Origin of the sequence: Intrasporangium zincisolvens (assembly GCF_034724055.1) — a bacterium.
In the GTDB taxonomy this organism is placed as follows: Bacteria; Actinomycetota; Actinomycetes; order Actinomycetales; family Dermatophilaceae; genus Monashia; species Monashia zincisolvens.
In genome coordinates this window covers 56,086-97,058 of sequence record NZ_JAWIIL010000001.1, presented here as the reverse complement: position 1 = coordinate 97,058, position 40,973 = coordinate 56,086, and the positions used below count along the sequence as shown (strand labels likewise).

37 protein-coding genes (1 of these 37 running past the window's edge) are annotated in these 40,973 nt (G+C 67.5%); 19 read left to right on the top strand and 18 right to left on the bottom strand.

Translation table 11 applies throughout. From position 1 onward, the window contains the following. Nucleotides 1-216 precede the first annotated feature (216 nt). Both RY076_RS00450 and RY076_RS00445 read left to right on the top strand, forming a co-directional pair. Nucleotides 217-1,026: a hypothetical protein gene (locus RY076_RS00450; RefSeq protein ID WP_323095346.1), complete on the top strand. Its 810-nt coding sequence runs from the start codon at nt 217-219 to the stop codon at nt 1,024-1,026. Between the two features lie 22 nt (nt 1,027-1,048). Next, nucleotides 1,049-1,798 carry a sortase domain-containing protein gene (locus RY076_RS00445; protein WP_323095344.1) on the top strand — a complete coding sequence of 250 codons (750 nt, stop codon included), beginning with the start codon at nt 1,049-1,051 and terminating at the stop codon, nt 1,796-1,798. Between the two features lie 93 nt (nt 1,799-1,891). Here the strand turns inward: RY076_RS00445 and RY076_RS00440 are convergent, their stop codons facing one another. Then, entirely contained in the window at nt 1,892-3,004 is a 1,113-nt protein-coding gene (locus RY076_RS00440; RefSeq protein ID WP_323095342.1) for a PP2C family protein-serine/threonine phosphatase, read from the bottom strand. 203 nt (nt 3,005-3,207) lie between these two features. After that, entirely contained in the window at nt 3,208-3,732 is a 525-nt protein-coding gene (locus RY076_RS00435; protein WP_323095341.1) for a VOC family protein, read from the bottom strand. A 93-nt stretch (nt 3,733-3,825) separates the two neighbouring features. Between RY076_RS00435 and RY076_RS00430 the strand changes: the two genes are divergently transcribed. From RY076_RS00430 to RY076_RS00420, 3 genes are all read left to right on the top strand, one after another. After that, complete coding sequence (locus RY076_RS00430) at nt 3,826-4,773, top strand: helix-turn-helix transcriptional regulator (protein WP_323095340.1); 948 nt, start codon at nt 3,826-3,828, stop codon at nt 4,771-4,773. 89 nt (nt 4,774-4,862) lie between these two features. Next, nucleotides 4,863-6,761: a glycoside hydrolase family 15 protein gene (locus RY076_RS00425; RefSeq protein WP_323095338.1), complete on the top strand. Its 1,899-nt coding sequence runs from the start codon at nt 4,863-4,865 to the stop codon at nt 6,759-6,761. A gap of 116 nt (nt 6,762-6,877) precedes the next feature. Further along, on the top strand, nt 6,878-7,564 hold the full coding sequence (locus tag RY076_RS00420; RefSeq protein ID WP_323095336.1) for a GOLPH3/VPS74 family protein: 687 nt from the start codon (nt 6,878-6,880) through the stop codon (nt 7,562-7,564). Between the two features lie 111 nt (nt 7,565-7,675). Here the strand turns inward: RY076_RS00420 and RY076_RS00415 are convergent, their stop codons facing one another. The 4 genes from RY076_RS00415 to RY076_RS00400 all read right to left on the bottom strand — a co-directional run bounded on the left by RY076_RS00415 (nt 7,676) and on the right by RY076_RS00400 (nt 10,729). Continuing rightward, the gene (locus tag RY076_RS00415; protein ID WP_323095335.1) at nt 7,676-8,152 is read right to left on the bottom strand and encodes a hypothetical protein; all 477 of its coding nucleotides are present in this window, start codon (nt 8,150-8,152) and stop codon (nt 7,676-7,678) included. Between the two features lie 164 nt (nt 8,153-8,316). After that, entirely contained in the window at nt 8,317-9,585 is a 1,269-nt protein-coding gene (locus tag RY076_RS00410; protein WP_323095333.1) for a hypothetical protein, read from the bottom strand. Between the two features lie 116 nt (nt 9,586-9,701). Continuing rightward, nucleotides 9,702-10,490 (bottom strand): ABC transporter ATP-binding protein, encoded by a 789-nt coding sequence (locus RY076_RS00405; RefSeq protein WP_323095331.1) that lies wholly within the window; start codon nt 10,488-10,490, stop codon nt 9,702-9,704. Further along, on the bottom strand, nt 10,466-10,729 hold the full coding sequence (locus RY076_RS00400) for a hypothetical protein (RefSeq protein ID WP_323095330.1): 264 nt from the start codon (nt 10,727-10,729) through the stop codon (nt 10,466-10,468). Before RY076_RS00400 ends, RY076_RS00405 begins: the two co-directional genes overlap by 25 nt. 298 nt (nt 10,730-11,027) lie before the next feature. On the opposite strand from RY076_RS00400, the gene RY076_RS00395 reads away from it, so the two are divergent. Beyond that, entirely contained in the window at nt 11,028-11,282 is a 255-nt protein-coding gene (locus tag RY076_RS00395) for a Crp/Fnr family transcriptional regulator (protein WP_323095329.1), read from the top strand. A 1,090-nt stretch (nt 11,283-12,372) separates the two neighbouring features. Here the strand turns inward: RY076_RS00395 and RY076_RS00390 are convergent. Then, on the bottom strand, nt 12,373-13,563 hold the full coding sequence (locus tag RY076_RS00390; RefSeq protein WP_323095328.1) for a TRAFAC clade GTPase domain-containing protein: 1,191 nt from the start codon (nt 13,561-13,563) through the stop codon (nt 12,373-12,375). A 497-nt stretch (nt 13,564-14,060) separates the two neighbouring features. Here RY076_RS00390 and RY076_RS00385 point away from each other — a divergent pair, with 497 nt between their 5' ends. The 3 genes from RY076_RS00385 to cysM all read left to right on the top strand — a co-directional run bounded on the left by RY076_RS00385 (nt 14,061) and on the right by cysM (nt 16,549). Then, the gene (locus tag RY076_RS00385; RefSeq protein ID WP_323095326.1) at nt 14,061-14,882 is read left to right on the top strand and encodes a polysaccharide deacetylase family protein; all 822 of its coding nucleotides are present in this window, start codon (nt 14,061-14,063) and stop codon (nt 14,880-14,882) included. A gap of 154 nt (nt 14,883-15,036) precedes the next feature. After that, nucleotides 15,037-15,465: a DUF898 family protein gene (locus RY076_RS00380; protein WP_323095324.1), complete on the top strand. Its 429-nt coding sequence runs from the start codon at nt 15,037-15,039 to the stop codon at nt 15,463-15,465. 196 nt (nt 15,466-15,661) lie between these two features. Then, the gene (gene cysM, locus RY076_RS00375) at nt 15,662-16,549 is read left to right on the top strand and encodes a cysteine synthase CysM (protein ID WP_323095322.1); all 888 of its coding nucleotides are present in this window, start codon (nt 15,662-15,664) and stop codon (nt 16,547-16,549) included. A gap of 133 nt (nt 16,550-16,682) precedes the next feature. Here the strand turns inward: cysM and RY076_RS00370 are convergent, their stop codons facing one another. Further along, nucleotides 16,683-17,060 carry a VOC family protein gene (locus RY076_RS00370; protein WP_323095320.1) on the bottom strand — a complete coding sequence of 126 codons (378 nt, stop codon included), beginning with the start codon at nt 17,058-17,060 and terminating at the stop codon, nt 16,683-16,685. A 340-nt stretch (nt 17,061-17,400) separates the two neighbouring features. Here RY076_RS00370 and RY076_RS00365 point away from each other — a divergent pair, with 340 nt between their 5' ends. The 4 genes from RY076_RS00365 (at nt 17,401) to RY076_RS00350 (ending at nt 20,854) form a co-directional block, all read left to right on the top strand. Beyond that, complete coding sequence (locus tag RY076_RS00365) at nt 17,401-18,381, top strand: DUF6454 family protein (RefSeq protein WP_323095318.1); 981 nt, start codon at nt 17,401-17,403, stop codon at nt 18,379-18,381. A gap of 486 nt (nt 18,382-18,867) precedes the next feature. Next, entirely contained in the window at nt 18,868-19,146 is a 279-nt protein-coding gene (locus RY076_RS00360) for a hypothetical protein (RefSeq protein ID WP_323095316.1), read from the top strand. Nucleotides 19,147-19,163: 17 nt separating this feature from the next. Next, nucleotides 19,164-19,754 carry a MarR family winged helix-turn-helix transcriptional regulator gene (locus RY076_RS00355; protein WP_323095315.1) on the top strand — a complete coding sequence of 197 codons (591 nt, stop codon included), beginning with the start codon at nt 19,164-19,166 and terminating at the stop codon, nt 19,752-19,754. Continuing rightward, a complete protein-coding gene (locus tag RY076_RS00350) occupies nt 19,751-20,854 on the top strand; it encodes an MBL fold metallo-hydrolase (protein ID WP_323095314.1) in 1,104 nt (367 codons plus the stop codon). The genes RY076_RS00355 and RY076_RS00350 overlap by 4 nt, the downstream gene beginning before the upstream one ends. Nucleotides 20,855-20,987: 133 nt before the next feature. On the opposite strand, the gene RY076_RS00345 is transcribed toward RY076_RS00350, so the two are convergent. Together RY076_RS00345 and RY076_RS00340 are read right to left on the bottom strand one after the other, a co-directional pair. Then, nucleotides 20,988-21,659 carry a response regulator gene (locus RY076_RS00345; protein ID WP_323095313.1) on the bottom strand — a complete coding sequence of 224 codons (672 nt, stop codon included), beginning with the start codon at nt 21,657-21,659 and terminating at the stop codon, nt 20,988-20,990. Next, nucleotides 21,656-23,194, bottom strand: a complete 1,539-nt coding sequence (locus tag RY076_RS00340; protein ID WP_323095312.1) for a sensor histidine kinase — start codon at nt 23,192-23,194, stop codon at nt 21,656-21,658. The genes RY076_RS00345 and RY076_RS00340 overlap by 4 nt, the downstream gene beginning before the upstream one ends. Nucleotides 23,195-23,490: 296 nt before the next feature. Between RY076_RS00340 and RY076_RS00335 the strand changes: the two genes are divergently transcribed. Together RY076_RS00335 and RY076_RS00330 are read left to right on the top strand one after the other, a co-directional pair. Beyond that, nucleotides 23,491-24,381, top strand: coding sequence for a PstS family phosphate ABC transporter substrate-binding protein (locus RY076_RS00335; protein ID WP_323095311.1), 891 nt, complete (start codon nt 23,491-23,493; stop codon nt 24,379-24,381). Nucleotides 24,382-24,403: 22 nt separating this feature from the next. Further along, nucleotides 24,404-25,381, top strand: a complete 978-nt coding sequence (locus tag RY076_RS00330) for a hypothetical protein (protein WP_323095309.1) — start codon at nt 24,404-24,406, stop codon at nt 25,379-25,381. Between the two features lie 547 nt (nt 25,382-25,928). Here RY076_RS00330 and RY076_RS00325 read toward each other — a convergent pair. After that, nucleotides 25,929-26,981, bottom strand: a complete 1,053-nt coding sequence (locus RY076_RS00325; protein WP_323095308.1) for a hypothetical protein — start codon at nt 26,979-26,981, stop codon at nt 25,929-25,931. Between the two features lie 269 nt (nt 26,982-27,250). Then, nucleotides 27,251-27,529 carry an antibiotic biosynthesis monooxygenase gene (locus RY076_RS00320; protein WP_323095307.1) on the bottom strand — a complete coding sequence of 93 codons (279 nt, stop codon included), beginning with the start codon at nt 27,527-27,529 and terminating at the stop codon, nt 27,251-27,253. Nucleotides 27,530-27,702: 173 nt separating this feature from the next. Between RY076_RS00320 and RY076_RS23625 the strand changes: the two genes are divergently transcribed. Continuing rightward, complete coding sequence (locus RY076_RS23625) at nt 27,703-28,155, top strand: amidohydrolase family protein (protein WP_413785718.1); 453 nt, start codon at nt 27,703-27,705, stop codon at nt 28,153-28,155. 156 nt (nt 28,156-28,311) lie between these two features. Here the strand turns inward: RY076_RS23625 and RY076_RS00315 are convergent, their stop codons facing one another. Further along, a complete protein-coding gene (locus RY076_RS00315) occupies nt 28,312-28,719 on the bottom strand; it encodes a hypothetical protein (RefSeq protein WP_323095305.1) in 408 nt (135 codons plus the stop codon). A gap of 370 nt (nt 28,720-29,089) precedes the next feature. Here RY076_RS00315 and RY076_RS00310 point away from each other — a divergent pair, with 370 nt between their 5' ends. The 3 genes from RY076_RS00310 to RY076_RS00300 all read left to right on the top strand — a co-directional run bounded on the left by RY076_RS00310 (nt 29,090) and on the right by RY076_RS00300 (nt 33,438). Further along, nucleotides 29,090-30,238: a PIN domain-containing protein gene (locus RY076_RS00310; protein WP_323095304.1), complete on the top strand. Its 1,149-nt coding sequence runs from the start codon at nt 29,090-29,092 to the stop codon at nt 30,236-30,238. Nucleotides 30,239-30,622: 384 nt separating this feature from the next. After that, nucleotides 30,623-31,516: a hypothetical protein gene (locus RY076_RS00305; protein ID WP_323095303.1), complete on the top strand. Its 894-nt coding sequence runs from the start codon at nt 30,623-30,625 to the stop codon at nt 31,514-31,516. Between the two features lie 725 nt (nt 31,517-32,241). Then, entirely contained in the window at nt 32,242-33,438 is a 1,197-nt protein-coding gene (locus tag RY076_RS00300) for a hypothetical protein (RefSeq protein WP_323095302.1), read from the top strand. A 727-nt stretch (nt 33,439-34,165) separates the two neighbouring features. On the opposite strand, the gene RY076_RS00295 is transcribed toward RY076_RS00300, so the two are convergent. The 5 genes from RY076_RS00295 to RY076_RS00275 form a co-directional block, all read right to left on the bottom strand. Further along, a complete protein-coding gene (locus RY076_RS00295) occupies nt 34,166-34,951 on the bottom strand; it encodes a nucleotide-binding protein (RefSeq protein ID WP_323095300.1) in 786 nt (261 codons plus the stop codon). A gap of 318 nt (nt 34,952-35,269) precedes the next feature. After that, on the bottom strand, nt 35,270-36,184 hold the full coding sequence (locus RY076_RS00290) for a tyrosine-type recombinase/integrase (protein WP_323095299.1): 915 nt from the start codon (nt 36,182-36,184) through the stop codon (nt 35,270-35,272). Nucleotides 36,185-36,397: 213 nt separating this feature from the next. Further along, on the bottom strand, nt 36,398-38,731 hold the full coding sequence (locus tag RY076_RS00285) for a beta-galactosidase (RefSeq protein ID WP_323095298.1): 2,334 nt from the start codon (nt 38,729-38,731) through the stop codon (nt 36,398-36,400). A 36-nt stretch (nt 38,732-38,767) separates the two neighbouring features. Next, complete coding sequence (locus tag RY076_RS00280; RefSeq protein ID WP_323095297.1) at nt 38,768-40,933, bottom strand: glycoside hydrolase family 3 N-terminal domain-containing protein; 2,166 nt, start codon at nt 40,931-40,933, stop codon at nt 38,768-38,770. Nucleotide 40,934: 1 nt separating this feature from the next. After that, a protein-coding gene (locus RY076_RS00275) for a GH36-type glycosyl hydrolase domain-containing protein (protein ID WP_323095295.1) crosses the window boundary here: on the bottom strand, nt 40,935-40,973 show its 3' portion. Its footprint extends 3,465 nt past the window's final position; the window shows 39 of its 3,504 coding nt (coding positions 3,466-3,504); its start codon lies off the right edge, out of view; its stop codon occupies nt 40,935-40,937.

Here is a 40,973-nt window from a genome sequence, read left to right as displayed (position 1 = left end):
GGGGCCCCCCCCCCGGGGGGCCCCCACCGCTCGCCCACTCCGACCGGCACGCGCCGCTCCGGTCACGGCACGGGCTCGAGCGCATTTGGCTTGAGGGGGATTCCAATCCGGCCGGGCGCACGCAGCGAACCCCCCGACGGAGACGGTCGACGACGACCCCCGTCTGAAGCAGAGCAGGATGGACGGCTGTGTCTCCTCGTCAAGGAGGAAGAACAGATGCGCACCAGCACCACTCGCACCCGCACCACCCGGATCGCCGGCGCCAGCCTCGCCGCCGCTGCCGCCATGGCCCTCTCGGTCGGTCCCGCGTTCGCGGCCGACGGATGGGTGAGCGCCAACCTGCGGCCGGTGCCCGGCAGCGAGGTCTCCGGGTCCGGCACCGCGCAGGTGACGGTGACCGGCAACACGATCAAGGTCGAGATGGCCGCCAGTGGCCTGCTCCCCGACCAGCCGCACGCGGCCCACATCCACTTCGCCGCGGCGGCCCGCCACGAGTGCCCGAGCATCAAGGACGACACGAACGGCGACGGCACGATCAACACGACCGAGGGCGGCCCGGCCTACGGCGACATCGTCGTGTCGCTGACCAAGACCGGCGACACGAGCCCGAAGAGCGGTCTCGCGGTCGACCGTTTCAGCACCGCTCCCGGCGGCAACATCAGCTACGAGCGCGGCAGCATCAAGGTCTCCGACGGCGTGGCCGAGGCCATCACCAAGGGCCAGTCCGTCGTCGTGATCCACGGCGTCGACCACAACCACGACGGCAAGTACTCCGGCAAGACCAAGAGCGACCTCGACCCGAAGCTGCCCACCGAGGCGACCGACCCGGCCCTGTGCGGTGCCCTGCACGTCGCCCCCGCCGGCGGCATGCACACCGGTGGTGGCCTGAGCAGCACGACGAACACCAACGGGATGCTGCTGGCCGTCGGTGGCGTCGCACTGCTCGCCGCGGCCGGATCCGGCGCGTTCGCCACGCGTCGCACCACCCGTCGCACCGCCCACCGCGCCGCCGGCTCGCGCGGCTGAGCCGCCCCGACCGGACCGTCCCGTGAACGAACCCGCACGCCCATCGCCGGCCGCCGGCCGCCGTGTCACCCCCGGTGTCGCGGTGGCCCTGGCGGCGACGGCCGTCCTGCTCGTCGTGGGAGTCGTCGCGCTCGTCCTCGGCCTTCGGGGATCACCGGCGGGCACGGGAACGTCGGGCACGTCGGGTCTGCCGCCCTCCGCGGCCGGCCCGGCGGTCCCCGGCGGCCCCGCCCCTTCCGATGCCCCGACCACCAGCGATGCCCCACGGACGGGCGTCGGCGGCAGGTCCGCCACGACGGCGCCAGGTGCCCTCGCCGCGTCTGCACCGACGTCCCTGGAGATCCCGTCGATCGGGGTCCGGTCGCGCACCTTCGTGCCGCTCACCGTGCAGCGCGACGGGACGATCTCGGTGCCCGGCACCGCCCAGGAGATCGGGCTCTACGACGCCGGCCCCACACCCGGCGAGCTCGGACCCTCCGTCCTCGCCGCCCATGTCGACACTCCCGCCGGCGTCCCGGGCATCTTCGCGCAGCTGCGTCGGGTCAAGGCCGGCGACGTCGTGCGGATCAACCGTCACGACGGCTCCCGCCTCACCTTCACCGTCGACAGGGTCGCCGCGTACAAGAAGACAGCCTTCCCGACCGACCTCGTCTACAAGAGCGACTTCCGGCGCGCCGAGATCCGGCTCGTCACCTGTGGCGGGCCCACCGACAGGCGAAACGAGTACCGCGACAACGTCATCGTCTTCGCCCGGCTGAGCCACATCGGCTGACCCGACCGACGCGTGCGGGCTGTCGCCAGGACGAAGCTCGGCACCGGCGTGGGCTCCCGAGGCGATGTCGCCGCGGGGCGGTGGACCCGCCCGTCAGGCCCTGCTGGTCGACGCGTCCGGCACGCGCACGGCGGTGGCGCTCGAGTCGTTGGTCAGCAGGAGCAACGCGAGGTCGTCGTTGAACTGTCCGGCGTGGGCACGCACGCGGTCCAGGAGCTGGTCCAGGCACTCGTTCGGATTCCCTTGGCGCAGAGCCGCTTCGATGGAGGCGCGCGGTAGGAAACCACCGGCCCTGTTGCGGGCCTCGACGAGCCCGTCGGTGTAGAGCAGGAGCCGGTCGGAGGCGTTCCACGGGTGCGTCGTGACGTGGTCCGCCGGCCCGATCCCGAGGGGCAGGCAGGGGTGCACGGGTAGCTCGCGGACGACGGTGCCGGACACGTGCAGCGGTGCCGGGTGACCGGCCGAGACGACCGTCACGCTGCCCGCGTCGGTGATCTCGACGAAGACGGCCGTGGCGTATCGCTCCGCGTCCCAGAACGGGGTGACGTACTCGTGGACGCGCCGGGCCGCGGACAGCAGGTCGGGTTCGCTGGCCCCGTACTGGCGGAACGCGCGGATCACACGCGCGGCCTGGGTGACGGCGCCGATGCCCTTGCCGCTGACATCGCCCAGGACGAGGCGCAGGCGGCCACCGTCCGCGACGAAGTCGAAGAAGTCGCCCCCGATCTGCGCGGTGCGAGTCGCCGAGTGGTAGCGAGTCGCGAGGCGGACCGGCCCGACCTGCTCGGGCAGCACGGGAAGCAGCGCCTCCTGCGCCACGCCGGCGATGCGGCGCGAGTCGCGCAGGTCGGCCTCCCGGCTCGCCCTGACCACGGCCACCAGCACCGACAACGCACCGACCAGGACGACATCGGCGACCCGGATGCAGTACTGGACATCGACGTCGTTCCACAGGCCGGACGCGGCCGCGACGACCACCGCTGCGACAGCGAAACCCGCGGTGGACCGCGGCGTCAGCGCGGACGACGCCAACAGCGGCGCCAGGCCGAGCAGCACCGTCAGCACCGCCACCCGTGAGTCGATCGCCACGTCGGACAGCGACGTCACGACCAACAGGGCGGCGCTGGCCAAGCCGATGGCCCGGGGCGATCGCCAGAGGTCGGTGCGCGCGGCCTCGGGAGCGGTGGGGATCGAGCGGAGGTCCAACGGTCGGCCCGGCCCTTCCACCCTCGGGCCCAGGCCCACGAATCTGACCTCGCATTCTTACGCGGCGCCCTCGCCGCCGCCGGCGATTGCGCAAACCCACGCGAACCAGAGCCCGGAGCTGCACTCAGCCGGGGGTGCGTCCTCGACATCGCGAGCCGGGACGACGGGTCGGAGAAGGCGGAGGAGGCGGCGAAGGCGGCGGCTCAGCGGACCACGGCGCTGCTGCGTCCCCGTGCTCGACCGCTGAGCTCGGCGTCGAGCGTCTCCTGGGCGACGCGCATCTGCTCCGCGTACACCGGGTCCTGCAGGCGCTGCCACATCACGTCCTCGGGGACGTCCTCGACCTGGCTCACGACCCACCAGATGTTGCCGAACGGATCTTTGATGCGGCCCCCGCGTTGACCGAATGCGCTGTCGGCCAGCTCGGTCACCACCGTCGCGCCGGCGGCGGCCGCCCTGACGAACGTGTCGTCCGCATTCGGCACGAACACGCGCAGCAGGCTCGGCATGACCGGCCACTCCGGGCGGCGGTCGAAGGCCAGCACGACGGTGTCGCCGACACGGGTTTCACCGTGGCCGACTGATCCGTCCTCGAGGGTCACACGGGCGAGCTCCTCGCCCGCGAACACTTCGGTGACGAAGTCGAGGAAGGCCCCGGTGTCGTCGGTGACGACCCAGGCCGAGACGTCGGTGTAGCCGGCCGGGGCGGACTGGTGCTGGTCCGACATGGTGGGTTCCTTTCGGGTGGGTTGCGCTGACGTGGGCGACCCTAGAACCGAAGTAGGACGATTCGTGTCCTAGTTCTGCTCGATGATGGAGGCATGGTCGCAACCACGGCACGTCTTCTCACCCTGCTGTCGCTGCTGCAGACTCCGCGCACCTGGTCAGGCAGCGAGCTCGCCCAACGGCTGGAGGTCACCCAACGCACCATCCGGCGCGACATCGACGGGCTGCGGGAGATGGGCTATCCCGTCGTGGCAGACCTCGGCGTCCACGGCGGGTACCGCCTGGTCGCCGGCGCGTCGATGCCGCCCCTGCTGCTGGAGGACGACGAGGCCGTCGCGGTCGCGCTCGGGCTGCGCACCATCGCTGTCCACGGGCTTCCCGGGCTCGAGGACGCGGGTGTCCGCGCCCTCGCGAAGCTGACCCAGGCGCTGCCGTCCCGACTGCGCCACCGCGTCCGTGCGCTGGGCGGGAGCGTCATGAGCTGGAGCTATCCCGTCGGCGCGCCCGTCGATCCCGACGTGCTGACGGTCCTGTCCGCAGCCATCGCGAACCGGGAGCGAGTCCGCTTGGAGTACGAGCGCCGGGACGGTGCCCGCGGTCCCAGAGACGTCGAACCGCACCAGCTGGTCAGCGTGCGACAGCGCTGGTACCTCGTGGCCTTCGACCTCGATCGAGACGCGTGGCGCACTTTCCGCGCGGACCGGGTCAGCGCACCACGCGCCACGGGAGTGCCGGCCCGTCACGAGCTGCCGGACCCCGACGTGCTGACGCATCTGCAGCGGACCGAGCAGGCGATGGCGCCCACGCATCGAGCCACCATCACGCTGCGCCTACCCATCGCCGTCGCCACGGAGCGGCTGCGTGACCACCTCGGCGACGGCCAGCTCGTCGCGGAGGGGGAGGATGCCCGATGGCACACCGCGTCCGACACCGTGGAATGGCTCGCGCTGCGACTGCTCGCGCTGAACTGCCGCTTCGTCGTCCACGACCCTCCCGAGCTCCGCACCCACCTCGACGGCATCCACGAGCACACCCGCCCCTGAATGCGTGCGAGACGTTCCGCGTCGACCCATCTGCCCGGCCGCGGGTCGACGCTCTTGTCCGCGTCCGCGCGTCGGTGGACTCTGAGGTCATGGACGGATCGGTCGAGGTGCCGGCGCAGACTCCACCCGACGGGCACGGGAAGACGGTGCCCATCGCCGACTACGGCTTCCTGTCGGACGGCGAGGTGACGGCGCTCGTCGCGCCGGGGGGCGACATCGACTGGATGTGTGTGCCCCGGCTGGACTCCCCGAGCATGTTCGGGGCCCTGCTCGGGCGGCACGCGGGACGCTTCCGGCTGGGGCCGTCCGACGTCAGCGTGCCGACAGCGCGGCGGTACCTGCCGGGCACGAACATCCTCGAGACGAGCTGGGGCACCTCGACGGGATGGATCATCGTGCGCGACGTCCTGCTCATCGGTCCGTGGCACCACGACGAGGGCGTGTCGGAGAAGCACCACCGCACGCCCATGGACTACGACGCCGAGCACACCCTGCTGCGGACGGTCCGCTGCGTGTCGGGCGAGGTCCAGACGGTGATGGCGTGCGAGCCGGTGCTCGACTACGGGCGCACGCCGGTGCGGTGGGACTACGGCAAGGCCGGCTACCACGAAGGGTGGGGCAACGCCGAGGGCGCGGGAGTGACGCTGCACCTCACCACCGACTTCCGTCTCGGGTTCGAGGGCGGTCAGGCCACCGCCCGGACCCTGCTGAAGGAGGGGGACGAGCGGTTCGTCGCCGTGTCGTGGGGTGCGGTGCCGCCGCCGATGACCAGTGCGCAGGCGCACGATCGCCTGGAGTGGACGGCGCACCACTGGCAGCACTGGCTCGGGCGGGGCCGCTTCCCCGACCATCCGTGGCGCACCTACCTCCAGCGAAGTGCTCTGACCCTCAAGGGACTGACGTACAGCCCCAGCGGTGCGGTCGCTGCTGCCGCGACGACGTCGCTGCCGGAAACCATTGGCGGGCAACGGAACTACGACTACCGCTACACGTGGATCCGGGATGCGACGTTCGCGCTGTGGGGGCTCTACTCCCTCGGGTTCGACTGGGAGGCCGTGGACTTCTTCTCGTTCATCGCCGACGTGGCCGAGCGGGACGACGACCTGCAGATCATGTACGGGATCGGTGGGGAGCGGGACCTGCCGGAGTCGACGCTCGACCACCTGCCCGGGTACGCCGCGTCGCGACCCGTGCGCGTCGGCAACGCGGCGCACAGCCAGGTGCAGCACGACGTGTGGGGCGCACTGCTCGACTCGGTCTACCTGCACTCGAAGGTGGCCGACCACCTCGACGGGCGCATCTGGCCGATCCTGGGCAAGCAGGTGGAGGCGGCGCTGAAGCACTGGCGTGAGCCGGACGCCGGCATCTGGGAGGTGCGCGGGGACCTCAGGCACTTCACGTCGTCGAAGATCATGTGCTGGGTCGCCGTCGACCGCGGAGCACGCCTGGCCTCGATGATCGGCCACGACTCGCAGGCCGCCGAGTGGCAGATGGCCGCCGAGGAGATCAAGGAGGACATCCTCGCCCACGGCGTCGACGCCCGCGGGGTGCTCGTGCAGCACTACGACACCGACGCCCTGGACGCGTCGCTGCTGCTCGCGCCGCTGGTGCGGTTCCTGCCGGCCGACGACGCCCGGATCAGGGCGACCGTGCTGGCGATCGCGGACGAGCTCACCGTGGACGGACTGGTGCTGCGCTACCGCGTCGACGAGACCGATGACGGCTTCACCGGCGAGGAGGGCACCTTCACGATCTGCTCCTTCTGGCTGGTGTCAGCGCTGGCGGAGATCGGCGAGACGAGACGGGCGCACGAGCTCTGCGCGAAGCTGCTCTCGTTCGCGGGCCCGCTCGAGCTGTACGGCGAGGAGATCGACCCGCACACCGGACGCCACCTCGGCAACTTCCCCCAGGCGTTCACCCACCTGGCACTGATCAATGCGGTGATGCACGTGATCGCCACGGAAGAGACGCCGGACCAGGACATGTGAGCGCGGGCGGGCACGCGTCAGGTGGCCCCGGCGTCCCCGGGGCTCGGCGGGTGCCCCTGTGGTGAAGGGGCCAATGGCTCTGGTGCCGGCGGGGGCGGGCGACGACGATCGCAAGCATGTTGATCGCGGAAGACCTCCTGTTGCTGCTCACCGATGACGACACAGGCCGGCTGGTCGCCTCCGGCACCTTGACGGACATCGCGCTCGGAGGTGCCCTGCTGGTCGAGCTCGCGCTGGCCCACCGCGTCGAGGTCGAAGGCACCGCCGGTCGACACCGTCACGACCGTCTCGTCGTCCGCGACCGCACCCCCACAGGAGACGACGTCCTGGACGCGGCGCTGGCGACGGTCAGCCGGGAGGAGGGCAAGAAGCCCCAGTCGGCCCTGACCGCCTTGTCCAAGGGCACTCGGGCTCGGTTGTACGAGCGACTCGTCGACGCGGGAGTGCTGCGCGCCGCGAACGGCCGCGTGCTCGGCGTCATCCCGACGCACCGATGGCCGTCCCAGGACGTCCGCCACGAGACGGACGTGCAGGGTGAGCTCGTCGTGAGCCTGCGCCGAGGAACAGCGACGGACGCGCGGACCGGTGCGCTCATCGCGCTGCTGTCCGCGCTCGGGGCGGTCCCCAAGGTGGTCGACCCCGTCGAGGTCGGCGTATCCAGGCGCGAGCTGAAGGAACGCGCGGCCCGGATCGCGGAGGGCGACTGGGCGGCCGAGGCCGTCCGGGCAGCCATCAGCAGCCTGATGGCGGCCATCGTCGCCGCGAGCGCATCGGCTGCAGTGGTCGCCGGCAGCGCCTCCTGACGCGGCCGGTCCCGCCGTGCCAAGACTTTCGGCGCACGCTGTCACCTCTCTCGCGGTCGAGGCGAACTGGTTCCTGGGTGACCTCGCGCGCGGCCACTGCCCGCGTGTTCGTCATGCGAGTCCTCGCGTGCGCCACCGGGTCGCGAGTGTGAGAGACCCGGCTGCGAGGAGGAGGAGGGCGGATGGTGCAGCCGTTGCGATGGGCTTGACCGACCACGCCCAGACGCTGAGCTCGCCGAAGCCGCTGGCACCGATGACAGAGAGCATCAGCAGGTAGGCCAAGGGCACCAGCCAGCCGAGCTGGCCGAAGGCCGTTGCGCCCAGAAGCATCATCCCCATGGAGCCGAGGTACGTGGCGAGGACGCGGGGTACCTCTTCGAGCGAGACGTTTGGCTGGATCGCGAGCAGTCCACAGACACATGCGGTTACGACGCTGATGGTCAGCGCGTGCCACCGCCGGGCGGGCCGCGCCGCCGTGGCCTCCATGGTTGCTGCCGCGCTGAAACACAGAGGTGTGGCGATGATGGCCAGCAGGATGGGTTCGATCAGGTAGAGCGGCAGGCGCACCGGCTCGTCGGCTGTGATCATGCCTACGGGGAGGCTCAGGACCGGCAGTGCGGCGAAGAGTGCCGCGACCGCCACGGCAGCGGCCAGCGCCTCGGGTGCGTGTACTCCCCGAGCGAGCATCAGTGGACCTGAGCTCCACAGTCGACGAAGGCCCGACCGGTTGGAGCTGCGGGTTTGCTCGCCGGTCATGAAGCCGGCACCGGTGGCGGTTGGGCGCAGCTGACCTCGGCCTTGGCTGCGGCGTTCATCCATGCGTCCTGTTCAGGGACGCTCAGTTGTCTGAGGGCTGGGTAGGCGACCGAGTCTGCGCCAAAAGTGGATGGGACGCCGAGGCGTTCGCTCAGGATGGCGGGGATGGCCCGTGCGGCATCCGAGCCGCCGATGACGGCCCCGTCCGCACCGATGCACGTGGGACCAGGCTGTGGTGCCGATGCGGTGACGAGGGCGGCCAGGGCTTCCTCGCGCGAGGGAACCGGTGTGGTGAAGGCACTGACTTCGACGGCGGGACGCCCGAGAGCGCGGGGCACGCCCGGCTCGGCCAGCGTCGTCGGGATGAAAGCCAGTCCAGCGGTGGCGCGGGCGAAGGCGCTCGCGGCGTCGGCAACTGCGGGGAGGGTGTCGGCATGGTCGGCCCAGGCGCAGTAGGACGGGCCGGGGCCGTTGGTGCAAACGACGGGGTCGCCGGCACCGCGGACGGTGGCGAACTGCTCGCCGGGGGCCACCTGCGGAACCAGCACGAGCGCAGCAGAGATGGCTGCGAGGGTCGCGGCGCCGGCCACCGAGACACGGCTCGGGCGCACCCCAGCCCAGCGTCGTCCTGCACCGAGCACCAGCAGGGCGGCGACGCACATCAGCCACGCGGACGCGGTCAGGGTGCGGGTGGGGGCCTCGCGCATCAGCGGGTCCCACAGCTGCTGGACGATGGGATAGAGCCGGCCCCACGTCCGTTCCCCGCCCTCGACGTACACGGGCGTCGCCGCCCCGGCGTACAGGACGACGATCGTGACGACCGGCGCGGCCCGGCGCGGCAGCCACGCCCCAAGGGCGGCCCCGGCGGCGACCTGCATGCCGAGCACTGCAGCGGTCATGACGACCAGGCCCCATGGTGGCGTCCCGGCATGGACGACGGCGGACCGCCCCAGGGCAGCGGCAAGCACCAGAAGGAAGCCAATTGTGGCGATCAGCCAGATGGGCGCGACTGCGCGCAGCACGATGCGGGCGCCGTTGACCGTGGCGGTGTTCTCCATCGGGTGCAGACCGGCCGCTTGCGAACGACCTGCCTGCCAGGCGGCGACCGCACCAGCGACGATGCCGATGACGATGCACGCGTAGGTGTGCACCTTCAGCGTCGTGTTCTGCCAGTAGCCGACCCACTGGACGTCCGAGGAGGCCAGCCGCAGGCACCCGATGACCGTCAAGGCGGCGATGGGCAGCAGCGCTGGGCTGGTCCGCACCTCCGTGGCCGCAACTCGCCGCCACTGCCCGACGCGAGCGGACGCACGACGCCCAACTGGCACAGCAGGCTTCGGGTCGCGCGAGTTGCTCTGTGGCACTGACGTCGTCGGTGACGTCATGTCTGTGCGCCCAGGACTCGGAGGTAGGCCTGCTCGAGGGCGACCCCGGACAGCTCGGCGTCGGGGCCGCCACCGACGAGGTCGCGCGTCGGTGCATCAGCGACGAGCCGACCCTGCTGCAGGATCACGACGCGCTCGCAGACGGCGGCGATGTCCTCGGCGAGGTGCGAGGACAGGATGGTCACCTGCTGGGGGTGACGCTGCTGCAGGTCTCGCAGGATGCCGCGGAAGATGTCGCGTTGCTCGATGTCGAGGCCGTTGGTGGGCTCGTCCAGAACCAACACGCGCGGCTCGTGCACCGTGGCGCAGGCGATGCCGACGCGCTGGGCCATTCCCCCGGACAACGACTTCATCTTCGCGTCCTGACGGTCGACCAGACGCACCATCTCCAACGCGCGGTCGACAGCGGTCGGTACGGACAGCGGGTTCATGGCATGGAGCCAGGCGGCGTACTCGACGAACTCACGCACCCGGAAGCTTCCGAAGTACCCGAACTTCTGCGGAAGCAGGCCGAGCGAGGCACGCAGTGCTGAACTGCCCGCTTGCCCTGCAGCGGCCGGGCGTCCACCGAACAGCACCTCGCCCTCGGTGGGACGCAGCAAGCCGGTCAAGACCGCCATCAAGGTGGACTTGCCGGCACCGTTGTGCCCGAGCAGACCCGTAACGCCCGGCGTGAACTCGACGGTGACGTCGCGAAGCGCCTCCGTCCGCGCGAAACGGACGGAGACGCCACGTGCGACAAGCGCATCTGTCATGACGCTCAGGGCGTGCGGGCCTGGAACCACCCGGCGTGGCTCGGGTTCTCGGCAACGGTCCACGCGCCTCGGTTGTAGTACCCCTCGCCGCTGGAGGCGGTGAAGGAGCTGGTGCACGCCGTCGCCGCGTTGTACGTCGTGGACACGCTGCGCTGGATCGTGTCGGGCGCGAAGTCGATGTCGCGCCAGATCTGCACCACGTAGCTCGCCAACGTGGAGGAGTTGCTGATGTCTCCACATGCGTACAGCGATCCCGAACGCGTGTACACGCCAGACGTCTTCGACCCCGAGCTGGCCGTCGTGAACGTGGTGTACGGGCCGTAAACCGCCGCGGCTTGCGCCACGGCCGGAGTGGCCACCACTGCGGCAGCCGCGATCAAACCGACCGCAGTCTTCTTTCCAAGTCTCACCGTCATGCTCCTAGCGTCATTGCCAGCCCCTGTTGGCGGCTCACGAAATGTAGCGCAGTGCCCGTTCGAGCGCCGACTAACTGAAAGCCAAGCCCCCTGTCGAATCTGGCTGCCCTGCAAGGCGATTGGCGAGTGGCTGCCGTTATCTCCGGGCTGCGTGTTCCTGCAACTTTCCAGCAAGGACGGTCGTGAGGTGCGCACCCTCGGCCCCGGTGACTACTTCGGCGAGATCAGCATGATCGACGGGCGACCCCGATCCGCGACCGTCACCGCACTCGAGGCCATGAGGTTGATGGCCATTCCCCACCAAGACTTCGAGGCAGTGGTCGACGCGGATCCCGAGGTCGCCCGGCACCTTCTCAAAACCCTCTGCGCGCGTCTGTGCGAGGCTGAGGCAAGAGCCTTCGGCTGATCTCGGTGCGAACCTGGGAGACATCCCTACGCGAACCGATCTGCCGCCCTCAGAAGTCGGCACGCGGCGGTGTGAGGCACCTTCCTGATAGCCCTCCGCGAGCGTCAGGTCCCGGCTGATCGTCGCCCCGAATGGCAGCGGTAGTGTCGAGCTCGAAGCGATTGCTCGATCGCCGCGCGGGTCAAGGCGATGGCGTTGGGTCAGGATCTCTTACGCAGGCGGTGCACCGAGATGGACGGGCTTCTAGTAGGGCTTTCTTGGTTGTTCTGGTTCGCCCCATACATTCTGTCTGCGGCCCTAACGACAGCTGCGGTCATCCAATGGCGGCACGAGGCGCTTCGCTTGTATGTGCCAGCGCTTGTGTTCGTCGTCGCGCTGACGCTGTGGCCTGCCATCGTCCACGAGGTGCTGTTGCCGCCCGCGATCGCCAGCGTCGCGGCACTTACGGTCCAGGCTGCCAGTCGCGCGCGATATGCCCTGCTTGCGGACGCTCCAACGTGGAATGAGTCGACCGCGGCGTCTGCACGGCCCGCAGCCTGAGAACTGCCGAGTCGAGACCATGTTCACGACACCTGACACGCGGCGATGTCACGCGGGCGGTCGGCCCCGTCCCGATGTTGGCCACACGCTCGCGGATTTGCATTGCCAAGCGAAATGAGATTGCCCTTCGGCAGCGGTCTCAGCTGAGAGCCCAGAAGCGCCGACCCGGGCTACATGCCGAAGTGAAGGTCGGCGACTGAGGGTGGGCGGTCGGCATCCCAGATTCGGGCATAGGCAGTTGCTACGCGAGGCCAGACCTGGCGGAGGCCGTCTTCGACCGACAGGATCTCCTGGGCCGGCTCTCCGAGCAGGACAAATTCGTGCGGTATGACTCGGCCTGCTGCATCCCTGCGGCCCAATGGATCGGGAAATCGCAGAGCGACCTTCTCGGCGAAGCGGCGACACATTGCCGGCTCGTTCTCAAACCCCGCGAAAAGCTCTTCGTAGGCGGATAGGGGGTCGGGCAGCTGCCCGTCGAGTAGGAACCGGAATCCCCAGGAAAGTCCCCTGGTAGCCCAAATGAGCCCCTCGGGCGGCTTAGCGTCAGGGCTCACTTGCGGCTCCGGATGAGGAGCTTGTCCGTGACGCCCTGGTCGAGGTCCAACTTGAACTGAGTCAGTGAGGCACTTAGATAGTCGTGGTTCTCACGGGCCCGAGCGTTCATCTGCTTAAGTTGCTCCCCGCCCATCTTGGCGGCCGCAATGAGGGCCGGGAGCGCGGCCTTGCTCGCGATGGGCCCGACCACGGGCAACTTGGCCACGAGCTTGTCGACGCCGAATGACTTTCCGGCCGTAAGGGCCACGGCCAGGGTCTCGGCGCCGTCCGCCAGGGTCTCCAAAACCTTCCTGGGGATCTCCATGCGCTCGTTCCATTGGACTCGACGCTCGAGGGGGAGCAACGAGGCCACGGGCAGGATGAGGTCGAGCCCGACCCGCTGCGTCACGTCGATCTGCAGCGGCTCGGGGGCGGTCGAGGAAAGTTCAAACTTGGCCGAGGAGAGCAGCATGAAGTCTTCGCCGACCGACAGGGCTTCAGGTGTCTCCACCAGATCCTGGAGCGTCGCGCGGAGCGCCTCGATGTGCTCTGCGGCCTTGCCGATAAGGAGGTCTCGGAACGAGTAGATGTCCCAGTCTGGGAACAGATCGGCCTTCGAGAGCGCCAGGACCCAGATGCGCGGGAACTCGACCAATCGGTCTTGATCGGCCAGCAAGTCCTCCTTGAGGCGCAGCAAACCTTGGCGGAAGTTTGTCAGGAGCGACTTGATGTACCGCTCCTCCTCGCCCTGGTAGTCCATCAGCTTCTGACCATCGACCAGGAAGAGCGCCACGTCGGATCTCAGCAAGGACCGGAAGGTGTCCACACGGCGACCAGCCTCCTCTTCGCTGGCCGGTGACTCTTGGAACCATTCCCCGGGGTAGTCGTGCCAAGCGATCCGCAAGGCATCGAAGGGCCGCCTCTTCCCAACGGCGTTATCGCCGCCCTTGAGTTTCACTGAGAAGTAGTAGGTCGTGGCAGCGAATCGAGTAGGCATCGGGGCCGTCGCATGGTCTCTCATGCCGAGGTAGTTCTGGTACAGCCGGTTGCCCTGACCCGTGTCGTCGGCGACGAGGTCCCACAGGTCGTTCGAGTACGAGCCCTCCTGCGTTGGTCCGAAGAAGGACGAAACCAGCACGGTCTTCCCGGAGCCACTTTCCCCGAACACGGCGACGTGCTGCTCTCGGACTCTGGGGTATTTCGGCATGGCGGGAACGTACCTCACCGCAAGCGGACCGCGGATGCGGGGAAGCGCCGAAATGGGGCGCGGACTCGGGCGCGGTTCTGGACTCCGTCGGCCTGCGGCGAACGGGGCCGAGCGGTGGCGCGCTCAATCGGAGCCCACTTGGGGACGAGCGGCAGGGGGTCGCCGAGGCGACGCCCGACATCCGAGACAGTAGCGTCCGGCGTTGAACATGAGCAGTGCGTGGGCAGGTCGGCATGGGCGCGAAACGCGGCGGATAGACCCATGTGACGTCTCGCATCTGCATGGAGCGATTCCTGGCCGGAAGTCGTCGGCGACGGTTCGGTCCTCGCCCTGCTGTGACGGGCAGGGACGCAGTAAGACGATTTGGGCGTTTTCCCATCCGCTGGGCTCTTGGACTGACATAGTCGGCGCGGCCGTCGGCTAAACGAACCGGCTTAGCAGAGCTGCCGCCGTGGGCGACGGCGCACAAGGCAGCACTACAGGGGAGATCCGCCAGTATGACCGTCATCGACATTCGACGTGCTGGGACGCATACCGCCCGCGCCGTTGCCGCGTTCGCGACCACGACCGCTCTGTTGTCCATCCTCGTGACAACCGGTCATGGCACCGCGGCCGAAGCTGCGACCACCTGCAACACGTCGCTGGCCGGCACGAGTACGCGGACTGCGCCCGGGACCGGCAAGACGGTCGCGCTCACCTTCGACGACTCGAGGCCGGAGTACATGCCGGCGGTCCTGGCGGTGCTGCGCAAGTACAACGTGCGCGCCACCTTCTTCAACGTCGGCAAGTACGACGCCCGTATGCCCGCGGTGCTCAAGTCCGCTGCCGCGCAGGGGCACCTGATCGAGCCGCACACGTGGGACCACGCCTATCCGACTGCGGCCAATGGCTTCTGGGCCGTGTCGTACCTGAACAACCAGATCAAGACGACCGCCGCCCAGCAGCGCGCCCTCACCGGGAAGCCGACCTGCTTCTTCCGGCCCCCGGGCGGCCACATGAACAACGTCGACGCGGCCACCAAGCTGAACAACATGCGCACCGTCCTGTGGAGCGTCGACACCCAGGACTGGTCACAGCCGCCCTACCTGTCCGCGACAGCTCAGGCCGCGATCCTGAAGAAGGGCACCGACCTGCGCTACGCGAACCCCTCGCACCCGATCGTGCTCATGCACGCCGGCAAGGCATCCAGCGAGCCGGAGAGCAAGGTCTCCTCCTTCCGTGGCAACACCGTCGCCGCGCTCCCGAAGATCATCGCCTGGTACAAGGCACGCGGCTATCGCTTCGTCGCGATGGACGGCACCTCCGGGCTTATCCGCTAACGGGCCAGCACAGCCCTGCCAATGCCCAGTGCGAGTGGCGCCGCCCGCGTCGGCGAGCTTGTCCTGCCCGTCGCAACCCAACGCAGAAAGTCCTGCCGCCGGACGCCCTTGGTGGCATCAGCACGGCAGGCGAAGTGCAGGAAGGCACGAACCAATGTCATACAACTCCGGACGTTTTCGCTTTGACGGCGGCGCTGGGACCTACCTCGGCACAGCCATCCTCGGGGTCTTCATCACGGTCGCGACCTTCGGGATCTGCTACCCGTTCGCGCTGGTGCTCAATGAGCGGTGGCGCGCGAAGCACTCGTACATCGACGGACAACGCCTGATCTTTACCGGCACAGCAGTCGGCCTGTTCGGGACCTGGATCAAATGGCTGGCCCTGACCATCATCACCTTCGGCGTCTACCTGTTCTGGGTCGGCCCTCGCATCGTCCAATGGAAGTGGGAGCACACGGACTTCGACCCCACGACGCGCTTGACCCAATCTCAGGGGCCAACCGTCAACGTGAACCTGGGCCAGCCGGCGCCCCCACCAGCCGCATGTCGTAGCGCCAACAGCGGACTGCCCGAACATGGGTGACCACGCACTGCGCGCTAGCGGCGGTTAGACGCAGGTTCACGTCGGGCAGGGGTGTGAACGGCCTCCCGGACCTACGTCATCCGCGCGGACCTCTCTGTGCTCGGTGGGTGCGTGCGGGGCGTGCAGTCGGCTGCGTTTGTTCAGCGGCCACCGCCTTAGACTCGGGCGTGTGAGCAACCCTCCGGCGTACCCCACGATGGAGGACGTCATCGGTGACACCCCTCTGGTGCGTCTGCAGCGCCTGCCGGGGCCGGAGAACGAACGCCGCGGCAACGTGCTGCTCGCCAAGCTCGAGGGGAACAACCCGGCCGGCTCGGTCAAGGACCGGCCGGCGATCAGCATGATCCGGGGCGCGGAGGCGCGAGGGGAGATATCCCCCGGCGACACTCTGCTGGAAGCCACATCGGGCAACACCGGGATCGGCTTGGCGATGGCGGCGGCGATCAGCGGCTACCCACTGGTCATCGTGATGCCCGAGGACGCCTCCACCGAGCGGATCCAGACGATGAAGGCGTACGGAGCCGACCTGGTCCTCACCCCGGCAAGTGGCGGCATGGAAGAGGCCCGCGACGTCGTCGCGCGGATGGAGCGGGAGGGCCGCGGCCGGGTCCTGGACCAGTTCGGCAACCCGGACAACCCCCGTGCCCACGAGGAAGGGACGGGCCCGGAGCTGTGGCGCCAGACCGACGGACGGATCACACACTTCGTGTCCGCGATGGGCACCACCGGCACGATCACCGGGGTCTCGCGGTTCCTGAAGTCGCGCAACCCCAGTGTCCAGATCGTCGGGGCACAACCCGCGGAGGGCTCGAAGATCCCCGGGATCCGCGCCTGGCCACCGGCGTACGTGCCCAAGATCTTCGACCCCTCGGCGGTGGACCGGACCGTGGAGGTCACCCAGACCGACGCCGAGGAGACGGCCCGCCAGCTGGCCCGCCAAGAAGGCATCTTCGGAGGTATCTCGGCGGGCGGCGCTTGCTGGACCGCCCTGCAAGTGGCCCAGGAGGTCGAGGGGGCGACGATCGTCTTCGTCGTCTGCGACCGCGGCGACCGGTACCTCTCCAGCGGCGTGTTCCCCGCCTGAGTGTTTCCGCTGACGCCCGGAGACAGCCGTCGAGGGTGGGACCGGCCCTCTCCGCGCCCCTACCGCACGACTGCAATGCAAGCGGCGACAAGACGCGGCGATCGCCGCCGGTGTCCCAACGGCTGCAACGGTGTTACTGCGTGGGTGGGTGTTCTGCCACGCAGAAAAGGTTGCCCTCGGGGTCGGCCAGGGTTGTCCACCGCACGTGGGGATGTTCGTCGAGGACGTCCCATTGCTTCATTGCACCACCGGCGACCAGTCGGTCGACCTCCTGGCTTCGCGCTCCCCAGGGCACGGTTAGGTCCAGGTGGATCGTGAGACGTTCAGGGCGTGGCGCGGTCAGTGGCTGGAAGAACATCGCGAAGCCACCCGGGCCCGCTGGTGGGAGGTAGACAGAATCGCCATTGGCGATTGGTGTGCTGCCCATGACGGTTGCCCAGAACTTCGCCAACGATGTTGGGTTCTCGGCTTCGATGTTGATGGATCCGAGGGTGATCCGGGGCGTGTCCACCTGCTCGACACTAGTGACTGCTGTTCCGTGCATACCGGGCAGGCCCGGTGTCCCGAACCAGGGTGATGCCAAGGTCACTCGTCCGACGGTCGTCCAGGACGCGACAGTCACCGCGCAGGACTTGCGTCTCCGCCCATGAGGATCCGGAGCGCACCACCAATCCGTGGAAACAGCCGCGGCGGAGTGTCGCACACGAACGACCCTCGAGTCAGTGGGAGTTCTGTGCTGGCTTTGGCTCCCTCTGCCGTTCAGACGGCATCGGGCCCAGCGCCTCCCGGAGTTCACCCGACCTCCATAGCGTCGGTCGGCGACAGGGACCAACCACACCCGAGAGGTTCCCATGAAGTGCATCCGTACCCACGCCTACGCGCTGACCGCAGCCGTTGCAGTCACGCTCACCGGCGCCGCCGTAGCGACCGCCCACACCATCGAAAGTGCCGACAGCCACAGCACCGACACCGCCCTTGCCGACACCTTCGACAAGGTCGACCGCAACACTGCCTGGCAGCTGACGTCCAAGCTCAAGCTCAACTTCCCGACCTACCACACCGAAGGCATCGCCTTCACCCCCGAGCACATCTTCCTGTCCGCCGTCCAGATCACCGAACCCACCGTCAAGTACCCGACGCCCCAAGGCGGCTACGACCGCACCGCCGGCAAGGGCATCGGGCACCTGTTCGTCATGGACCTGCACGGCAACCTGCAGAAGGACATCACCCTCGGCGAGGGCGACATGTACCACCCCGGCGGCATCGACTTCGACGGCACCAACGTCTGGGTACCGGTCGCCCAGTACCGCCCGAACTCGAGCGCCATCATCTACCGCGTCGACGCCCAGACCCTGGACGTCCACAAGCAGTTCGAGGTCAAGGACCACTTCGGCGGCATCGTCATGGACAAGCAGACCGGACACCTCGTCGGCAACACCTGGGGCTCGCGGCGCTTCGCCGAATGGAACCTGAAGGGCACCCAGCTCAAGACCTGGGACAACCCCAACTTCTTCATCGACTACCAGGACTGCCAGTACGTCCCCAACAGCAAGATGCTCTGCGCGGGAGTCACCAACCTGCCGCAGACCCCCAGCGCTGGCGGAACCACAGCGACCTACGAACTCGGGGGCATGGCCATGCTCGACCTCACCTCGCAGCAGGTCGCCCGCGAGGTCCCGTTCCAGAAGTGGTCCACCGCCGGACACGTCGCCACGCGTAACCCGTTCAAGATGACCGCAGACGGCAACCACTTGACCATGCGCGTCGCACCCGACAACGGTGACGAAGGCAACGGGACCGAGATCCTGACCTACCAGGCCACCGTGAACTGACCCCTCCCCTCGACCCGGCGCCATCCACGCCTGTGGCGTCGGGTCGAGCTGGCGTCACGCGTCCGGCCGCCGACACTCGGACGGGGTGGCACCTCGATGTGCAGCTGCCCCCTCGAGAGCGTGGCGGCATCGGCGACCCGCTCGGCCAGGTTCCACAAGGGCTCTCTGCGCGGCACCATTCTGAACCGCCCCGGTATGCCGGGCGGCTTGGACCCTGGGTACGTCGAGGGATGTCGGCGGACACGTCCACGTCCACCGACGATGTCCCTCTGACACGGCTGTGGTCCGATCTGATGGTTGGGACGCAGCACCGCCGGCGACGCGGCAATGCGAGGCCGACGCTGTTCTCCGCGGCCCGCCACCCGCGCGAGCGATCACGTTGCCAGAGCGCCCGATTTGCCTCTTGACCAGGTTCCCGCCACCGGAGTACTCCTTAGAGATCTAAAGATCGGAACTCTAAGGAGTCCACGGACCACGGAGGTTGAGATGACGGCAACACTGCTCGTGCGCCACACCGTCGACAGCTACGACGACTGGAAGCACGCCTTCGACGGCCATGAGGCGACCCGCCGCCAGCATGGCGCAACCGGCCATCGGGTACTGCACGACGGCAACCAGGTGACCGTCCTGATCGACTTCCCCGACCGCGGGTCGGCCGAGGAGTTCGCTTCGGATTCCGCTCTGCCCGAAGCGATGCGCAAGGGCGGCGTGACGGGTTCGCCCGAGATCGCATATCTCGACTCGTCCGAGCAGCTCAGCTATTGAGCAGGTCCACGGCCGACGTGCCCCCGGCCGACCGGGGGCACGAGCCGACTGCCAGGGTCGACCGCCGCGCGTTCGCGCGCGAGTTCCCGTCCGGCGATGCATCGGCCACCGAGTGCGCGCAAAACCTGATGCTCACCTCGAGCAGGTTCACTGATGCAGACACTCGGGCGCTGCGTCGGCACGGCCTGTCCCCCGCGGCGCGGATCCTCCTCGCCACCGTAGAAGGTGCCGGCGAGCCGCTGCCCGCGAACGTGCTCAGCGAACGACTGCTCGTCAGTGGCGCGAGCATCACCTCGCTGGTCGACACCCTGGAACGCCGGGGCCTGGTCCGGCGGGTGCGGCCGAGCCACGATCGCCGGGTGGTGCTCATCGAACTGACCGAAGCGGCCCAGCCCGTGATCGACGCGTATCTGGCCGAGGTGACTGCGCTGCACGCGGCAGAGTTCTCGATCTTCACCGCCGAAGAGCGGGAGCAGCTGACCGATCTGCTCGCCCGTCTGTCGGCACATCTCACGACTCTTGACCTCGAATCAATCACCGCAGCGGCGAAACCCCGCAGGACATCGCGCCGGGCCAGGTCGCGCCAGCGGAAAGGAACACCCCCATGACTGACATCCCGCACCCGACGACACAGCCCAGCCGGCGTGGCTTTCTCGCACGCGCCGCGTTCGGGGCAGCAGCGCCAGCCGCAGCAGCCATTCTCGGCCCGGCACTGGTCCCGGCGAGTGCCATTCGCGCAGACGCGGCCTCGGCCGGAGACCTGCCGTCGTTCGAGCCCGTTCCGCCGAGTGCCCTCGGTCCGGCGCTGAACGCGAATGGCTACTTCGTCGGCCCGATCAAGGACAACCTCTATTGGGTGACGGACGGCTTCTACCAGTCGATGTTCCTCGCCACCGCGCACGGCGTGGTCGTCGTGGACGCGCCTCCCACCATCGGACACAACCTGCTGCGGGCAATCAAGCACGTCACCAGCACGACGGGTACACCGTCCACCGTGACCCACCTGGTGTACTCACACTTCCATGCCGACCACATCGGGGCGTCCTCGATCTTCGGCGACAACGTGGTCCGCGTCGGACATGAGCAAACCCGACGACTACTGCTCGAGGCCGGCGACCCGAACCGTCCGGCCCCGAAGCTGACGTTCAAACACCAGCACGTCCTCGAGTTCGGCACCGATCGGCTCGAACTGGCCTACCACGGGCCGAACCACACGCCGGACAACATCTTCATCTACGCGCCGAAGCAACGCACGCTGATGGTGGTCGACGTCTTCTTTCCGGGCTGGGCGCCGTTCAAGAACCTGGCTGTCTCACAGAACATTCCGGGCTGGGTGCGCGCACACGACACCGCCATGAACTACGGCTGGACCACCCTCGTCGGCGGTCACCTCGGCCGCCTCGGAGTCCGCGCCGACGGCGACCTGCAGCGACAGTACATCCGGGATCTGGACGCAAGCACCAAGCAGACGTTGGCATCCCTCGACCCCACTCCGTTCTTCCAGAAGTACGGGCCGGCCGGCAACGCCTGGGCGATCTTCAAGACCTATCTCGACGCGGCCGCTCAGCAAGCAGCGGCCCCCATCGTCGACAAGTACCTCGGCAAGCTGGCAGGAGCCGACGTCTTCACCGTCGACAACGCGTACGCGCTGTTCGAGTCACTGCGCGTCGACGCCGGCGCACTGGGACCATTCGGGATCAGGCCCTAGAGACCGGTGCGCCACCACGAGAACATGTGCTCGCACGGAACGAACGGCGCGACGGGCTCTGAAGGCTCTGCCATCGAGTGAGCGCCGGCAGCGACATGAACCGCCTGGTTGGAAGCGAAGCGCCGATTCCTTCTCAGCGGTGCACCCAGGAGTAGTGATGTTCCGGCCGGCCTGCCGAGCCGTAGGACAGGGCGATGGTCACGCGCCCTGCTTGCGCTAGGTCGGACAGGTATCGCTGCGCCGTTACGCGGGATACGCCGATTGCTTGCGCTACCTGCGATGCGGTCAGCGGCCCTGAGGCAGAAGCCAACAGATCCCTGATCAGCCCCGCTGTCGTCTCCGAGCCGCCACGTCGAGGCGGGGGTTCCGACCCTGCTCCGCCCCGCATCTGCGTGAGCGCCCGATCGATGTCGGCCTGTTCCACCGGCCGGTTTCCGACCAGGCCGGCGCGGGTTCTGGCAAACGCGCGGACCCGGTCGACGAGCAGGTCCAGGTCGAAGGGTTTGAGGATGTAGTTGACCGCTCCGGCTGACAGCGCTCGCCGCACGGTGGCGGTGTCGTTGGCAGCGGTGACCACGATGACAGGGGCACCGAGGCGGCCGAGCAGGGACGAGCCGGGCGCGTCGGGCAGGAACTCGTCGAGGATGACGAGGTCGGGGTGACGGCTCTGTGCCATGCGCAGGGCCTCCGCGGCGGTGCGCGCCTGCCCGATGACCTGGCAGTCGGGCATTGCGTCGATGGCGTCCGAGTGCAGGCGGGCGACCCGGAAGTCGTCGTCGACCACGAGCACTCGCAAGGTGGTCATGAGGCCCCTCCCGGACCTTCGATGACGTCCTCCAGACGGGCGGTGAACGCGGCACCGTGGCCATGCGAACCTGGGTCGACAAGTTCGACGTCACCGCCGTGCCGACGCGCCGTGCGCTGGGCCAGCGACAGTCCCAGCCCATGGCGTCGGCGGTCCTGCACAGTGAGTGCGCGCGTCGTGAAACCCGGCTGGAAGATCGTCTTGCTGTCCCTTGGTGCGATCCCCGGGCCGGAGTCGACAACATGGACCACCAACGCCGCACCATCGGACACGAGCGTCACCTCGACCCATCGTCGGTCAGGGTCCGACCCTTCGGAAGGCTCAGGTTCGTCGACCGCACGGATCGCGTTGTCGACGAGATTCGCCACGACCGTGACGCAGTCCAAGGGATGGTGCAGCCGACCCTCCACCCACGTGGTGTCACCCACTCGCAGCAGCACGCCGGCCTCGGAGGCGATTGCCGCTTTCGCGGTGAGGAGTCCCGCAAGGTACGGGTCGGTGATCAGCTCTCCCCAGGTCGTCGCCGAGTGCAGCTGCAGGAGATAGTCCCGGGCCTGCGCCACATGGCCGAGGTGAAGCATGCCGGCGACCGTGTGGATGCGGTTCGTGTACTCGTGGGCCTGCGCACGCAGCGCGTCGGTGAGTGCCCGAGTGGCCTCCAGCTCGCGGGAGAGGTCATCGAGGTCGGACTGGTCACGAAGCACGAGAACCGAGCCGAGGTCGCGGCCGTCGCGCATCACCGGCAGCCGGGTCGCGGTGACCGTGTTGTCTCCGACCGCGACCAGCTCACCTCGAGGGCCGTCGGCGCGACTCACCAGCTCGAGCACCTCGGCCGGCAGGCCCGCGTCCGTGGCCTTGACGCCGTTGACGGGAACCACACCGAGGATTCGATGCGCCTCGTCGTTGGTCGCGGTCACCGTGCCGTCCGCGTCGAGCGCCATGACCCCGTCCCTGACTCCGGAGAGCAGCGCCTGCTGACCTCGGAGTAGGTCGGCCATCTCCGCCGGCTCGAGGCCATGCGTCGACCGTCGTAGCCGCCGGGCCAACAGGTAGGCCCCGGCGATGCCGAGCACGAGTACCGCACCACCGGCAAGAACCAGGCCGCGGGTGATCGCCCACACGCTGTCGTTCACCCGACTCATGCCCAGCCCGACACTGACCACGCCGACAACACGGCCCGCGTCGTCGTGCAGTGGGACTCGCCCCCGCGCCGCCGAGCCGTCGGCCTCGTCCTCGACCGCCATGGTCTCGGCGCCGGCGAGGACGGCTCGAAGGTCGGCGCGCACCTTCCCTCCGACCAGCCGGGCATCCGGATGGCTGTACCGGATGCCTTGCCCGTCGATAAGAATCACCGACTGGGCGTTCGTGCCGACCCGGACGCTTTCGGCCTCCCTCTGGACGGGGCCGGTGGGCGATGGAGTCGTTGACTCGAGCCATGTCGCGTACCGCCCGTCGAGCGCGACGGCACGGGCGATCGTCAGGGCCCGGATCTCGAACTGGCGTTGCACGATGCCGCGCACGATGTAGGCGGCCACGACAACAGACAGCAGGAGTGTGGCTGTCACCAGTGCGGTGACGAGAAGGACCACTTGGGCGCGCAGGGGTAGCGGCCACCGACCGGGCGCCCTGAACGTCGTCGTCCGGCGCTCATCACCAGGCATCGTCGGGACGCGCTGCACAGCCGCACCCTAACCGCGAGGTACTCGGGCACGGCAGGCCCACCAACGATGAGCTTTATGAACTCAACGCCGCCAAACTATGCATTCTTGTTCGCCAGCAGACGCATTCCTACGTTTTGGGTCTCCACCACCGCTCAACGAGGAGCACCCAAATGAGACGTCATCCTCTCCGCCTGGCCACGATCGGCGTGGCCTGTGCGGCCCTCACGGCCACGGGCGCCGCAGTTGGCCTGGCCGAGACCAACACGACAGCCAAGGAGCTGGCCCTGTGGGCCATCGCACCGCAGGTGACCGTCACCAAGCAAACCGATGCCCAGGACGAGTTCAACAAAGAGCACGGACGCCCCACCCCGACCCCTGAGCTGCTCCAGCCGACCCCAGACGCCGCTCTCGCTGCTTACCAGCCGCTCAAGCAGAACGCCCTCCGCGGCACGTACAACTGCGGCGCCTCCGACGTGCTGGCCGCCCTGTCGAAGGACTGGATCGCCGAGTTCACGCGGATGTACCCCAAGGTCACAATCAACGTCGACCCGCCCTACGCCGGCAGCCTCGGAGCCCTGGCCCTCATCGACGGCAAGCTCGACTGTGTCTTCGTCTCCCGCGAGCTCAAGCCCTCCGACGACGCTTCCTTCCGGGAGAAGTTCGGCTATGGCCCGACCTCGATCCCGATCTCCGGGGGCTCCTACCGGCACTTCGGATTTCTCGACTCGATGGGCTTCGTCGTCAACAAGGACAACCCGATCAACAAGCTGTCCTTCGACCAGCTGGACCGGTTGCTGTCCACGACCCACCACCGCGGCGGCACCCCAATCCGCACCTGGGGCGACCTCGGGCTGACCGGCGAATGGCAGGACAAGCCGATCCACATCTACGGCATCAAGCCGTGGAACGGCTTCGAGGAGTTCGTCCGGGAGCGGGTTCTCAACTACAACGGCGAACGCGGCGAGTGGCGCTCAGCCGCGATCACAGATGCTCCCGCCTCAAATGAGCGTCTCGAACTCCGTCCACAACTGGAGAGCGCTTGTCGACGTATCCGGCTGTGACCTGCCATGCCAGAATCCCTGCGTGCGGACACCAAAGCAGGCGTGGGGGGAGGCCGCCCCCGCGTCAAGGCGGACCATCAAGGCGGGCCTCGGTCTCTTGGTCGTCGGCATCCTCGCCTTCCTCTATCTGGGCAGGTTCACCCCGCTATCTGGTGGTGGCGAGGCTCCGCCGGGAGAACTGCTGATAGTGCGCGCCTCGCATGGATCCATCCAGTCCGTGACGGCAGAAGCTGAGTTGTACTGGGCGACAGGGGTGCCCGCGTCTCTGCAGATCGCCACGACATGCGCGGGAGGCCAAGAGGTCACCGTTACGGTGATCGGCACCTTGGAGGATGACGTTACGAGAACGGACGCTTGCCCAATGACGGGCAAACTGGTTCAGGACCTGGATGTACAACTCGCTGAAACGAACGCCATCGCGGATCTTGACCGCGGGCGCCAAATATTCGACCTGACGATCGACACCCGTTCCGACGCGAAGTCAGGAGCGGCGGTACAAGTCTCGGCGGTCGTGAGTTGGAGCGCCTACTTTGAGCAAGTATTCGGGGAAGGGAAGGCACTTCAGCCGCGCGAGGCGCGGTGGCAGGGCGAAGAATCCGTACGAGCCTCTGCCATCTCCTCCAACTTGTTGATCGGCCCCGTCGCAGGTCGACTTGACGAACTCCTGCTGCTGGTTCTTGGTGCATTGGCCGGCCTCTTTCTGACCTCGCTGACGCAACAGTGGACCGATCGATCTGCGACTAGCGCAGCAAGCGATGAGCCCGTCCACAACGGCGGCCCCGGTTGCGGGACGAAGGACCGGCCGGTCCGGATCGCCCAGTGGAAGCAGAGGCGCATCGCCCTCAGGGAACCTCGCAGGAGCAGACGCCGCACGGCGCGTCTAGCTGGAGTCACACGCAGTACCCGACGACCGGCGCCAGCCTCCAATCCGGGCAGTGATGGGCAGGGCATTTACGAAGAGGGTGCAGCGGTCGGAGCGGGCCAGGCAGCAGGCGACTGATGCGGCGATGAGACGCACCGCCGGCGGCAGAACTGCCCGGCCGCTAGACAGTGGTCGCGAGACACGGGATGGCGAGCTCGCCCGGGAAGAGACTCGGCCTCAAGCTCGAGTGGCACACAGCGTCATCGCCCGTCCTCCGCCGAGAGTTGACGCGCCGCTAGTCGACCTCCCATCCGCGCGCGATCGCCTCAGGCTTCAGCTCGTCCCGCACCTCTATCAGGTCTTGAGTAAGCCGTCGTAGCGCCTCAGCGTCGACCTGACCCCACTGCGGCCACAGGTCCCAGAGCCGCTTGCCCAGGGCGCCGTCATCCTCCAGCATTGTGGGCGCCCCCGAACGCCGCGATCTCCCGAATCAACGAGTCAGCAGGTTGGCCGAACGCCGATCGATTCCAAATGAAGATGTCGGCGCGCCAATGGTCGCCGGGGCCGCCTGCTGCCATAACGCGAGTCTCTCAGCAGCGGCTCAATCGGGGGTCGCGACTCGACGCGCACGCGGCGGAATGACGCATGTTGCTCTGTCTCGGGTGCCGGATTTTGAGTCCACGACTCAGGAGATGGGTCGATATCCGAATCCACCGTTGGGAGCCAGGGCGATCAGTGCATCCAGTGTCGCCACCGTGTTCGTGCCCCACATCTTTGACAACACCCAGGTTCGCCCGTCCTCATGCACGGGTTGGTCTAGGAACCAGCGACGTTCGCGTTCGTGCGCCTTCGGATAGGCGGTCACGAACGCCTCTGCCAATTCTTCGCCGTCGAGCTCTTCATCGACACCCAGGAAGCGAGACCCCGGGATTACCTCCTGCATGTCAGCACATCTGACCCCCGCGCCGTGAAGTGCGTGTACAAGAGCGAGAACGGCGCGACGCTTTCGCAGCGGCTCCGACTCGCCGCTCGACGTCACGATCACATACTGAGTCCAGTCCGCCCCGCCGGAGGACGCGGATGCTCGAGCGGCAGTCTCTCGCTGGCGCAGGCGCACCATCAAGGCCTCTGCCTCCGGAAGGGGGATCACTTGCTGTACGTCGAGCAGCAGTCGCTGGTCGACGCGGTAGGGCACCATGCGGATGCAGGTGATGTCGAGGCCGTACATATCGTTCAACCACAGCACGGTCGTCGTTATCTGGGGATCGAATCCGCCAGAGACCAGAATGATGCGAACCCGGCGCTCCAAGACAGTGTCCTCGCCGCCGGCGTCCTCCAAGAATTCGGCAAGGTGCGCGCGGGCACTCTCGACCTGTGCGGGCGCAACCTGACCGAGGTAGCGCTGGTAGGTGTCCGCTAACTGCTCGAAGGTCATCGTCGACACCATGGCTGCGTATCGCAGAGCCTGCAGCTCCATGTGACCGCCGTCCTCGGTGCGCTTCAGTTCGACGACAACGAGTTGGCCTTCACGGTCGACACAGAGCAAATCGATCCTGCGCCTGACGTCGGCGAAGTCTCCGAACTCCTCGGCGACGACGAGCAGGTCGGGGTTCAGGACCGAGATGTTTGCCCGCAGCGCCCGCTGCAGGTCCGCGCGCTCGAGTACCTGCTCAGTGGCGAAGTTCGTTGTTGGGACCTTCTTGAGGTTCCCTTCGCTGGCCAGTTCGAAGAGGGGCATCCTCACATCCTGCCCTCAGTTGCGCCCGACCGGGGCGATGCAGTGGCCCGGGCGCAGTGCTGCAGCTGGAGCGTTTGGCCACGCCCGCCAGGCGGCGAAGTGACGCACGCGCTGAAGCCACGTGAGCCGGCTCGGCGGTGCCGCTGCCGATGGGGGTGGCAAGTGGGTCCAGTCGCTCTCTGCTGTGAAACCCGATGCCGAAATCGCCACGACAGTGTTCGGCCGTCATGCCTGCACTTACCTGCGGCTCGACCTCCATCAGCGGGTCGTCAGCTCCCTGGCACGGCCGCCAGGAGGTCGATGTACTCGATGGTGGGTGGCGGTGCACCGGGCGGCATGTTGGGAAGGACGACCTTCTCGACCCAGTCCTCGTGGGCTTCGCGTGACTCCCACACCTCGATGACGCGGTACCCGCTGTCCGCCGCGCCACTGGCGTGGCTGACGAACCCGGGGTACCTCGCGAGCGCGTCCACGACTCCGGCGGTGCGCATCGCATCGAAGAACGTGGCGTCGGCGCCAGCAATCTCCGCGATCATGATGACCGACATGTGTCCTCCTACTTGTGCATCGGGGTGGCCCGGTCCACTCAAACCTGGCCGAGCACACGCGAAGTCCTTTGAGTGGGACTGGGCACCTTGAGTGTCACGCCGGCCAGCGGTGAGCACATCACTCGATCGAGTGATAGGAACGATCGCGCATCATTCCGGCTGCGCCGCCGCCCGTGCGTCCTCAGGCCGACCGCCCTCTCCCTTCCCCGGGCGGTCGGCTCCTGAAGAAGGACGGGCAGCAGCTGCTGCCTGAGCCGGTTCCGCGAGCATGGCTCCGCGTCATCACCGGAGTCGACTCGGGGATGGCGCCGGCCAAGCAGCACGGCAACGTGTGGCGCGTCGTGAGTGAAATGGTCCAGGCCGGGTCCTCCCCCGCCGGTGCGCTGGCTGCCGCGACCTCCGTCACGGCGGATGCCTGCGGCCTCTGCGGAGTGACCGGCCGACTCGCGAAGGGTCATGCCGCTGACGTTCTCGTCGTTGACGGTGACCCCTCACGAGATGTGTCCGCCCTGAGCCGTCCGGTCGCCGTCCTCATCGCGGGAGTCCAGGTCCGGGCCCAAGTGGAGACGGGCAAGCCATCGAAAAGCTCAAAAGGCCCTCGGTCCCCGACAAGGAGCGAGCCGTAGGGCTTGGCAGGACGCCTGCCAGTCACAGATCGCGCCGATGAGCGTGGGGCTCGACGGGGCGGCCACGCGGCCGCGTCAGCAGATAGCCGGACACATTCATGGGTGCGAGCCGCCCGCTGGATCAGTGAAGATCGGTCGAGAGCACTCCGCGTCGAGTCACACCTGGGGGTGCCGGTCCCTCCTTGAGCGCCGCACTGCGGACACCAGCACGAGTAGCACGGCAGCCGCGAACCACAGCACCATGGTCACGCCCTCGATCCACCGGGTCGGCTGGTCGATGCGAGCGTCCGCCGGCGCGTCTTGGTAGAAGTAGACACTGACCTTCGATCCATCGGCCCCCGTCGGATATCGAGTGTCGTCCTGCGTGTAGTCGCGTCCATCAACTCTGTAGTAAACGATTCCTTCTTCCACAGTGCCTGTCACGTGGTCACCCGTGAAGTAAACCCAGTTGGGCGACTGGGCCTCGATACTGACGAACAGAACCCCTAGAACGAGCAAAGCCATCGCTCCCAAAGTCGAGCGCAGGGCCAGCCAGTCTCTGAACGCATGCACATCACGCTTCATGCGCCGTTCCCTTCGGCTTGTCGTGCAGGCTGTGTGGCGTGCTAGCACCGCCGATCGCCAGGGTCACTGGAAGTCCTGTTGTTGCAGGCAACCGTGCGGCGCCTCCCTCAACGGTCCACCTGCTCGGCTGAGATGTCTCGCGTTCGGAGGGCATTGGTGCACCGTGGTCGGGGGCGGTCATCTCCCCACCACCATGCGGCCGCGAGAGCTCTCCGGAGGCGTAACGACGTCCATTCGCACATGCCCCTCGTCGGACGACGCCCCTTCATGTCGCATGTGGCGCGAGCGGCAGGCGGCGATGTGACGCAAGCTCGGCGCCGCCGGTTCGACGCGGCGACCGGAATGCATCGAGACCGGATATCGGGCTAGCGTGAACGAGTTCGTCGGCCGCCTCTCCCACTCCGGACTACTGTCAGTGGTCAGGGATATGGTCAGGATCGTGGCCGAACCGTCTCCATCCTTAAACCCGTCAAAGCACCCGCTCTGGGCTGCGCCGGTGCGGGGTGGATCAGTTGACGTCGTTTCTATCGACGCCGACGTCCTGCTTGGCGACGCGTGCGGGGTGCTGCGATCCGGCGAGCAATCTGTCCTGCTAAAGACGATTAATACTCGCACGGTCATTGCAGTCATGTCTGATCAGGCGTTTCTAGAGCTCGGGTGGATGTCAGCAAGGGCTGCTCGGTTTCACCAAGTCGAGGATGCCAAACTCCGCGCCTTGCTCGAGGATGAGTATCTGTCGCGCATTCCCGTGGTAGCCGCGCCTCACTCTCATGATCACTGGATGCCTCAGGTCGATAACGTCGTCGACCCCAAAGATCTTGCCCACGTTCAGGTAGCCCTTCTGGTTTCTGGCACGGCCGTCTTTTGTCATGACCGCCACCTCCGCGTACCCGGGCATGCTCCTCGCTTCCGCGCAGACTACGAGGAGAGGCTAGGCCGTCTGGGACTTGTAGCGAACTACCGCCAAACTGAAGTTGGCGCGGGCATGATGCTCGCTGGTCTCGGCCGTGGCGTGAATGGCGTCGTCGAGGGCACGGCCGCTCGGCTAGGTGTTGGCCGCGCGGCCGGATGGTCGTTTACCGCGTTGGTCGGAGCAGCACTGCTCTACGGGATCAATTCGAGCGCATCCCGTCGTGCCGGGGTTGCCCGCGCGATTGAGTCGATCAGCAGGAACGTGGTAGACGCTCGCGAGCGGATGACGGCCGCGGAAAGCGCTCTGCTAGGAACTCGCCTGCTTGCACCGACCGACATCAATCGGTTGGAGGTCCGAGTCGCCACACGACTTGTGCGCAATCCGGACTCCAACATGGGTGACTTGTGCGAAGCATTGAAATTGGATCGAAGAGAGCGACCGCTACTCTCGAGACTCCTCAAAGAACATCCAGCATTTGAGCGCTCCAGTAGATGGGGATGGAGGGTGGGCCGGATCCAGGACGCCCTGAAGACCGAGCCGTCCAAGAACTGGAGCCCATCCCAACCAGAGGATTCGGATGGTCGAAGCCAGGCCCGAATCGAGTAGCAGCTGGCCCACGGGCGGCGATGTGACTCACCCACGATGCCTCACAACCACTCAAACTCGAATGCGCTTACACCGGCCCCTCGGAAGCGCGCCACGGTCCTCGGATGCGGAGTATGCCTGGATGGGCGTTGCTCCACGACGCGTACGGCACCTGGGAAAGACATCCCGGGACCACTTGCGAGCGGAGCGTGCCGAGACTCGAGGGTCAGAGCGGGACGCGCTCTGGAGGCGCCGGTATCACCAGAACCAACTGCCGCCGCCCAGCTACGTGCATACTGCCGGCGAACCTCCGCTGCGGACGGGCAGCCCAGTGTCGGTCTGGTCTGCGATGGTTGTTCTCAGTCGGGCTACGGGCTCGGTGTTCTGGCGAAGACAGGGAGAAGCGTGGGCATCCAAGAGACGTGGAGACAAATCCGGGGAACCGCGACGGAGAAGGTCCTTCTCAACGCGCACGAGGCGGGCGGAGCATCTCTAAGGAGCGTGTACGGAGCGGGGGTAAGCGATGAGCGTTCGGCAATCGCAGCGGCGCAACGCCTGCGGCACATCGGTCTAGCTGTCCAGGAGACCAGCATCGCCGGAGAACTCGAACTGACCGGCGAAGGGCACGAACTGGCGGAGAAGGTGCTTGCTTCCCGCAAGAACGGGCCTGAACGCTGGGACGCCGTCCAGCGGGCGATGCTCAGATTCGTCGCTGACAAATCTCCGGGCAGCGCTTTCGCGCTTATCGGGACCGCCGACGGCGAGGTCGATGGTCAGCCAATCACCGATTCAGAAGCACGGATGGCGTTGGCATTCCTCGTAGAGAGGGGCCTCATGAAAACCTTGAAGGCGATGGGCGCACCAGACCTTCGTCCCGAGGTCACAGTCAACGGCATGTACGCCATGCATGAACCCAACATCAGGGAATACGTGGAGCGAGGCTTCGTGTCAGTCAACAACGACTACAGCACCAACACCAACGTGACTGGGGGCACCCTGGGCGCCGTAACAGGTGGCACCGGCAACACCGCTACTGTCCACCAAACCATCACAACGGAAACGCACAAGCAAGTGCTGGCTCTGACCCGGCAGATCCTCGACCAGGTACCGGAAGACGTCGAGCACGCTCGACTGCGTGCAGAGGTCGAGTCAATCCGGGACGAGGTGGAAAGCGGTACCGGCAAGCGCGAGACGCTGATGGCCAAGGCGGGGAAGGCTGCCCTTATGGCTGGTGCGACCACTGCCGGACAGCAGATCATCGGCCTGCTCGCTCAACTCGGCGAGACAATCGGTTCTTGAAGGCAGGACTGGCCCCGGGTCCGCTCAGACCCGGGGCCGCGGTTCGGCCGTCGCGACATAGGCGCCTTGGCGATCACCGACGTGCTGACCTCGACGCCGAATGGCGCGCGAGTTACGAGACTCCAGCAGACGACTGCCTGCGTGGTGGCGGGTGGCGGGCCATCAACGGCCTTCAAAGTAGGCTTGGGGAGCTCTCCGGTCCCGAACAGGTCGTTCTCGCTGAGTCACATGAAGTGGAAACGGCGATGACACAAGAGCTGGGAGCGCCCGGGTCCGCGCCACATGGGGTGAGGTCTTGACTCCTTCGCGCGGTCTGCCGCGGCTCCTCGCGGCGCGTTACCAGCGCAACTGAACGGAGCGGAAGCGGGAGAGAGGCGCCTCGGCCGCGCCGGTGTCTACTGACACAGCGTGCCCACACGCGTGGGCGGTCAGGAGGCCATCAAGGGGCTGGAGAAAGAGCGCGCTAGCGTGAGGCACCGCGGAAGCTCCATGAACCACCGTGTGACTTCCTCCGGTCGCTCGGGTGGGTAGGGGCACCCTCAAGGCTAATGTTGATTCGGTAACTCACTGCGCCTGCCGCATGCGTGCGATCTGTCGGCAACCCAACCGCTAACCCGCCAAGTGAGCTACCGGCGCTTGGGCCGAGTAGTCCAGATGAACTTCGAGCGCCTCTCCAGTCTGACTCTGTTGACCTTCGCGCCAGTCGGACGCGTACGATCTCGCACATGGAGCATCCAGGAGAGCAACTCTCGCAAATTGATAGCTGGGACAGACTGGTAGCGGTACCAACAGCCTTCGGTCCCCAGTTGGAATCGCTCCTTCGCGCGCTGCTGGAGCAGCGTCAGATTTCGGTTCATTCGGTGACTCATCGGGTCAAGACACAGGCAAGCGCAGAGAAGAAGTTGAGTGCGCGCAGCGACAGATATGCGGGTCTTGGAGACCTGCACGATATTCTTGGACTCCGGATCATAACGTACTTCTCGGATCAGGTAGACATTGCGGCGGACTTGATTCGCGCCGAATTCTCGATCGATCACTCGGAGTCCGCAAATAAGGGTGACGCTCTCGCCCCAGATCGCTTCGGTTACCGCTCTCAGCACTTCGTTGGGACGCTCGGCAAGGCCCGCGCATCCCTCGCCGAGTACACACGCTTTGCCGAATGCCGTTTCGAGGTCCAAGTTCGGTCTATCCTTCAGCACGCTTGGGCGGAGGTCGAACATGACCTCGGTTACAAGTCTCCGGTCTCCGTTTCGGCCCATACACGTCGCCGCTTCTCGCGGCTCGCTGGCATGTTTGAGATTGCGGACGACGAGTTCGTGGCGATCCGAGAAGAGATCGCTCGCCATATTGCCGAAGTCAACCAAGCAATCGGGCAAGGCGAGACAAACCTTCCTTTGGACCGAGAGGCGCTCGTGGCTTACATGTCGAAGGACGGCACCCTCACCTCTCTAGACATGCGCATCATGACTGCGAAGGCAGTCGCCCCCGAACCACTTTCGCCGGCGTATGCGGAGTGGCGAATACCAGAGTTGCAGCAGCTTGGAATAGAAAACGTCGCGGATCTTCAAGCCCTGCTCACTCGCGATGGTGATGACGTGGTGGCGCTTGCCGTGGGATGGCTAACCTTTTCAAATTCGCACGACCCCGAGATGCAGGAACTCCGTGACCTCGACGATGATTCGATGCGGGAAGTGTTGGATTTTGCCTCCAATGAGTTGAATGAATTCGAGGAGGATGATTTGATGCCAAGTGGCTGGGATCCGGTCGCGAAGCGCTGGAGGTCTCTTCCACGGGGTATCAGTCTCTTTTATCTGCACAAGCTTGCAAGGCTTCGCGCGGAGCATGGCGTCGACCCACTTGATGAAGACGAGAGCTCGGCTCTTCGGCAAGCTCTGGAACTTGGTAGGGCGGCTTTGCGTTAGCCGCCCTACCAAGTTCAGTCGAAGTGCCAACCTGGTCGGACGGTCGGACGCTTTCGGATTCGAACGGCGCCTCTGCAAATTGCGTTCGGCCCCATCAGCGTTTGCGGGAAGGGCGCATTGCCCGCAAGGGGATGATCCGAGCCTGTCAACTCGATGTCATCCCACCACTAGCGAAGTCCCCTGCTTTCAGAAGCGCGAGGCGTTGTTCGGGTGGACTGTCGGCTCGCACGCCGTATGCTCGCCTCGTGAGTACAGACATTGGACGCTTCATTAGGCTCAGGGGTGCGATAGATGCAGCAGTGGCGGCGGTGCCGCAAAACCATGCGGCTACAGCCGTGACCGGCCTGGTGAAATCGTATTCGGTGCTCCGCGAGGAGGTCCGCGGCGCGATCGACGAGACCTTCCGCGCTGAGTTTGATCGGCTATTCCCGATCATGGAGGTTCCGGATGCGCCACGAGTGACCGCCGGATTTGACCCCTTCGCGAGTGCGAATACAGCAAATGAGGCTCGGACTCGACTGACGATTATGGGGGGATGGCTAGGCGGATTTGTGGAAGCGGCTCAGCGCGAGTAGAGATATCGGATGAAGCAAGTGGGATCGCACTGAATGCTGGGTCCTATTCGATGCGAACATGCCCCACCGTTCGACATCCGTCACGTAGAGAATGGCGACGTGCAGGATATGCCGAACTGAACCCCAGTATTGGGCTGAGAAGGCGTCAGGCGTCACTGACCTGCGATTGCAGCCCAATCGACCATGAATCCTGCGTTCGCGATCTCATGCGCGACTTTCAGTTTCCAGGCGCCAGCGTTGTCCAGTGGCACATACGCGATCCCCGCAAGGTCACTGGGGATCTCGACACCAGACTCGTGCAGCACGACTACATGCGACCGACCCAAGAGGCCCGCGAAGTAGCCGGCCTCCAGCACGACATTCTGCCGCGCCCGTGGAGAGTCGACCCTCGCGTCCTTAGCGCGCCCAAGGTCGTCAGCCGTGAAGAGTGCGACGGCAAACCCCGCGGATCCTGCGTATGCCTCTAGTTTCTCCATAATCGATCGGCCACCGTTCGGCTGCTCATGCAGGATGATCGGCTGAGCACCCGTCAGGGCCTGTAATGCGCGCGCAAGCTCGTGCTTTCGCGTGTCGTCGTGGCCGTGGACGATGAACATGCGGCCCTTCTCCGTGGAAGCCTCACCACCGGTTGAACCGTCGGCGACGACTACGGCCTCGAGTTCATCCCGCAGCGCTAGCTCGCTTTTGGCGGCCTCAAGCAAGGCGATGACCTTCTTCACCCCTGCTGGCCGGTATCCGCTAGTGTCCATGCCTGACACGTAGAAACTGGCCGAGTATGTAACCTTCCGGAAATCGGCTACCAATGGTGAATCCTCGCCCATGACTGTTCGGAGGGCTACCTCTGTGGCTGTTCGCCAACGCTCGAAGTCGTCTGGGTGCCCGTTCTTAGCCTCAGTGACTTGCTTGTCGAGCACTTCGATTCGGCGCGCGGTTTCCATGCGCAGAGAGTACGTGAGTGGACCACGTTTGGATGTCTTGTCATCGCCGTTCGCCTCGTCCTCCCCACCGAGGGGCGGTGAGGCTGGCCCTAAGCAGGCGCAGTGGAGCCGCCACCGCGCACGCGGCCGGGGCGCTAGCTCCGACTCGTCGTTCAGTCGCTGGCCCTGAATGGGCGCTGGCGGTCCGGCACCACGGATGCCGTGGCGCCGGAGCTATTTGGGCGGATGGGCATCCCTTAGTGGGCGCAGTGATCATCGCAGCTGGGCGCCGTCGTGCTGGCGCCAACTGGGCGGTGTGTGGCAGGTGCGAGCGCCTTCCTAGACGCCGGCGACGTAGGCAGTGAGGAAGTGAACGGCGTGACGGTCGAGGTTTCCTCGGGCGCGGTCGTAGCGCTCGGTAGTGCGAGGGTCGGCATGGCGAGCGAGGATCTGGGCGTCGCGAAGGGGGACGCCTGCGTCGAGGGCGTTGGTGATGGCGGCGTGCCGAAGTGAGTGCGGGCTGATGTGCCGCGGGATGCCGGCGACCTTCGCGATGCGCTCGACCATCCGGTACACGTCGCGTCGGTCGATCGGGTGGCCGGAGACGGGACGCAGCACCAGCGGCCCGCTCGTCCGGCTGCCGCGGCAAGCTTCGAGCGCCCGGAGCACGGGGACCGTAACCGGCATGGTCGCGGGCTTGTTTCCCTTGCCGACCAGGTGAAGGACGCGGTAGCCGCGCAGGGTGTCGGCGTAGTCCTCGATCCGGACGGCCGCGGCTTCCGAGGCACGCAGGGCGTTGATGCCGAGCAGGTAGGCGAGGGCTCCGTGGTGGACCGTGATGGTCTGGGCGACCTTCAGGAAGCGGATCAGCTCGAGCCGGTCCAGGCCCTGAGTACGTGACTCATCACAGTTCACCCTCGGCAGTCGCGCGTACACGGCCGGGTCGGCGGCGATGAGCCCGTCGATGTGGGCGAACCGGAAGTAGCCGCGAACGCCCTGCATCATCGTGACGACCGTCGAGGTCATCAGTCCGCGGTCGCCGAGCTGTCGGATGTACAGCTCTACGTGGGCGCGTTGGATGTCCTGCAACGGTTCGAGCCCGTTTCGCTCGCACCAGGCGAACCACTCGCGCAGCTGGAACTCGTAGAGGCTGTGTGTCCGCCCGGAGTAGCGCGCCAGGAACGACACCGCAGCTAGCTGGGCTGCGGACATGCTCGCCGGCTGGAACGGCAGGAGGAGGGTTGACGTGGTCATGGGGTCACCTCGCGCGGCGGCGGGGAACGGGACAGGCCAGCCCGCCGCCGACGTGACCCGGCCCTGGTTGCCCATCGACCGTAGGCGCCGAAGTCCGCTCGCCGTCAGTCATCGCGAGACGGGATGAGCCACGTCGAGGCCGCCGCAGCTCCGCACAGAGAAACGGCCGGGATGCGCGCACGTCGCACCCCGGCCGCTCCGGTGACGGTCGCGTCAGCTCGACGTCAGCACGTGCTCCCCCGGCGCGAGCCGGACGTGCTCGCCGCCGATGACGACGGTCGTCCCCGCGTCGGGGTCGACGCCGGGTCGGAAGCTGATCGCGCCGTCGGCGGCAACCGCCGCGATCTCGGCGGACGCCCACTCGATGCGACGCCCGCCCACCGACAGCCCCAGGGGCAGGATGTGGCCACTACGTGCCGGCAGCACGAGCTCCACGCCAGCGGCGATCGCCGTCCCGTCGAGCCCGACGGTCAGGCGAGCGGGAGTCCCCGACGTGTTGATGAGGTGCAGCGTCCGCTGACCGTCAGAGTCGCTCATCGTCGTCGCGAACACCCCCGGCCACTCGGTCGACAACCGCAGCCCCGGCCGCACACCCAGCGCGGACAGCGCACGCCCGAAGAACGCAGGGTCCGAGGGCAGCTGCGCCGTCAGCAGGATGCACCGCCCCGAGCCCACCGGGATGTCCAGGCTGCACACGCCACCGTCGAGGTCCGTCAGCACGACGTCGCCGCGCGAGTGCTCCAGCGGCTGCACCCAGCCGGCGCGCATCTCCGGCCACGGCGCCGCCCACCCGTGCGCGACGAGCGACGGGTAGTAGTGCTCGAAGTCGCGCCGCAGCACGCCCGGCTTCACGCCCAGCGCGTCGGCGAGCACCGTGCACGGGGTGCCGTCGAGGTCACGCTCCGGCACGCGTCCAAGCAGCACGACGTTCCCGCCACCCGACAGGTGCGCCACCAGGCGCGACTGCACCCGCTCCGACACGTACCGGCCCGAGCCGACGACCACCGTCGACCCCGCAGCAGGCTGCGACGCCTCCAGCCACGTCGCGCCGAACCGGAACCCGGCCAGCAGCAGCGAACGTGCCAGCGCCTTGCGCTCGCCCGCACCGCGGAACGAGGTCAGGTCGTTGACGACGTCGGTCATGAGCGCCGAACCGGGGTGGTGGTACTCGGTCATGTACGAGTCGAGGACGAGCCCGAGCGACACGTCGTCGTGGTCCTCGGTCATCCGCGCCAGCCAGGGCTCGTTCGCCTTCGCCGCGTGGATGCCGGCCGCCGTCGCCTCGTACGCGTAGCCCTTCTGCCCCTCCGGCCCGACCGGCGCCGCCGTGCCGTGCCGCTCGCCGGTGAAGGAGACGCGCTCGTTGCCGTCGCCGAGCGTCTCGTCCATCGGCGGGTTGATGCCGCCGGCGAAGAGGTAGTAGTTGATGAGCTTGTTGCCCTGGGCCACGCACAGGCGCGTCTTGAGGTCGGCCGTCGACGGGTCGTACTGCATCTCCGCGCCGGCGCCGTAGTCGCCCGAACCGGCCTCGAACTCCAGCGACGTCAGCGGCTGGTCCTCGTCGTGCACCGCGGCCATGTAGGCGTTGATGACGTAGAGGTCGGTCATCGTGTTGAGCGTCGCCTCGCCGAGGTAGTGGTCCGAGCCGGAGACCATGCCCGGGATGCCGGCGTACGTGTCGACGAGCTGGCTGATGCCGATGGGGAACGGCGCCCCGTTGCCGCCCTCGGTGCCGTGGATGTTGACGAGGAACGGCACGTCGCGGACGTCGCGCTCCTCGCACATCGCGCGCAGCGTCGCGACGTACTCACCGAACCGACGCCGCATGAACAGCCCCAGGTCGAGGCGCAGCGGCCCCGCGTCCGCCTCCGAGGGCGAGCGCACGAGCGACGCCCAGTCGTCCGAGCCCGGCGCGGCCGAATACGGCGACGCGTCCCCGTGACGGTCGCGGACGAACGCGCCGAACGCGTCGACGAGCCCGTCGGTGAGGTCGGGCGTGTTCGTCACCCAGGCGAGCATCCCCACCTCGTTGTCGAGCTGCACGCCGACGACGTTGCCGCCGACCGGCTCGAGCCGCGGCGCGAGCACCGGCATGATCGCGTCGTACCAGCGGCCGGTCTCCTTGAGGAAGGCCGGCGCGAGGTAGTCGACGGTGCGCGACGTCGTCGGCACGCCGTCCCAGCCCGACGGCACGACCTCCGGGTGGTCGCGGTACACGCTGTACGGCAGGCCCTCGTTCTTCAGCTCGGCCATGATGAACGGCCCCGGCCGGGCGAGGAACCGCAGCCCCTTCTCGGCCGCGAGGTCGATGAACGCCGCGACGTCACGCTCCGGACGCGTCCGGCCCTCGACGTCGATCGACCCGTCGGGCAGCTCGTGGACGATCCACGGGATGTACGAGGCGACGGTGTCGCAGCCGGCCTCGACGAGCAGGTCGAGGCGCTGACCCCACTCCTCGCGGGCCACACGGAAGTAGTGCACCTCCCCCGCCATGACGATGCGGGGCTGCCCACCGATGAGCAGCTGTCGGTCCTTCGTCTGGATCATGGTCCTTCTCAGGTGGTCTGGGTGGGGATCAGGAGGTCAGGCGGTCTGGATCGTCAGGGTCACCGACTGCAGGGTCGCCGCGTCGGGCCCGGTGAGCAGCTCGATGGCGCCGTCGTCGACGCGTGCGGTGAGGTCGCGCCCGTAGTAGGCGAACTGCTCGGCGCGCACGTCGAAGAGCACCTCGCGTGCCGCGCCCGGCTCGATGTCGACGACGGCCCAGTCGGTCAGCTCGACGAGGGGACGCGTCACCTGCGCCACCGGGTCGCGGAAGTACAGCTGGACGACCTCTCGGCACGGCCGGTCGCCGGTGTTCGTCACCGTCACCGACAGCGCCACCGACGCGTCACCGGCGAGCGTCGCGTCGGACAGCTTCGGCTCGCCGTACTCCACTGTCGTGTAGGACAGTCCGCGGCCGAACGGCAGACGCGGGTAGGTGAGCGCGTCGATGTAGCGGCCCTCCTGCCGGTCGACGTCGGCGCGGATGAGGCGGCCGGTCGGGCGCTGGTGCGTGCTCGTCGGGATGTGCCCGGTCGAGAGCGGGAACGTCATCGGCAGGCGGCCGTGCGGCTCGACGTCGCCGAGGAGCACGTCGGCCAGGGCCGGCCCCGCCTCGACGCCCGGGTGCCACACGACGACGACGGCGTCGGCGAGGTCGAGCACCTCCGACAGGTCGAGCGGGCGCCCCGTGTAGACGACGGCGACGAGCGGTTTGCCGTACGCGGCCACCGCCCGCACCAGCTCGAGCTGCCCCGGCGGCAGGCCGATGTCGACGACCGACTGCGCCTCGCCCGAGCGGGACCGGTGCTCCCCGAGCAGCAGCACCGACGTGTCGGCGGCCCGCGCCTGCATGAGCGTGACGTCGGGGAAGCGTCCGTCGGCGACGGTGACACGGTCGCCGAGTCGCTCGCGCAGCGCGTCGCCGGGGGTGGCGACCTCCTCGCCGCGGCCGTCGAGCACCCACGTGCCGAGCAGCGCGTCGCCGTCGTCGACGAACGGCCCCGACAGCAGGACGCGCCCGGCGTCCTGCCCGAGCGGCAGCACGCCGTCGTTCTTGACGAGCACGTGCGACGCGTGGGCCGCACGCCGCGCGACCGAGCGCGTCTGTGGCGTGGGCGCGTTCGAGGCGCCCTCGCGCGTCGCGTACGGGTGCTCGAAAAGGCCGAGCCGGAACTTCAGGCGCAGCACGCGGCGCACCGCGTCGTCGACGAGCCTGACGTCCACCTCGCCCGACTCGACGAGCTCCTCGAGGTGGTCGAGGTAGGAGGCGCTGACCATGTCGAGGTCGACGCCGGCGTGGATGGCGAGCTTGGCCGCCTCGCGCCGGTCGGCCGCGACGCCCTGGAAGACGATCTGCCCGATGCCGTTCCAGTCGGCCACGACGACGCCGTCGAAGCCCCACTCGTCCTTGAGCACCTCGCGGATGAGCCGCTCGTGGGCGTGCATCGGCGTGCCGTCGACGTCGTTGAACGCCGCCATGACCGTGGTGACGCCGGCGTCGACGGCGTCCTTGAACGGGCGCAGGTGCAGGTTGCGCAGGGTGTTCTCCCCGACGCTCACCGTGTCGTAGTCGCGCCCGCCGGCGGCCAGGCCGTAGCCGACGAAGTGCTTGGCGCACGAGGCGAGCCGGTCGCGGTCGCTCGGGTGCTCGCCCTGGAACCCGCGCACCAGCGCGGCCGCGAGCCGGCCCGACAGCACCGGCGTCTCACCGAGCGACTCGGCCACCCGGCCCCACCGCGGCTCCTCCGAGAGGTCGACCATCGGTGTGAACGTCCACGCCACGCCGTCGACGGCGGCCTCGCGGGCGGCGATCGTCGCCGCCTCCTCGAGCAGCTCGGGGTCGAAGGAGGCGGCGAGTCCGAGCGGGATCGGGAACACGGTGCGGTGGCCGTGGATGACGTCGCGGCCGAAGAGGATCGGGATGCCGAGGCGGCTGCCCTCGACGGCGTGCCGCTGCGCCGCGTCGATGTTGCCGACGAGGACGCCCTCGTCGCGCTCGTTGCCGGCGGTGGCGCCCGACGCGTAGAGGCTCGAGCTGATGCGACCGGCGCGGATCTGCTCCGCGTCGTCGTCGGGGTGGATGTTGGCGACCTGATGGGTCTGGGCGACCTTCTCGGAGAGGGTCATCTGCGCCATGAGCAGGTCGATGCGCTCCTCGACGGGCAGCGCGGCGTCGAGCCAGGGGCGCTCGGTGGGGGTGGTCATGTCAGTAGGTCTCCACGGAGATCTCGAGGGTGGGGGTGCC

Excerpts from the sequence above, each read along its gene's own strand:
- RY076_RS00390 (WP_323095328.1), bottom strand. The coding sequence starts at position 13,563 with ATGCCGAAATACCCCAGAGTCCGAGAGCAGCACGTCGCCGTGTTCGGG.
- RY076_RS00350 (WP_323095314.1), top strand. The coding sequence starts at position 19,751 with ATGACTGACATCCCGCACCCGACGACACAGCCCAGCCGGCGTGGCTTT.
- RY076_RS00435 (WP_323095341.1), bottom strand. The coding sequence starts at position 3,732 with ATGTCGGACCAGCACCAGTCCGCCCCGGCCGGCTACACCGACGTCTCG.
- RY076_RS00365 (WP_323095318.1), top strand. The coding sequence starts at position 17,401 with ATGAAGTGCATCCGTACCCACGCCTACGCGCTGACCGCAGCCGTTGCA.
- RY076_RS00420 (WP_323095336.1), top strand. The coding sequence starts at position 6,878 with ATGTTGATCGCGGAAGACCTCCTGTTGCTGCTCACCGATGACGACACA.
- RY076_RS00320 (WP_323095307.1), bottom strand. The coding sequence starts at position 27,529 with ATGTCGGTCATCATGATCGCGGAGATTGCTGGCGCCGACGCCACGTTC.
- RY076_RS00415 (WP_323095335.1), bottom strand. The coding sequence starts at position 8,152 with ATGATCACAGCCGACGAGCCGGTGCGCCTGCCGCTCTACCTGATCGAA.
- RY076_RS00325 (WP_323095308.1), bottom strand. The coding sequence starts at position 26,981 with ATGCCCCTCTTCGAACTGGCCAGCGAAGGGAACCTCAAGAAGGTCCCA.
- RY076_RS00380 (WP_323095324.1), top strand. The coding sequence starts at position 15,037 with ATGTCATACAACTCCGGACGTTTTCGCTTTGACGGCGGCGCTGGGACC.
- cysM (WP_323095322.1), top strand. The coding sequence starts at position 15,662 with ATGGAGGACGTCATCGGTGACACCCCTCTGGTGCGTCTGCAGCGCCTG.
- RY076_RS00315 (WP_323095305.1), bottom strand. The coding sequence starts at position 28,719 with ATGAAGCGTGATGTGCATGCGTTCAGAGACTGGCTGGCCCTGCGCTCG.
- RY076_RS00300 (WP_323095302.1), top strand. The coding sequence starts at position 32,242 with ATGGAGCATCCAGGAGAGCAACTCTCGCAAATTGATAGCTGGGACAGA.
- RY076_RS00280 (WP_323095297.1), bottom strand. The coding sequence starts at position 40,933 with ATGACCACCCCCACCGAGCGCCCCTGGCTCGACGCCGCGCTGCCCGTC.
- RY076_RS00385 (WP_323095326.1), top strand. The coding sequence starts at position 14,061 with ATGACCGTCATCGACATTCGACGTGCTGGGACGCATACCGCCCGCGCC.
- RY076_RS00345 (WP_323095313.1), bottom strand. The coding sequence starts at position 21,659 with ATGACCACCTTGCGAGTGCTCGTGGTCGACGACGACTTCCGGGTCGCC.
- RY076_RS00430 (WP_323095340.1), top strand. The coding sequence starts at position 3,826 with ATGGTCGCAACCACGGCACGTCTTCTCACCCTGCTGTCGCTGCTGCAG.
- RY076_RS00295 (WP_323095300.1), bottom strand. The coding sequence starts at position 34,951 with ATGGAAACCGCGCGCCGAATCGAAGTGCTCGACAAGCAAGTCACTGAG.
- RY076_RS00285 (WP_323095298.1), bottom strand. The coding sequence starts at position 38,731 with ATGATCCAGACGAAGGACCGACAGCTGCTCATCGGTGGGCAGCCCCGC.
- RY076_RS00450 (WP_323095346.1), top strand. The coding sequence starts at position 217 with ATGCGCACCAGCACCACTCGCACCCGCACCACCCGGATCGCCGGCGCC.
- RY076_RS00335 (WP_323095311.1), top strand. The coding sequence starts at position 23,491 with ATGAGACGTCATCCTCTCCGCCTGGCCACGATCGGCGTGGCCTGTGCG.
- RY076_RS00290 (WP_323095299.1), bottom strand. The coding sequence starts at position 36,184 with ATGACCACGTCAACCCTCCTCCTGCCGTTCCAGCCGGCGAGCATGTCC.
- RY076_RS00425 (WP_323095338.1), top strand. The coding sequence starts at position 4,863 with ATGGACGGATCGGTCGAGGTGCCGGCGCAGACTCCACCCGACGGGCAC.
- RY076_RS00360 (WP_323095316.1), top strand. The coding sequence starts at position 18,868 with ATGACGGCAACACTGCTCGTGCGCCACACCGTCGACAGCTACGACGAC.